At 73.3% G+C, this 54,627-nt stretch carries 55 protein-coding genes and 1 pseudogene (2 of these 56 running past the window's edge); 25 read left to right on the forward strand and 31 right to left on the reverse strand.

The features are described from left to right. Positions 1-129 carry the beginning of a PQQ-binding-like beta-propeller repeat protein gene (locus ACF1A1_RS23725; RefSeq protein WP_392002480.1) on the reverse strand. 2,250 nt of this gene lie to the left of the window's left edge, so the window shows 129 of its 2,379 coding nt (coding positions 1-129); its start codon is at positions 127-129; its stop codon lies beyond the left edge, outside the window. 177 nt (positions 130-306) lie between these two features. Continuing rightward, entirely contained in the window at positions 307-1,029 is a 723-nt protein-coding gene (locus tag ACF1A1_RS23730) for a VOC family protein (RefSeq protein ID WP_392002482.1), read from the reverse strand. Positions 1,030-1,163: 134 nt separating this feature from the next. Between ACF1A1_RS23730 and ACF1A1_RS23735 the strand changes: the two genes are divergently transcribed. After that, complete coding sequence (locus tag ACF1A1_RS23735; protein WP_392002883.1) at positions 1,164-1,799, forward strand: TetR family transcriptional regulator; 636 nt, start codon at positions 1,164-1,166, stop codon at positions 1,797-1,799. A gap of 186 nt (positions 1,800-1,985) precedes the next feature. Further along, entirely contained in the window at positions 1,986-2,378 is a 393-nt protein-coding gene (locus ACF1A1_RS23740) for a VOC family protein (protein WP_392002483.1), read from the forward strand. 294 nt (positions 2,379-2,672) lie between these two features. Here the strand turns inward: ACF1A1_RS23740 and ACF1A1_RS23745 are convergent, their stop codons facing one another. Continuing rightward, on the reverse strand, positions 2,673-3,125 hold the full coding sequence (locus ACF1A1_RS23745; protein ID WP_392002485.1) for an Lrp/AsnC family transcriptional regulator: 453 nt from the start codon (positions 3,123-3,125) through the stop codon (positions 2,673-2,675). Positions 3,126-3,207: 82 nt separating this feature from the next. Between ACF1A1_RS23745 and ACF1A1_RS23750 the strand changes: the two genes are divergently transcribed. Continuing rightward, positions 3,208-3,831, forward strand: a complete 624-nt coding sequence (locus ACF1A1_RS23750; protein WP_392002486.1) for a LysE family translocator — start codon at positions 3,208-3,210, stop codon at positions 3,829-3,831. Here the strand turns inward: ACF1A1_RS23750 and ACF1A1_RS23755 are convergent. After that, positions 3,755-4,288 carry a nitroreductase/quinone reductase family protein gene (locus ACF1A1_RS23755; RefSeq protein WP_392002885.1) on the reverse strand — a complete coding sequence of 178 codons (534 nt, stop codon included), beginning with the start codon at positions 4,286-4,288 and terminating at the stop codon, positions 3,755-3,757. The genes ACF1A1_RS23750 and ACF1A1_RS23755 overlap by 77 nt on opposite strands. Next, positions 4,285-5,514, reverse strand: coding sequence for an acyl-CoA dehydrogenase family protein (locus tag ACF1A1_RS23760; protein ID WP_392002487.1), 1,230 nt, complete (start codon positions 5,512-5,514; stop codon positions 4,285-4,287). The genes ACF1A1_RS23755 and ACF1A1_RS23760 overlap by 4 nt, the downstream gene beginning before the upstream one ends. Positions 5,515-5,708: 194 nt before the next feature. Here ACF1A1_RS23760 and ACF1A1_RS23765 point away from each other — a divergent pair, with 194 nt between their 5' ends. The 3 genes from ACF1A1_RS23765 to ACF1A1_RS23775 all read left to right on the forward strand — a co-directional run bounded on the left by ACF1A1_RS23765 (position 5,709) and on the right by ACF1A1_RS23775 (position 9,034). Further along, positions 5,709-6,890 (forward strand): acetyl-CoA acetyltransferase, encoded by a 1,182-nt coding sequence (locus ACF1A1_RS23765; RefSeq protein ID WP_392002488.1) that lies wholly within the window; start codon positions 5,709-5,711, stop codon positions 6,888-6,890. Positions 6,891-7,180: 290 nt separating this feature from the next. Further along, on the forward strand, positions 7,181-7,846 hold the full coding sequence (locus ACF1A1_RS23770) for a pyridoxal 5'-phosphate synthase (protein WP_392002490.1): 666 nt from the start codon (positions 7,181-7,183) through the stop codon (positions 7,844-7,846). A 201-nt stretch (positions 7,847-8,047) separates the two neighbouring features. Beyond that, positions 8,048-9,034 carry an expansin EXLX1 family cellulose-binding protein gene (locus tag ACF1A1_RS23775; RefSeq protein WP_392002491.1) on the forward strand — a complete coding sequence of 329 codons (987 nt, stop codon included), beginning with the start codon at positions 8,048-8,050 and terminating at the stop codon, positions 9,032-9,034. A gap of 19 nt (positions 9,035-9,053) precedes the next feature. On the opposite strand, the gene ACF1A1_RS23780 is transcribed toward ACF1A1_RS23775, so the two are convergent. From ACF1A1_RS23780 to ACF1A1_RS23800, 5 genes are all read right to left on the reverse strand, one after another. Next, complete coding sequence (locus tag ACF1A1_RS23780; protein ID WP_392002493.1) at positions 9,054-9,914, reverse strand: GNAT family N-acetyltransferase; 861 nt, start codon at positions 9,912-9,914, stop codon at positions 9,054-9,056. After that, on the reverse strand, positions 9,911-10,549 hold the full coding sequence (locus ACF1A1_RS23785; RefSeq protein ID WP_392002495.1) for a GNAT family N-acetyltransferase: 639 nt from the start codon (positions 10,547-10,549) through the stop codon (positions 9,911-9,913). Before ACF1A1_RS23785 ends, ACF1A1_RS23780 begins: the two co-directional genes overlap by 4 nt. Before the next feature lie 141 nt (positions 10,550-10,690). Further along, entirely contained in the window at positions 10,691-11,125 is a 435-nt protein-coding gene (locus ACF1A1_RS23790) for a Zn-ribbon domain-containing OB-fold protein (RefSeq protein ID WP_392002496.1), read from the reverse strand. Further along, positions 11,125-11,571 (reverse strand): DoxX family protein, encoded by a 447-nt coding sequence (locus tag ACF1A1_RS23795; RefSeq protein WP_392002498.1) that lies wholly within the window; start codon positions 11,569-11,571, stop codon positions 11,125-11,127. The genes ACF1A1_RS23790 and ACF1A1_RS23795 overlap by 1 nt, the downstream gene beginning before the upstream one ends. Positions 11,572-11,772: 201 nt before the next feature. Next, positions 11,773-11,928, reverse strand: coding sequence for a hypothetical protein (locus ACF1A1_RS23800; RefSeq protein WP_392002499.1), 156 nt, complete (start codon positions 11,926-11,928; stop codon positions 11,773-11,775). Between the two features lie 114 nt (positions 11,929-12,042). Here ACF1A1_RS23800 and ACF1A1_RS23805 point away from each other — a divergent pair, with 114 nt between their 5' ends. The 6 genes from ACF1A1_RS23805 (at position 12,043) to ACF1A1_RS23830 (ending at position 19,129) form a co-directional block, all read left to right on the forward strand. Then, positions 12,043-12,297 (forward strand): hypothetical protein, encoded by a 255-nt coding sequence (locus ACF1A1_RS23805; RefSeq protein ID WP_392002501.1) that lies wholly within the window; start codon positions 12,043-12,045, stop codon positions 12,295-12,297. 238 nt (positions 12,298-12,535) lie between these two features. Next, positions 12,536-13,723, forward strand: a complete 1,188-nt coding sequence (locus ACF1A1_RS23810) for a flavin-containing monooxygenase (protein ID WP_392002502.1) — start codon at positions 12,536-12,538, stop codon at positions 13,721-13,723. Positions 13,724-13,866: 143 nt separating this feature from the next. Continuing rightward, positions 13,867-15,408 (forward strand): flavin monoamine oxidase family protein, encoded by a 1,542-nt coding sequence (locus ACF1A1_RS23815; RefSeq protein ID WP_392002503.1) that lies wholly within the window; start codon positions 13,867-13,869, stop codon positions 15,406-15,408. Positions 15,409-15,531: 123 nt separating this feature from the next. Next, positions 15,532-17,757 (forward strand): acetate--CoA ligase family protein, encoded by a 2,226-nt coding sequence (locus ACF1A1_RS23820; RefSeq protein ID WP_392002505.1) that lies wholly within the window; start codon positions 15,532-15,534, stop codon positions 17,755-17,757. A gap of 114 nt (positions 17,758-17,871) precedes the next feature. Beyond that, on the forward strand, positions 17,872-18,369 hold the full coding sequence (locus tag ACF1A1_RS23825; RefSeq protein WP_392002507.1) for an ankyrin repeat domain-containing protein: 498 nt from the start codon (positions 17,872-17,874) through the stop codon (positions 18,367-18,369). Then, the gene (locus ACF1A1_RS23830) at positions 18,332-19,129 is read left to right on the forward strand and encodes an enoyl-CoA hydratase/isomerase family protein (RefSeq protein ID WP_392002508.1); all 798 of its coding nucleotides are present in this window, start codon (positions 18,332-18,334) and stop codon (positions 19,127-19,129) included. The genes ACF1A1_RS23825 and ACF1A1_RS23830 overlap by 38 nt, the downstream gene beginning before the upstream one ends. Before the next feature lie 3 nt (positions 19,130-19,132). Here ACF1A1_RS23830 and ACF1A1_RS23835 read toward each other — a convergent pair whose 3' ends face one another. After that, on the reverse strand, positions 19,133-20,068 hold the full coding sequence (locus ACF1A1_RS23835; RefSeq protein WP_392002510.1) for a hypothetical protein: 936 nt from the start codon (positions 20,066-20,068) through the stop codon (positions 19,133-19,135). An 82-nt stretch (positions 20,069-20,150) separates the two neighbouring features. Here ACF1A1_RS23835 and ACF1A1_RS23840 point away from each other — a divergent pair, with 82 nt between their 5' ends. Genes ACF1A1_RS23840 through ACF1A1_RS23850 form a run of 3 tightly spaced genes read left to right on the forward strand, consistent with a single transcriptional unit; the run spans position 20,151 to position 21,356 of the window. Continuing rightward, on the forward strand, positions 20,151-20,756 hold the full coding sequence (locus ACF1A1_RS23840) for a flavin reductase family protein (RefSeq protein WP_392002512.1): 606 nt from the start codon (positions 20,151-20,153) through the stop codon (positions 20,754-20,756). 27 nt (positions 20,757-20,783) lie between these two features. Then, positions 20,784-21,053 (forward strand): type II toxin-antitoxin system RelE/ParE family toxin, encoded by a 270-nt coding sequence (locus ACF1A1_RS23845; protein WP_392002513.1) that lies wholly within the window; start codon positions 20,784-20,786, stop codon positions 21,051-21,053. Positions 21,054-21,056: 3 nt separating this feature from the next. Next, positions 21,057-21,356 (forward strand): helix-turn-helix domain-containing protein, encoded by a 300-nt coding sequence (locus ACF1A1_RS23850; RefSeq protein WP_392002515.1) that lies wholly within the window; start codon positions 21,057-21,059, stop codon positions 21,354-21,356. Between the two features lie 9 nt (positions 21,357-21,365). On the opposite strand, the gene ACF1A1_RS23855 is transcribed toward ACF1A1_RS23850, so the two are convergent. Next, positions 21,366-22,709, reverse strand: coding sequence for an MFS transporter (locus tag ACF1A1_RS23855; RefSeq protein ID WP_392002517.1), 1,344 nt, complete (start codon positions 22,707-22,709; stop codon positions 21,366-21,368). Between the two features lie 71 nt (positions 22,710-22,780). Between ACF1A1_RS23855 and ACF1A1_RS23860 the strand changes: the two genes are divergently transcribed. Next, positions 22,781-23,788: a GlxA family transcriptional regulator gene (locus ACF1A1_RS23860; protein ID WP_392002518.1), complete on the forward strand. Its 1,008-nt coding sequence runs from the start codon at positions 22,781-22,783 to the stop codon at positions 23,786-23,788. Here the strand turns inward: ACF1A1_RS23860 and ACF1A1_RS23865 are convergent. The 3 genes from ACF1A1_RS23865 to ACF1A1_RS23875 form a co-directional block, all read right to left on the reverse strand. Beyond that, positions 23,778-24,827 (reverse strand): Zn-dependent alcohol dehydrogenase, encoded by a 1,050-nt coding sequence (locus ACF1A1_RS23865; RefSeq protein ID WP_392002519.1) that lies wholly within the window; start codon positions 24,825-24,827, stop codon positions 23,778-23,780. The genes ACF1A1_RS23860 and ACF1A1_RS23865 overlap by 11 nt on opposite strands. A gap of 8 nt (positions 24,828-24,835) precedes the next feature. Beyond that, positions 24,836-25,984, reverse strand: a complete 1,149-nt coding sequence (locus ACF1A1_RS23870) for an acyl-CoA dehydrogenase family protein (RefSeq protein WP_392002521.1) — start codon at positions 25,982-25,984, stop codon at positions 24,836-24,838. 108 nt (positions 25,985-26,092) lie between these two features. Continuing rightward, positions 26,093-27,010, reverse strand: coding sequence for an SDR family NAD(P)-dependent oxidoreductase (locus ACF1A1_RS23875; RefSeq protein WP_392002523.1), 918 nt, complete (start codon positions 27,008-27,010; stop codon positions 26,093-26,095). Positions 27,011-27,096: 86 nt separating this feature from the next. Here ACF1A1_RS23875 and ACF1A1_RS23880 point away from each other — a divergent pair, with 86 nt between their 5' ends. Continuing rightward, a complete protein-coding gene (locus ACF1A1_RS23880; protein WP_392002525.1) occupies positions 27,097-28,023 on the forward strand; it encodes a cyclase family protein in 927 nt (308 codons plus the stop codon). Between the two features lie 749 nt (positions 28,024-28,772). On the opposite strand, the gene ACF1A1_RS23885 is transcribed toward ACF1A1_RS23880, so the two are convergent. From ACF1A1_RS23885 to ACF1A1_RS23900, 4 genes are all read right to left on the reverse strand, one after another. Next, complete coding sequence (locus ACF1A1_RS23885; protein WP_392002527.1) at positions 28,773-29,258, reverse strand: ATP-binding protein; 486 nt, start codon at positions 29,256-29,258, stop codon at positions 28,773-28,775. A 520-nt stretch (positions 29,259-29,778) separates the two neighbouring features. Next, on the reverse strand, positions 29,779-30,681 hold the full coding sequence (locus tag ACF1A1_RS23890; protein ID WP_392002529.1) for an acyl-CoA dehydrogenase family protein: 903 nt from the start codon (positions 30,679-30,681) through the stop codon (positions 29,779-29,781). Positions 30,682-30,690: 9 nt separating this feature from the next. Beyond that, the gene (locus ACF1A1_RS23895) at positions 30,691-31,824 is read right to left on the reverse strand and encodes an acyl-CoA dehydrogenase family protein (protein ID WP_392002531.1); all 1,134 of its coding nucleotides are present in this window, start codon (positions 31,822-31,824) and stop codon (positions 30,691-30,693) included. Then, positions 31,824-33,035, reverse strand: coding sequence for an amidohydrolase family protein (locus ACF1A1_RS23900; RefSeq protein ID WP_392002533.1), 1,212 nt, complete (start codon positions 33,033-33,035; stop codon positions 31,824-31,826). The genes ACF1A1_RS23895 and ACF1A1_RS23900 overlap by 1 nt, the downstream gene beginning before the upstream one ends. 189 nt (positions 33,036-33,224) lie before the next feature. On the opposite strand from ACF1A1_RS23900, the gene ACF1A1_RS23905 reads away from it, so the two are divergent. Beyond that, positions 33,225-34,724 (forward strand): class I adenylate-forming enzyme family protein, encoded by a 1,500-nt coding sequence (locus tag ACF1A1_RS23905; RefSeq protein WP_392002534.1) that lies wholly within the window; start codon positions 33,225-33,227, stop codon positions 34,722-34,724. Between the two features lie 476 nt (positions 34,725-35,200). Here ACF1A1_RS23905 and ACF1A1_RS23910 read toward each other — a convergent pair whose 3' ends face one another. Together ACF1A1_RS23910 and ACF1A1_RS23915 are read right to left on the reverse strand one after the other, a co-directional pair. Continuing rightward, on the reverse strand, positions 35,201-35,713 hold the full coding sequence (locus ACF1A1_RS23910) for an EF-hand domain-containing protein (RefSeq protein WP_392002536.1): 513 nt from the start codon (positions 35,711-35,713) through the stop codon (positions 35,201-35,203). A 225-nt stretch (positions 35,714-35,938) separates the two neighbouring features. Next, complete coding sequence (locus ACF1A1_RS23915; RefSeq protein WP_392002537.1) at positions 35,939-36,319, reverse strand: STAS domain-containing protein; 381 nt, start codon at positions 36,317-36,319, stop codon at positions 35,939-35,941. Between the two features lie 339 nt (positions 36,320-36,658). On the opposite strand from ACF1A1_RS23915, the gene ACF1A1_RS23920 reads away from it, so the two are divergent. Next, positions 36,659-37,240 (forward strand): sigma-70 family RNA polymerase sigma factor, encoded by a 582-nt coding sequence (locus ACF1A1_RS23920; RefSeq protein WP_392002539.1) that lies wholly within the window; start codon positions 36,659-36,661, stop codon positions 37,238-37,240. Continuing rightward, a complete protein-coding gene (locus ACF1A1_RS23925; protein ID WP_392002541.1) occupies positions 37,237-38,667 on the forward strand; it encodes a zf-HC2 domain-containing protein in 1,431 nt (476 codons plus the stop codon). The genes ACF1A1_RS23920 and ACF1A1_RS23925 overlap by 4 nt, the downstream gene beginning before the upstream one ends. Positions 38,668-38,693: 26 nt before the next feature. Here ACF1A1_RS23925 and purU read toward each other — a convergent pair whose 3' ends face one another. Then, positions 38,694-39,578 (reverse strand): formyltetrahydrofolate deformylase, encoded by an 885-nt coding sequence (purU, locus tag ACF1A1_RS23930; protein ID WP_392002543.1) that lies wholly within the window; start codon positions 39,576-39,578, stop codon positions 38,694-38,696. A 76-nt stretch (positions 39,579-39,654) separates the two neighbouring features. Then, positions 39,655-40,158 (reverse strand): hypothetical protein, encoded by a 504-nt coding sequence (locus ACF1A1_RS23935; RefSeq protein ID WP_392002544.1) that lies wholly within the window; start codon positions 40,156-40,158, stop codon positions 39,655-39,657. A 117-nt stretch (positions 40,159-40,275) separates the two neighbouring features. On the opposite strand from ACF1A1_RS23935, the gene ACF1A1_RS23940 reads away from it, so the two are divergent. Further along, positions 40,276-41,592 carry an ABC transporter substrate-binding protein gene (locus ACF1A1_RS23940; RefSeq protein WP_392002546.1) on the forward strand — a complete coding sequence of 439 codons (1,317 nt, stop codon included), beginning with the start codon at positions 40,276-40,278 and terminating at the stop codon, positions 41,590-41,592. A gap of 15 nt (positions 41,593-41,607) precedes the next feature. Here ACF1A1_RS23940 and ACF1A1_RS23945 read toward each other — a convergent pair whose 3' ends face one another. Both ACF1A1_RS23945 and ACF1A1_RS23950 read right to left on the reverse strand, forming a co-directional pair. Continuing rightward, positions 41,608-43,215: a hypothetical protein gene (locus tag ACF1A1_RS23945; RefSeq protein WP_392002547.1), complete on the reverse strand. Its 1,608-nt coding sequence runs from the start codon at positions 43,213-43,215 to the stop codon at positions 41,608-41,610. A gap of 200 nt (positions 43,216-43,415) precedes the next feature. Further along, complete coding sequence (locus tag ACF1A1_RS23950; RefSeq protein ID WP_392002548.1) at positions 43,416-44,801, reverse strand: transcriptional regulator; 1,386 nt, start codon at positions 44,799-44,801, stop codon at positions 43,416-43,418. A gap of 310 nt (positions 44,802-45,111) precedes the next feature. Here ACF1A1_RS23950 and ACF1A1_RS23955 point away from each other — a divergent pair, with 310 nt between their 5' ends. The 3 genes from ACF1A1_RS23955 to ACF1A1_RS23965 all read left to right on the forward strand — a co-directional run bounded on the left by ACF1A1_RS23955 (position 45,112) and on the right by ACF1A1_RS23965 (position 48,278). Further along, entirely contained in the window at positions 45,112-45,786 is a 675-nt protein-coding gene (locus ACF1A1_RS23955; protein WP_392002549.1) for a bifunctional DNA primase/polymerase, read from the forward strand. Positions 45,787-45,900: 114 nt separating this feature from the next. After that, entirely contained in the window at positions 45,901-46,692 is a 792-nt protein-coding gene (locus tag ACF1A1_RS23960; RefSeq protein WP_392002551.1) for an ABC transporter ATP-binding protein, read from the forward strand. Further along, positions 46,689-48,278 (forward strand): transporter, encoded by a 1,590-nt coding sequence (locus ACF1A1_RS23965; RefSeq protein ID WP_392002553.1) that lies wholly within the window; start codon positions 46,689-46,691, stop codon positions 48,276-48,278. Before ACF1A1_RS23960 ends, ACF1A1_RS23965 begins: the two co-directional genes overlap by 4 nt. 104 nt (positions 48,279-48,382) lie before the next feature. Here the strand turns inward: ACF1A1_RS23965 and ACF1A1_RS23970 are convergent, their stop codons facing one another. Beyond that, on the reverse strand, positions 48,383-49,321 hold the full coding sequence (locus ACF1A1_RS23970) for an alpha/beta fold hydrolase (RefSeq protein WP_392002554.1): 939 nt from the start codon (positions 49,319-49,321) through the stop codon (positions 48,383-48,385). A gap of 672 nt (positions 49,322-49,993) precedes the next feature. Next, a complete protein-coding gene (locus ACF1A1_RS23975; RefSeq protein ID WP_391234190.1) occupies positions 49,994-50,686 on the reverse strand; it encodes an iron dependent repressor, metal binding and dimerization domain protein in 693 nt (230 codons plus the stop codon). 267 nt (positions 50,687-50,953) lie between these two features. Here ACF1A1_RS23975 and ACF1A1_RS23980 point away from each other — a divergent pair, with 267 nt between their 5' ends. Further along, entirely contained in the window at positions 50,954-51,709 is a 756-nt protein-coding gene (locus ACF1A1_RS23980; RefSeq protein ID WP_392002555.1) for an SIS domain-containing protein, read from the forward strand. A gap of 106 nt (positions 51,710-51,815) precedes the next feature. Here the strand turns inward: ACF1A1_RS23980 and ACF1A1_RS23985 are convergent, their stop codons facing one another. The 4 genes and pseudogenes from ACF1A1_RS23985 to ACF1A1_RS24000 form a co-directional block, all read right to left on the reverse strand. Beyond that, entirely contained in the window at positions 51,816-53,231 is a 1,416-nt protein-coding gene (locus ACF1A1_RS23985) for a PAS domain-containing protein (protein WP_392002557.1), read from the reverse strand. Positions 53,232-53,343: 112 nt separating this feature from the next. Further along, positions 53,344-53,814, reverse strand: coding sequence for a GNAT family N-acetyltransferase (locus ACF1A1_RS23990; RefSeq protein WP_392002559.1), 471 nt, complete (start codon positions 53,812-53,814; stop codon positions 53,344-53,346). Then, positions 53,811-54,141, reverse strand: a pseudogene (locus ACF1A1_RS23995) (Rid family hydrolase); the annotation flags it as partial. The gene ACF1A1_RS23990 and the pseudogene ACF1A1_RS23995, both read right to left, overlap by 4 nt. Positions 54,142-54,533: 392 nt before the next feature. After that, on the reverse strand, positions 54,534-54,627 hold the final stretch of the coding sequence (locus tag ACF1A1_RS24000) for a citrate synthase 2 (protein WP_392002560.1). The gene runs 1,076 nt beyond the window's last position; the window shows 94 of its 1,170 coding nt (coding positions 1,077-1,170); its start codon lies off the right edge, out of view — the gene reads right to left on this strand; it ends in the stop codon at positions 54,534-54,536.

Here is a 54,627-nt window from a genome sequence, read left to right on the forward strand (position 1 = left end):
GATCGCCACGCGCCGGCCCGAGGCCGAGCGTGCCAGATAGACCAGCCCCATGCCGCCGGCACCCAGCCGTCCCAGCACCTCGAACGGCCCGATCCGCCGCGGATCGTGCTGCGTCAGCTGATCCACCACTTGCCTGCCACCTCCCCGTACGAGCCGCGTCACCCATATGTGTACGCGACCCCGTGCAGCGTCTCACCACCGCACCGCCATGGCGGCACGCACCCCGATTCTTCCTGGCCGGGCCACCGGTTGCGAACCCCGTGACAATCGGGGTGTCTCATTTCATATACCGACAAACGGGACGGCTCAGCGTTGCAGAACCGCGAACGACGCCCCTTGATTGTCCGTGACGACGGCCACCGTTCCGTACGACGCGGTGAACGGGCCCGCCTGGACGCGTCCGCCGAGCCGGCTCACCGCGCCGAGCGCCGCCTCGCAGTCCGCGACGCCGAAGTGGACGAGGAAGTGGGGCGGCATGACCTCCGGGAAGACGTCGGCGACCGGCGCCCGGCCGAAGTCGGGGTCGGCGCCGGGGCCGAACAGGGCGTCGTGGAAGAGGTGGCCGTAGAAGGTGTTGGCGGTCCCGGTGTCGCGGGCGTAGAGCTGGGCCCAGGCGAAGGTGCCGGGCCGGTGGCGGACGCCGAAGCCCTGGTGGACGCCCGGCTGCCAGAGACCGAAGACGGCGCCCTCCGGGTCGGTGGCGAGGGCTGCGGTGCCCAGGTCGCCGACCGGCAGCGGCGCCATGAGCACCTGGCCGCCGGCCACCTGGATGCGGCGGGCGGTCGCCTCGGCGTCCGGGGTCGAGAAGTACACCGTCCAGACGGTGGGCATGCGGCCGTCCGTCTTGGGAGCGAGCGCGGCGACCGGTTCGCCGTCCAGCCGGGCCCACACGGAGGCGCCGTACGCCGCCTCGAAGGTCCATCCGAAGAGCTCTCCGTAGAACCGCCTGCCCGCGTCCACGTCGGGAAGCTGCGCGTCCACCCAGCAGGGGACGCCCTCTGCGTACACCGATGCCCTGTTTTCGGCCATACAGCCAACCTAGCGGCGCGGCACGCAAGCCGCAGACCAGGCACACCCGTCTCCGCGCACCCGCGCACCCCATTTGCAGTCGGCCGAATAGCGCTCCGATCACCCCTCGGTAAGCTGACGACATGACAGGACAAGTGCGTACCGTCGACGGCCGCGTGGCCGGTCGACGCGGGCAGGCGACGCGGCAGAAGCTGCTCGACTGCCTCAGCGAGATGCTCAGCTCCTCTCCCTACCGGGACGTCAAGGTCATCGATGTCGCCCGGAAGGCGGGCACTTCGCCCGCGACCTTCTACCAGTACTTCCCGGACGTCGAGGGCGCCGTCCTGGAGATCGCCGAGCAAATGGCCGCCGAGGGCGCCGGGTTGACCGAACTGCTTGAGGGGCGGTCCTGGGTCGGCAAGGCCGGCTGGCAGACCGCGCAGGAACTCGTCGACGGCTTCCTGGAGTTCTGGAAGAAGAACGACGCCATCCTGCGCGTGGTCGACCTCGGCGCCGCCGAGGGCGACAAGCGTTTCTACAAACTCCGCATGAAGATCCTCAACTCGGTGAACAACTCCCTCGCGAACGCCGTCGCCGAGTTGCAGGCCAAGGGCCGGGTCGACAAGGACGTGAACCCGGCCGCGGTCGCCGGTTCGCTGGTCGCGATGCTCGCGGCGGTCGCCTCGCACCAGAAGGGATTCCAGACGTGGGGCGTCAAACAGGCTGAACTGAAGCCGAACCTGGCGCTGTTGGTCCACCTGGGCATCACCGGCAGGAAGCCGACGAAGTAGCCCCCGGCGGCAGCACTTCTTTTTTTCGACGCCCACGTCCTGTCTGGCAGGCGGTGGTTCACCCGGTCACCCCGGGTGGGCCACCGCCTGCCGCGCTCTGCGCCCCCGTCGTGACGGAGTCGGCGCGCGCCCGCCGGTCCGGCGAACGGCTGCCGTCACCGCCGCGAAACCGGGCACCAGTCGTGCATGACCACTTCACCGCGTTACACCTTGTCCGCGACCACTCTGGACGCGCCGAACGCCGGCGAACTCGCACGCTTCTACCGGGACCTGCTCGGGTGGCCCGTGCGGAAGGAGGAGGAGGGCTGGGTCGAGATCGCACCGCCCGACGGCACCGCAGGGCTGTCGTTCCAGAGCGAGCCGCTCTTCACCCGCCCGCGATGGCCTTCCACCTCGTCCGAGCAGCAGATGATGATGCACCTGGACATCGAGGTGAACGATCTGCCGGCGGCCGTCGAGCACGCTCTCACCCTCGGCGCGACTGCGGCGGACTACCAGCCCCAGGACGGCGTCCGCGTGCTGTACGACCCGGTGGGCCACCCCTTCTGCCTCTATGTGCGCACCGGGCCGAGCGCCTGAGCCGTGTCTTCCGGATCATCTGGGCGCCGGTCCGGGAGTGCCGCGTCCGCAACGGAGTGAAGGGGGCGACGGCACAACGCGGGCGCGGGTTCCGTGACGTTCTGCACAGACAGGTGGCAGTCGGCGCACATAGTGTTCACAGCGACCGAACAGCACTGCACAGGGGCCAGCTCACGTGCGCTGCACGCAGGTGAGCTGGGCCGCCGTCCCGGGCAGCCGCGCCTCCGGCTTCGCGGCCGCCGAGAACTGATCCGGCCGGTCCAGCCAGGAAGGAAACCGTACCGACGGAACGGCTCACGCGGGCAACGGCCGGGCCTTCACCACGTGCTTCATCACCAGCGTCGACGTCAGCCGCTGCACTCCCGGCAGCGTGGCCAGCCGCTCGTCGTACAGCCGCTGGAAGGCCGCGAGGTCGGCGGTGGCCACCCGGAGCAGGTAGTCGGGCTCACCGAACAGCCGTTCGGCTTCCAGTACGTGGGGGATACCGGCCAGCGCACTCTCGAACTCCGCGACCGTGTCCCGGTCCTCCTGCCGCATCGAGACGAAGACCAGCGCCTCGAAGGTCAGCCCGACGGCGGCCGGCTCCACGACCGCGCGGTAGCCGCTGATCGCCCCGGACCGCTCCAGCTCCCGCAGCCGCCGGTGACACGGCGACACGCTCAGCCGCACCCGGGCGGCCAGCTCGGTCACGGTCAGCCGCCCGTCCTGCTGGAGCTCGGCAAGAATTTTCCGGTCCACGTCGTCCATGGGGTGGATTCTTCCCCACATCCTGCCATTTTGCGAAAACTTCGGGAACACCTTCGGCCGTATCGCGCCTAATGTCCCCACCATGGATTCGGGAACGCTGATCTCCTTCCTCGCCGTCGACCTGCTGCTGGTGTGCGTGCCGGGCGCCGACTGGGCGTACGTGATCGCCGCCGGACTGCGCGGCCGCTCGGTGGGCGCGGCGGTGGCCGGCCTGGTGAGCGGCTACGCCCTGCACACAGCGCTGGCGGCCGCGGGCCTCGCCGTGCTGGTCGCCGGGTCGCCCGCGCTGCTCACGGCACTGACGGTGGCCGGGGCGGCGTACCTGGTGTGGCTCGGGTGGGGGGTGCTGCGCCGGCCGGCGGTGCCGGAGGCGGGGGAAGCGGTCGAGGAGGGACGGGGGCGGGTCTTCCTGCGCGGTGCCACGATCAGCGGCCTGAACCCCAAGGGGCTGCTGCTCTACCTCTCGGTGCTGCCCCAGTTCCTCGTGACCCGGGACCCGCATCTCCCGGTCCCCGCGCAGACCGCAGCGCTCGGCCTGCTGCACATGGCGTGCTGCGCCGTCGTCTATCTGACGGTGGGCGTCGCGGCCCGCGCGCTGCTGGGCGCCCGCCCCGCCGCCGCCCGCGCGGTCACCCGGACGTCGGGGGCGGCGATGCTGGGGATCGGGGCGTTTCTGCTGGTGCAGCGGCTGGCTCTCGGCGGGTGAGCCGGAACAGCCGTATCTGCCGCTCCACCCGCGCCTGATACGTCGCGTACGGCGGCCAGAAGGCCAGCGCCGCCTTCCAGACCGCCGCCCGCTCCTCGCCCTCCAGCAGCCGGGCCGTCACCGGGATGTCCGCGCCCTTCCAGCTGATCTCGGCGTCGGGGTGGGCGAGGAGGTTGGCGGTCCAGGCGGGGTGGCCGGGCCGGCCGAAGTTGGATCCGACCAGGATCCAGCCGCGGCCCTCCTCCTCGGGCATGCAGGCGAGGGGCGTCCGTCGGGGCCGCCCGCTGCGGGCGCCGGTGGAGGTCAGGACGACCCCCGGCAGCAGCTGCGCGCTGAGCAGCACCTTTCCCCGGGTGAGCCGGTGGACGGCCCGGTCCAGGGCCGGGACGACGTGCGGGGCGACCTTGGCGAAGGCCGGGGCCGAGGAGATCTTCTGGACGAGCCGGACGCCGATCACACCGTCACCTCCTGGCACGAGAAGAGCCTGGCCTCTTCGGCCGCGTGGGCGCGCAGCCGGTGCACCGGGCCGAACAGCAGCTCGTCCCCGGTGGCCCGCTTGAAGTACAGGTGGGCCTCGTGCTCCCAGGTGAAACCCAAACCGCCGTGCAGCTGGATCGCCTCCCCGGCGGCCGTACGCAGTGCCTGGAGGGCCTGGGCGAGGGCGAGCCCGCCCACCCGCTCGCCCCGGTCCGCCCCTTCGCCCCGGTCCACCGCCCAGGCGGCGTAGTGGGCGGCGGAGCGGGCGGCCTGCACCTGCACGTACACGTCGGCCAGCCGGTGCTGGACGGCCTGGAAGGAGCCGATCGCCCGCCCGAACTGCTCGCGCTGCCCCACGTACTCGACGGTCCGCTCCAGCGCGCGCCCGGCGGCGCCGACGGCCTCGCAGGCGAGGACGGCGGCGGCGCGGTCGCCGAGGCGGGCGAGGACGGCGAGGACGTCCTGGTCCTCACCGCTCCCCAGCAACTCCGCCTCCACATGGCGGAGTTGGACCCGTCCCTGCGGCCGGGTCGGGTCCAGCGCCGTCTGCCGCACCCGGACGAGCCCCTCCGCGTCCCCCGGGACGAGGAAGAGCAGGACCCGGGAGCGGACGAACCCGCCGGTGTGGGCGGCGACGAGCAGCAGTCCGGCGCTGTGCCCGTCGAGGACCTGCGCGGCCTCCCCGTACAGCCGCCAGCCCCCGTCCGTGCCCGTGCCCGCGCCCGCACTCGTGCGCCTGGCCTGGACGCCACCCGCCCGGCCGCCCCCGGCCCAGTCGCCGTCGTTGCCGCCGGTCAGCGCGAGGGCGGTGGACAGGGCGGACGCGGGGACGGCGAGGGCGGCGGTGAGGGCACCGGAGGCGAGGCGCGGGAGGAGGGAGGCGCGCTGGGCCTCGGTGCCGAGGGCGAGGATCGCCGGCGCGGCGAGGACGGTGGTCGCGAGGAGAGGGGACGGGGCGAGGGCCCGGCCGGTCTCCTCGCAGGCGAGGGCGAGATCGGTGACCGGGCAGCCGACGCCGCCGTACGCCTCCGGGAGGGCCAGGCCGGGGAGGCCGAGGTGGTCGGCGAGGGCGGCCCAGAGGGCGGGGTCGTGGCCGGTGGGGGTGTCGAGGGCGGCCCGCAGGTCGTGCGGGCCGCAGCGTTTGTGGAGCAGTTCCCGCAGGGTGCGGCGGATCTCGGCCTGTTCGGCGGTGACGCTCGGGTCCATGGACGGCACTCCCTCCGAATCTGACGGTCCGTCATATTAGGGCGGGGCGGCGGGGATGCCCAGAGCGGCGGGGGTCGGGGACGCTCGAAGCCACGGGAGTCGGGGACGCCCGAAGCGGCGGTCCCGCGTGCGCTCCGAAGCAGCGGCCGGACGCCCCCTGCCTCCCCTCCCCGATCTGATGTACCGTCAGATTCATGTCGCCCCTCTCATCAGGGAACCGCGGGGTCGCCGTGGTCGGCGTGGCCCTGTCCGACTGCGGGCGCGTGGACGACGCGACCCCGTACGCCCTGCACGCCCAGGCGGCCCGCCGCGCGCTGGCGGACGCGGGGCTCGGGCGGGAGCTGGTGGACGGTTTCGCGTCCGCCGGGCTCGGCACGCTCGCCCCCGTCGAAGTCGCCGACTACCTGGGCCTGCGCCCCACCTGGGTGGACTCCACCTCGGTCGGCGGCTCGACCTGGGAGGTCATGGCGGCCCACGCGGCGGACGCGATCGCGGCCGGCCACGCGAACGCGGTGCTGCTGGTGTACGGCTCGACGGCCCGCGCCGACGTCAGGGCGGGCCGCCGCACCGGCACGTTCGCCTTCGGCGCCCGGGGCCCGCTCCAGTTCGAGGTCCCCTACGGCCACACCCTGATCGCCAAGTACGCGATGGCCGCGCGCCGCCACATGGTGCGGTACGGCACGACGATCGAACAGCTGGCGGAGGTCGCGGTCCAGGCCCGGGCGAACGCGGCCCTGAACCCCGAAGCGATGTTCCGCGCACCGGTGACCGTGGAGGACGTCCTGTCCGGCCCGATGATCGCCGACCCCTTCACCAAACTGCACTGCTGCGTCCGTTCCGACGGCGGCGCGGCGGTCCTGCTGGCGGCCGAGGAGTACGTACGGGACTGCCGGACGGCCCCGGTGTGGATCCTCGGCACCGGCGAGCAGGTGTCGCACGCGAGCATGACGGAGTGGGACGACTTCACCGTGTCCCCGGCGGCGGTGAGCGGACGGCTGGCCTTCGAACGGGCCGGGGTGGGACCCGCCGAGATGGACTTCGCGCAGATCTACGACGCCTTCACCTACATGACGCTGGTGACCCTGGAGGACCTGGGCTTCTGCGGGAAGGGCGAGGGCGGGGCGTTCGTGGCGAAGGGACGGCTGCGGGTCGAGGGCGGGGAGCTGCCGGTGAACACGGACGGGGGCGGACTGTCGGCCCAGCACCCCGGAATGCGGGGCCTGTTCCTGCTCGTGGAGGCGGTACGGCAGCTGCGGGGCGAGGCGGGGGCGCGACAAGTGCGGTCGCGGGACGGTGCGTTGCCGCGGCTGGGCGTCGCCTCGGGAACCGGGGGCTGGTTCTGCTCCTCGGGGACGGTGGTGCTGGGTCGGGGGTAGGCCCGGCCGGGCCGGCCGGCACCCCGCGGCTCCGCGCGCAGGACAGCGGTCGGAATCCGGACGAACGCCTTCCTGGCGCCGTGGACGGCCGTGCGGGGGCCGGCCCGGTACGCGGCCGTGCCGGCGACGTCCCCACGAGGACACCGCGGCGTGCGACCGGCCGAGTCCCTCGGCCGAACCGCCGGCCCGTCGGGGATCGGGCACGCGGGGGGAGGAGGCCGGTCGGGGACCCGCCGCGAAACCCGGCGCCGTGCGGTGATGTTCAGCGGGCTTCCGTGATACTCGGGGCCATGGGACCGGATCTTCACGAGCTGCTGAGGTCGCTACGGGTGTGGGACCCGGAGGTGACCGAACTGCCGCCCTTCGACCCGGCGGCGGCCCCCGGCGACCCGCTGGAGCTGTTCACGACGTGGTTCGCCGAGGCGGTGGCGGCGGGCGAGCGGGAGCCGCACACGATGACGCTGGCGACGGCGGACGAGGAGGGGCTGCCGGACGCCCGGATCGTGATGCTGCACGGCGCCGACGCGGACGGCTGGTCCTTCGCGACGCACGCGACCAGCCACAAGGGCCGCCAGCTGGCCGCCCGCCCCTACGCGGCCCTCACCTTCTACTGGCCCGCGCTGGGCCGCCAGGTGCGGGTGCGCGGCCCGGTCGCCGTCGCGCCGCCCGAGGAGGCTCGGACCGACCTGCGCGTCCGCTCGACGGGCGCGCTGGCCGCCGCGCTGACCGGACGGCAGAGCGACGTCCTGGACTCGGTCGAGGAGCTGGCGAGGGCCTCGGAGGCGGCCTGGGAACGTGCCCGGCAGGACCCGACGGCCGAGTCCCCGACGTGGACGCTGTACCGGCTGCGGCCGGAGGCGGTGGAGTTCTTCCAGGGGGAGGAGCGACGGCGGCACGTGCGACTCAGGTACCGGCGGGGGGAGGGAGGCTGGTCCATGGAGCTGCTGTGGCCGTAGGGACAGGGCGGTGCTGTCACTCCTGCCCGCGGCCGTCGCAGAGTCAGGCGCCCGCCCCGGCCGACGCGCCCTTCGCACCCACCCGTCCGCGGTGCGGCCGGCACAGCGGGGCACCCGGGCGGCGAACCCGACGGCAACCTTTCCGGACGCGGTGACCACCAGGGGACGACGTGTACTCCTGAACCGCGTGAGGACTGATCCGTGGCATCCCCTTCGCACCGCCGTTCCCGCCGCGAGCGGCGCACCGCTCCTGTCGCCGCCGTCGCCGGGGCGGCTGTCGTGGCCGTCGCGCTCGTCGTGTCCCTGGTGATGGGCTTCCGCCCCGGCGGCGAGGCCGGCGCCGGGGAAGCCGCGGCCACGCCGGTCGCGGGAGCCGAGGCCGTCGCCTCGCCGGCGGTGGCGGCACCGAAGCCGTCCGGGTCGTCCTCGTCGTCCGCGACACCGCCGGCGTCCCCCAGCGCGACGGCCGGTACGGCCACCCCGTCGGCCGGTCCGTCGGCCGCCGCGACCAGCGCGCCGGCGCGGCCGACGGCCGACAGCAGCCGCCGGACGTCGACCACCGGGGCGCCGCTGGCGGGACGGATTCGGCCCGGGGTGGACTACCGGGGGGTCGCCACCTCCTACGACGCCGGGGACGGCGACGGCGCCTGCTCGTTCGGTCCCAGCGACGACCTCATGATCGCGGCCATGAACACGGCCGACTACGAGACGTCCAAGGCGTGCGGGGCCCACGTGCTCGTCCGCGCCGACAACGGCGCGTCGGTCACGGTCCGGATCACCAACGAGTGCCCGGCGCCCTGCGCACCCGGTCAACTCGACCTCAGCACCCAGGCCTTCGCCAAGCTCGCCGACCTCTCGGCCGGCCGGATCGCGATCACCTGGAGCCTGCTCAGCCCCAGCACGTCCGACACGGTCTCGATCCGGTACAAGACCGGGTCCAGCCGCTACTGGTGCGGCATCCAGGCACTCGGCCACCGCAACCCGCTGGCGCGACTGGAGGTGCGTACCAGCAGCGGCTGGGCCTCGCTGGCCCGCACCGAGTACAACTACTTCCTCTCCGAGCAGGGCACCGGCTGCGGGGGCGCGATCAGGATCACCGACATCCACGGGGAACGGCTGACCATCGACGGGATCGCGCTGCGCCCGGAGGCCGTGCAGGCGACCGGGGTCCAGTTCGCCGCGCACTGATCCCGCGGCGGGACCGCCGTCACCCCTGTCCGGCGAACTCGTACACCGCGAACTCCGTCACCGGCCGGTAACCGATCCGCTGGTAGAGGCCGTTGCTCGTCGGGTTGGCGAGGTCGGTGAACAGGAGCACCTCCGCCGCGCCGGACGCCGACGCGGCGCGGCTGACCTCGGCCGTCACCGCACCCGCGTAGCCCCGGCCGCGCAGTTCCGGCGGGGTGTAGACGGGCGCGACCCGGACCTGCCCGGCCACCTTCGGGGTCACGCCCGCCATGGAGACGGGGGTGCCGTCGGGGGTCTCCCAGAAGGTGATCCCGCCGTACGCGAGGCGGGAGTCGGCCCAGGAGCCGCTGTCCTGGGTGTGGTGCTCGCCGAGTTCCTCCTTGAACTCCTCGAACCACCGCACCAGCCGGGCCCGGTCGGGCGCGGTGGCGATGCGCGGGGCGCCCTCCGGGGCGGGCTCGGGGGTCGTCAACTCATCGAGCCGATACAGGCGTTGCCGCTGCCGCAGGCGGACATCCGCACCCGTGCGCCGCCGCCAGGCCAGCGCGAAGGCCGCCGCCGTGTCGCGGGCGGCGGCGACTCCGGGGAGGGCGTGCCCGGCCAGCCGGGCGGCGAGGGCGTCGGCCTCCTCCTCGGCGAGGGGCGTGATGTTGACCCGGTAGGGGGGCGTACGGAAGAACACCGCACGGACCTCGCCGTCCCGGCCCAGCGTGCCGAAGACGGGGTCCTCCTCGCCGTACGCGTGCGGTCCCCTGCGCCGCAGGCCGTCCGTCACCGTGAGGGGGACGGTGTGCAGCGCCGGTTCGGAGGCCAGGAACGCGCCGGCCCGGGCGAGGAAGGCGTCGAGGTCGTGGGTGAGGTGCCAGTCGGCGGGGCTCATCGCGGGTCCACCGGGTCCGGGTCCGGCCGGGGGTCCCGCTCCGGCTCGGGGTCCGGGTCCGTGGCGAGGCGTCCGTGGCGGTGGACGTCCCGGAAGGCGTCCCTGCGGCCCGCCTCCCACATCGCGCCGCGCAGGGTCCCCTCGTACCGGAACCCGCACTCCTCGGCTGTCCGGCAGGACGCCTCGTGACCGAGGGCGTGGCCCAACTCCAGCCGGTGCAGGCCCAGTTCCCTGAAGGCCCAGTCCGTCACCAGCAGCAGGGACCGGGTGGCCACCCGCCGGCCGCGCGCCTCGGGCAGCACCCAGTAACCGACGTTGCCGACACTCTGCACCCGGTCGATCGCGTTGAGGCCGACCTCTCCGAGGATCGTCCCGTCGTCCAGGTCCGTGACGCAGAAGGTCGCGCCGGTCCCGGCCGCCATCTCCTCGGCCTTGGCGCGGAGCGACTCCCGCGCGTCGGCGATGTCCACGGTGTCCCGCAGCGGTGTGTTCCAGCGCAGGAACTCGGGATCGGAGCGCCCGCGCAGCCACGCCTCCACGTCGGTGCCGGACGCGGGGTCCCAGCGACGGAGCCGTAGGCCGAGGCCGAGCAGACCGGGGGCGGGAGCGGCGTACGGCTCACGGATGTCGGTCATCCGGTCATTGAACACCGGTACGGGCTCGGGCGGCGACCTTCAGGTCGCGCGGCCACGCTGCGAGGCCCGCGCCGAGGGCCGCGGCCGCCGCGGCGACGTCCGCCCCGACCCTGCTCTTCGCCGCCGAACCGGACGACCCGCTCACACGCTGACGCCGTCACCGCTCCCGCCCGCCGCCCGGAAGACCGGCACGCCCTCCCGGAAGTCCACCTCCAGCTCCATCCCGGCCCACAGCGCCCCCTCGGCCTCCCCCACCCCCACCACCTCCGTCGCCATCCGCGGCCCCTCCGCCAGGTCGACCACGGCGGCGACGTACGGTGTCCGCTCCCCGAACGGCGGCAGGTCGTTGCGGTGGACGACGGACCACGTGTACAGGGTGGCCCGGCCGCTCGCGGGCTCCCAGGTCACGTCCTCGCTCCAGCAGTACGGGCAGAACTCCCGCGGGTAGTGGTGTGCCCGCCCGCACGACCCACAGCGCCGGATCAGCAGCCGGCCCTCGGCGGCCGCGTCCCAGTAGGCGCGCGTGAAGGCGTCGGCCTCGGGGACGTCGTACCGCCCGCCACCGGCGACGGCCATCAGAACCACCCCAGCACGCCGTCGAGCGACCAGGTCTGCCAGGACATCCCGAACAGGGCGACGACCGAGATCAGCGCCATCATGCCGTTCTGCCCCTGCTCGGCCCAGTCGTGGATCATGAGGGTGAGGTAGAGGAGGTTCAGGACCAGGCCGCCCACCAGGGCGACCGGGGTCAGGAACCCGGCGACGAGTCCGAGGCCGAGGGCCAGCTCCGCGTACAGGACGACGTACGCCATCGCGCGCGGCCTCGGCGCCACCACCAGGTCGAAGCCGGACCGCACGGCGCTCCAGCGGTGCTTCGCCGCCACGTCCGCCGCCCAGGCGATGCCGGAGCCCTCGAACCAGCTCCTCTTCTCCTTGTGCCGCCAGCTCTCCAGCCACCACAGACCGAGCCCGATCCGCAGCACCGCCAGCCACTCCGCCCCGCCCAGCCAGATCGTGTCCATGGACGCTCGCTCCCGCCGACGCCATTGTCTGACGGTACGTCAGTTCAGTGGAGGACGCCCGCTTTCGCAAGCCCTCCGACCTGAAGAAGGGCTGTCACCGGACTCACGGAGGACTGAGAAAACCCTGTGCGTCCCCCATGAATACCCGGCAGATTGTCAGCTCAAGGACCTGAACAACTTCGGCACGCTCAACGCCCGCAACTACGACGAGTACCTGCTCAGGCAGTACATGGAGCCCTCGGCGACCACCCACCTCGCCGCCCTGCCGGACTCCGAGCGCGCGACGTACCTGGCCGCCAACACCTTCATCACCCGGAGGAACGGCAGGGCCACCTTCTCCTGGGCCGACTTCCTCACGTCGGCGCCCGCAAGAAGACCGCCCCGGCCTTCGACGCCCCCGACCTGTCGACGGGCGAGAACAACCTGTTCGGCAAGGGCACGGCCCGCGACATCCCCGAGCTGCTGCGGCTGATGAACCCGATGTACTTCCTCGTCGAGAAGGCCAACCCGCGGCGCGCCAGGCACGGGTGGATCCGCCTCGGCACCAAGGACTCCGACACCTCCCACACGGTCTCCGCCAACCTCGCCGCCGCCGCGCACGCCCTCGGCGACGACGTCAGCCACCTCTACTACTGGGACCAGGGCCACGGCGCCAACACCGACCCGGGCGACTTCGTCGACTGGATCGCCAAGGTCACCGGTCACCGGGCGAAGGCCACGAAGTAGCCACCGGCCTCCCCGGCGGGAGGCCCCCCATCGCGGCGCCCGTCTCCCGTCACAAGAACCGGCGCCGACCCCCGCGACGCCGGGCTCCAGCGCACCTGGGCCCGGCGTCGCGGCTTCCCCACAACCAGGTCACGTACGCCACCGGTCCTCCCCGTATCTCCCCAAGCGTGATCGATCCGCAACCAATTCCGGTCTTGACCGATACCCATCAACCGCACGCGTGATTACGCTCGCGCTCATGGCCGACTCCACACCGACCGCGAACCCCGCCGCGATCACCCCCGCGAACCCCGCCGACCGTCCCGTCTACGTCATCGGCGGCGGCCCCGGCGGACTCGCCACCGCGTACGCGCTGCGCGCCCAGGGGATACGGGCCGTCGTGGTGGAGCGGGCCGACGGGGTCGGCGCGTCCTGGCGGCGCCACTACGACCGGCTGCACCTGCACACCACCCGGCGCCTGTCGGCGTTGCCCGGGCTCGCGATGCCGCGCCGGTTCGGGCGGTGGGTGGCCCGCGACGACGTGGTGCGGTACCTGGAGAAGTACGCCGAGCACCACGAGCTGGAGCTCGTCACCGGTGTCGAGGTCTCCCGCGTCGAGCGCACCCCCGACGGCACCGGCTGGCTGCTGCGCGCCTCCGGCGGGCGGGAGCTGACCGGCGCGGCGGTCGTCGTCGCCACCGGCTACAACCACACGCCGTACCTGCCGGACTGGCCGGGCCGGGAGGCGTACACCGGTGACCTCACCCACGCCTGCGCCTACCGCGACGGCAAGCCCTACGCCGGCCGGGACGTCCTGGTCGTCGGCGTCGGCAACACCGGTGCGGAGATCGCCGTCGACCTGGTGGAGAGCGGAGCCGAGCGGGTACGGCTCGCCGTGCGGACGGTCCCGCACATCATGCGCCGTTCGACCGCCGGCTGGGCCGGCCAGTACAGCGGCATCCTGGTCCGCCGGCTGCCCGTCGGCCTCGTCGACCGGCTCTGCCGGGTGGCGGCCCGGCTGAGCGTGCCCGACCTGTCCGCGCACGGGCTCCCGCGCCCGGACACCGGCCTCTACACGCGGGCCGGGCAGGGAGCCGTACCCGTGCTGGACGTCGGTCTGATCGACGCCGTGCGCAAGGGGAAGGTCGAGGTCGTGGCCGCCGTGGAGGCCTTCGAGGACGGCAAGGTCGTCCTCGCCGACGGCACCCGGATCTCCCCGGACGCCGTCGTCGCCGCCACCGGGTACGTCCGTGCCCTGGAGGGCCTCGTCGGTCACCTCGGCGTGCTGGACGACCGGGGCCTCCCCGTCGCCCACGGCGCCCGCGCCCCGAAGGACGCGCCCGGCCTGTACTTCACCGGCTTCACCACGCCCATCAGCGGCACGCTCCGCGAGCTGGCGCTCGACGCGGACCGGATCGCGAAGGCCGTACGCCGCCAACTCGCCTGATCTCCCTGCCCGTTACACACGTGTCCGATGCGACCGGAGCGTTGTACGTGTCCCCGCGCGGAGCCAGAATGTGAGCCCTGTTCATCTTTCTGGCTTCACCCCCCTCGCTCTCGAAGCGCTCGCAGCACCGACGGAGGACGCACGTGGCACGTGAAGGACAGCTCTCCCGCCGCTCCGGCGACGACCCCTCCCGCCGCTCCGGCGACGGCCTCTCCCGACGCTCCCTGCTCGGCGGCACCGCCGCCGTGGCCGCCGGCGCGGCCGCGCTCACCCCGGCCGCCGCCGGTACGGCCGCCGCGGCGACCACCCGGGACGTGGACGTCGTGATCGTCGGCGCCGGCCTCGCCGGGCTCACCGCGGCCCGTGACCTGGTCGCCGCCGGGAAGACGGTCGCCGTCCTGGAGGCCCGGGACCGGGTCGGCGGCCGGGTCGTCGGCCTGAGACTGGCCAACGGCGGTGTCACCGAGGGCGGCGGCGAGTTCATCGGCCCCACCCAGGACCGCATCAAGGCGCTCGCCGACTCCCTGGGCGTGGCGACCTTCGCCACCTACAACACCGGAAAGAACCTGCTCCACAAGGACGGCAAGAAGACCCCGTACACCACCGACGGTCTCCTCGGCGCGGTGCCGCCGGTCGACGCGGCCGGGCTCGCCAACGCGGCGATCGTGCAGGCCTCGCTGGACGACATGGCCAAGCAGGTCCCGGTCGACGCGCCCTGGACCGCCGCGAAGGCCGAGGAGTGGGACCGGCAGACCTTCGAGACCTGGCTGCGCGCCAACGCGGTCGTCCCGTCGGCCAAGTTCCTCCTGGACGTGGCCTGCACGTCGATCTTCTCGGCCGAACCCCGCGAACTGTCCCTCCTGTTCGTCCTCTTCTACATCGCCGCCGCCGGCAACGCGTCGAACCCCGGCACCCTGGAGCGCCTCACCGAGACCGCGAACGGCGCCCAGGAACTGCGCTTCGTCGGCGGCTCCCAGCTGGTGCCGGTCAGACTCGCGGCCACGCTCGGCGACCGGGTGGTGCTGAGCGCCCCCGTCCGCTCCATCGCCCGGTCCGGCGACCGGTACGTGGTGACCGCGGACGGCACGACGGTCACCGCCGACCGCGTCGTCGTCGCCGTCCCCCCGCCCCTCGCCGCCCGCATCACGTACGACCCCCTCCTCCCCGCCGGCCGCGACCAGCTCACCCAGCGCATGCCGATGGCCTCGGTGGGCAAGGCGATCGCCGTCTACGACACCCCCTTCTGGCGGGCCGACGGCCTCAACGGCCAGGTCGTCAGCGACACCGGCGTGGTCAGCTCCACCTTCGACAACTCCCCGCCCGACGCCTCGTACGGCGCGCTGATGGGCTTCATCGAGGCGGACAAGATGCGGGCGTACGACGCGGTGGGCGCGCAGGAGGTCAGGGCCGCGGTCCTGAAGGACTTCGTCACCTACTTCGGCGACAGGGCCGGCGCACCGTCCTCCTTCGTGCTCCAGCGCTGGAACAACGAGGGTTACACCCGCGGCGGCCCCGTCTCCATCGCCGCGCCCGGCGTCCTGACCCGGTACGGTCCGGCCCTGCGCGAGCCCGTCGGCGGGATCCACTGGGCGGGGACGGAGACCTCCACGTACTGGATGGGCTTCATGGACGGGGCCGTGCGCTCGGGCGAGCGGGTGGCCAAGGAGGTGCTGGCGGCGCTGTAGGCCGTCCCCGGGGGCCGGCTCGTTTCTGTGTGCACGACCATTCCTGACAACCTGTCAGTTCTGTAATCTGACAGAGCGTCAGGTACGTGCCAGTCACGCAGTCACACAGGAGCGGGCGGACCGATGCTTGGATCAACCCACGGCACCCTCACCACCGACTCCCGCCGGGCCCGGGTACTCGCGTGCGACGAGCGGCCCGGGCCCGCCGTCCACGGCCGGCCCGACGACGCGGACGACCTGGACGTCGGCGGGCGCCCGCTGTACTCGGCCGTCCCCGATCTGGACCGGTTCTTCCGCCCCGGATCCGTCGCGGTGATCGGCGCCTCGGACGCCGAAGGGCGGCCGAACACCGGCGTCACCCGGCAGTTGGCCGCCTGGGCGGAGCGGGTGGGGGCGCGGCTGCACCCGGTGCACCCCACCCGCGAGACCGTCTTCGGCATCCCCTGCTGTCCTTCCGTCGCCGCCCTGCCCGAGCAGGTCGACCTGGCCGTGCTGCTGGTCGCCGACCCGCTGCCGGTGATCGAGGAACTCGCCGAGGCGAAGGCGAGATTCGCGGTCGTCTTCGCCTCGGGCTTCGCGGAGACCGGCGCGGAGGGCCGGGCCGCGCAGGACCGGCTCGCGGCGGCCGTGGCGCGCTCGGGCCTACGCCTGCTCGGCCCCAACACCAACCTCAACGCCTTCGAACGCTTCCGGGACGACCTCGACGGACCGGCCATCGCGCTCATCACCCAGTCCGGCCACCAGGGCCGCCCGGTCTTCGCCCTCCAGGAACTCGGCATCCGCCTCTCCCACTGGGCGCCGACCGGCAACGAGGCCGACCTGGAGACCGCCGACTTCCTCTCCTACTTCGCCGAGCAGCCCGAGGTCGGCGCGATCGCCTGCTACGTCGAGGGCCTGAAGGACGGCCGCGCCTTCCTGCTCGCCGCCGACCGGGCCGCCCGGCGCGGGGTTCCGGTGGTCGCGGTCAAGGTCGGCCGCACCGAGACGGGCGCCCGCACCGCCGCCACCCACACCGGCAAGCTGACCGGCGCGGACGAGGTGGTGGACGCCGCGATGCGCCAGTACGGCGTGATCCGCGTCGACGGTCTCGACGAACTCCAGGACACGGCCGCCCTGCTGGCCCGGGCCAGGCCCCCGCGTGTCGACGGGGTGGCGGTGTACGCGATCTCCGGCGGCACCGGCGCGCACGTCGCCGACCTCGCGACGGCCGCCGGGCTGCGACTGCCGCGGCTCTCCCCCGCCAAGCAGGCCGAGCTGCACCAGTGGATACCGGAGTACCTGAACGTCGCGAACCCCGTCGACAACGGCGGCCACCCGGTCGGCGACCAGCGCGGCCGGAAGATCATCGACGCGCTCCTCGACGACCCGGAGGTCGGCGTCCTGATCTGCCCGGTCACCGGCCCGTTCCCGCCGCTCAGCGACCGGCTCGTGCGGGACCTGGTGGACGCGGCGGAGACGACGGACAAGCTGGTGTGCGTGGTGTGGGGCTCGCCGGTCGGCACCGAACCCGCGTACCGGGACGTCCTGCTCGGCTCCTCCCGGGTGGCGACCTTCCGCACGGTCGGCAACTGCCTCACGGCCGTCCGCGCCTATCTGGACCACCACCGCTTCGTCCGCGACTACCGCTCGCCCTTCGACCGGGCCCCGCGCACCCCGTCGCCGTCGTTCCGCAAGGCGCGGATGCTGATGCGTCCGGGCCGGCAGCTCAGCGAACACGCGGCGAAACAGCTCCTGCGGGCGTACGGCATCCGGGTGCCGCGCGAGCAGCTGGTGACCAGCGCGGCGGCTGCCGTACGGGCGGCGGGTCTGGTCGGCTACCCGGTGGTGATGAAGGCGTCCGGCGCCAGCATCGCCCACAAGACCGAGCTGGGGCTGGTGAAGGTAGGCCTGACCTCGGCCAGCCAGGTCCGCGACGCCTACCGCGAGCTGACCGACATCGCCCGCTACGAGGACGTCTCGCTGGACGGTGTCCTGGTGTGCCAGATGGTCGAGCGGGGCGTCGAGATGGTCGTCGGAGTCACCCACGACGACCTCTTCGGGCCGACGGTGACGGTCGGGCTGGGCGGGATCCTGGTGGAGGTGCTGCGGGACGCGGCCGTCCGTGTCCCGCCGTTCGGCGAGGAGCAGGCCCGCGACATGCTCGCCGAACTGCGCGGCCGTGCCCTGCTGGACGGCGTCCGGGGCCGCCCGCCGGCCGACCTGGACGCGCTGGTGGAGGTCGTCCTGCGGGTCCAGCGGATGGCGCTGGAACTGGGGGACGACCTGGCGGAGCTGGACATCAACCCCCTGATGGTGCTGCCCCGGGGGCAGGGGGCGGTGGCCCTGGACGCGTTGGTGGTGTGCCGGTGAGGGGTCGGCGGACCAGGGGTGGGCCGGCCAGGGATGGGCCGGCAGGGGGTGGGCCGGCCAGGGATGGGCCGGCCAGGGGTGGGCGGAGGCCGCCGTACCGGCGAGGATCACGTCATGGACGAGACCGGGGCCGGCCGGACCGGCGGGGGAGCCAGGAGAAGCGGGCGCGTCGGAACGGGCTGGAAGGACGAGCCGATCGAGGCGTGGAAGGCCCGGCAGCCGACGGCCAGGGCGCTCTACGCGGCGGTGCGGCAGAACGACGTCGAAGGCATCCGCACGCTCATCGGGGCGGGGGCGGATCCGGACCAGCTCATCGGCGAGTACGACGACTGGACACCGCTGACCTGGGCGGCGTCGGCCGGGCAGCGGGCTGTCGTGGAGTTGCTGCTCGACGCCGGAGTCCACCCCGACTCGCAGAACCGGTTCGGGTACCTGCCCACCGTGCTGGCGGCGACCAGCGGCCCGCGGCCCCACTGGGAGATCGTCGAACTGCTGCTGCGGCACGGGGCCGACCTGGACGCCGAGATGAAGGGCAGACCCGCCCGCGCATGGCTGGACCGCGCCAGAACGGAGCATGACCGTGCCCGACCCGTGGATCCGCACCACGACTGACCACCACGTCACCCACCTCACCCTCGACCGCCCCGAGGCCCTCAACGCCCTCACCCCCGGAGGGCGCGACCACCTGATCGCCCTGCTCGCCGAGGCCTCCGCCGACCCGGAGGTCCGGGCGGTCGTCCTCACCGGAACCGGCCGCGGCTTCTGCGCGGGCGCGGACCTGCGGGGCGGCCCCCCGGGCGTGGACCGGATCGCCGGGGACGTGGCCCGGACCCTTCGCCTGGGCGCCCAACGCCTCATCGCCGCCGTGCTCGACTGCGAGAAGCCGGTCATCGCGGCCGTGAACGGCACGGCGGCCGGCCTCGGCGCGCATCTCGCCTTCGCCTGCGACCTCGTCCTCGCCGCCGGATCGGCCCGGTTCATCGAGGTGTTCGTACGGCGCGGGCTCGTCCCCGACGCCGGCGGGGCCTATCTCCTCCCGCGCCTGATCGGCCCCCAGCGCGCCAAGGAACTGATGTTCTTCGGCGACGCCCTCACCGCCACCGACGCCGAACGTCTGGGCCTGGTCAACCGGGTCGTCCCCGACGGGGAGCTGGACAAGACCGCCCGCGAGTGGGCGGCCCGCCTCGCCGCCGGCCCCACCCGAGCCCTCGCCCTCACCAAGCAGCTCGTCAACACCTCCCTCGACACCGGCCGCGCCACCGCCTTCGCCGCCGAGGCGGCCGCCCAGGAGATCAACATGGGGACGGCGGACGCCCGGGAGGGGGTGGCGAGCTTCGTGGAGCGGCGGGAGGCGCGGTTCGGGGGGCGGTGAGGCTCAGGACCGCGGCCGCAGAATCCTCAGCTCCCCGGAGTCCGGATCCCCGAGGATCACGAACAGCTCGGGGACCTCCTGCGTCCCGCCGACCCTCCAGTACGTCTCCTCCCCACACCCGCTCCCGGTGCCGCTGCCCGTCTCGAGGCGGACGGCGACGACGTCCCGCACGTCGTACCCGCTCTCCTTCCGCAGGGACCAGCTTCCGGTGCCCCCGCACACCTCGAAGTCCACGTCCGCCTCGAACCCCGGCTCGGTCGGCATCCGGGTCAACTCCGCCCGGCCACCAGGCAGCAGCCGCAGTACCGCGCCGTCCTCGCCTCGCCAGACGCCGGTGAGTTCGGCGGCGGACAGCTCCGGGGGCTCGTACTCCTCGATCAGGCCCGTGGCCGTGGCCAGCAGCCCACCCGTGAGGGCGAGGACGAGCAGCACGACGGAGGCGGCCCCCGCACGCCACCAGACACCCCGGACACCCCAGGCGCCCGTCGTGCCCCGCGCCCGCGCGTACGCCATCGCGAGGACGGGCAGCACGCCCAGGGCCGCGAGGACGAGGGCGGTGGCGGTGAAGGGCAGGCCCCACAGCACCGCCCCCACGGCGGCCCACACCACGCCGACCAGTGTCACGCCCAGCAGCTGCTTCACCCACAGCGGCCGGCGCACTCCGCGCAGGGCGACGTCGGCGAGGGCGGTCCCCGGGAACGTCTGCGCCCACGCCTGCAGCAGCCCCAGGACCGGCAGGTACAGCGGCGCGAGGAGCACCATGCACATCAGCCCGAGCGCCGAGCCGTCGCCCCTCCCGTACGGGTCGGTGGCCAGGCCGTGCATCCACGACAGCGTGAACACCGCCGGAAGCTGCGCCGCCCCCGCCGCCACGGCCGCGGTCACGTCGGCGTCCGCCCTGCTCGGACCGGCCTTGCGCCGCACCTCCACCCACCCCATGAGCGCAGCGTACGGACCCCCTGCCGGCCCGCCCCGCACACCCCTTCCCATCTGACGACCCGTCAGCTTCAATGAGGGCGTGATGGGACACGCAGGCATGGCGGCAGCCGCCGTGCGCTATCTCCGGACCCGCCCCGCGGAGCCGGTCGAGGCGCTGCCGCGCCCCGAGCTGCGCTGCGTCCGCGAGGACGAGCGGCCGCCGGTGGACCAGGGCACGTTCCGGCGCGTACTGGGGACCTTCGCGACCGGCGTGACCGTCGTCACCGCGCCCGCCGCCGACGGCGAGCCGGGCCCCGCCGGCTTCGCCTGCCAGTCCTTCTCCTCCCTCTCCCTCGACCCACCCCTCGTCGCCTTCATGGTCGGCCGCACGTCCACGACCTGGCCGAGGGTCGCCCGCGCGGGCGTCTTCTGCGTCAACGTGCTCAGCGCGGGCCAGGGCGAGGTGTGCCGCGCCTTCGCGGTGAGCGGCGCCGACAAGTTCGCCGGGGTCGACTACGACGCCGCCCCCGCCTCCGGCGCCCCACGCCTCGCGGGCACGCTCGCCTGGATCGACTGCACGATCCAGGCGGTGCACACGGGCGGCGACCACCTGATCGTGGTGGGACGGGTGGACGCACTCGGCACGGGCGAGGAGGACACGGCGCCACTGCTGTTCCACCGGGGCCGGTTCGGCGGCTTCACGACGTGACGGGCAAGGCCCGCACCACTCGTTCGGGTGTACGCGTTCTCTGTCGATCTGCCGGCCGTCCGCGGTCCGCTTCTCGGCGAACCGTACTCGCGACAACTGGACGGGAAGCTGCGGGAGCCGCGCTTCCACCTGGATTCCGACGCCGTGCGCATCACCTACTGGATCGCCTCCGGTCGGCGGATCATCTCGCTGCCGGTGTTCCGCAAGCGGCGGATGCGCGAAACCACGGAGGCCGACCGCGCCCGGCGAGCCATGGTTCGCTGCGTCGAGGAGCAACACACAGTGGATGAGGTGTGAGGCATGAGTGAGCGCAGGAGCTGGAACGAGCTGCGGGACGCGGCCCTCGCCTCACCGGAGGCCCGGGAGGCGTACGACGCCGCACGGATCCGCTTCGAGCTGGGTCGCGCCGTGCGGGAACGACGGGATGCACCGGGGATGACGCAGGCACAGCTCGCGCACGCCACGGGCATGCAGCAGCCGGCCGTGGCGCGGTTCGAGGCGGGTGGGACCATGCCCACCCTGCCCCTGCTCGAACGGTTCGCCGTGGCCCTCGGCATGCGTCTGCACGTCGGGTTCGAGCCCCTCGACCGCGCAGGCTGAGGACCTGCCTCAGGCCACCACCGCCGCGGCCCCCGACCGCCGCCGGATCACCAACGCCATCAGCGCCGCCGCCGCGCACAGCGCCCCCGACGCGTACCAGACGACGTCGTAGGAGCCGAAGACGTCCCGGGCGACGCCGCCGAGGAAGGCGACCAGGGCCGCACCGACCTGGTGGGAGGCGAGGACCCAGCCGAAGACGATGGCGCTGTCGTCGCCGTACTGCTCGCGGCACAGGGCCAGGGTCGGCGGGACGGTGGCGACCCAGTCGAGGCCGTAGAAGACGATGAAGAAGATCATCGGGGGGTGGACCGTGGGGGCCAGCAGCATGGGGAGGAACAGCAGCGAGATCCCCCTCAGCGCGTAGTACACCGCCAGCAGGCGACGCGGCTCGAAGCGGTCGGTGAACCAGCCGGAGGCGATCGTGCCGACCACGTCGAACACGCCGATCACCGCGAGCAGCGAGGCGGCCGCCGTGACGGGCATGCCGTGGTCGTGGGCGGCGGGCACGAAGTGGGTCTGGACCAGGCCGTTGGTGGAGGCGCCGCAGATCGCGAAGGTGCCGGCCAGCAGCCAGAAGGGGCCCGTGCGCATCGCCGAGAGCAGGACGGTGACCGCGCGGCGCGCGGCTCCCGTCACCGGGGGCGGCTTGGGGACGAACTCCTTCGCGCCGTACGGCTTCAGGCCCACGTCCGCCGGGTGGTCGCGCAGCAGCAGCCACACGAAGGGCACCACCGCCAGGGCGGCGAGGGCGACGGTGACGGCCGCCGGGCGCCAGTCGTGGCGGGTGACCAACCAGGACAACAGCGGCAGGAAGATCAGCTGGCCGGAGGCGGAGGCCGCGGTGAGGATGCCGCTGACCAGTCCCCGGCGCTCGGTGAACCAGCGGTTGGTGACCGTCGCGGCGAACGCAAGCGCCATCGAGCCCGACCCCAGACCGACCAGCAGCCCCCAGCACAGCAACAGTTGCCAGGCCGCCGTCATCCACACCGTCAGGCCGGAGCCGACCGCGATCACGGTCAGCGCGACGGCCACGACCCGGCGGATGCCGAAGCGGTCCATCAGCGCGGCCGCGAACGGCGCGGTGAGGCCGTACAGCGCGAGGTTGACCGAGACGGCCGCGCCGATCGTGCCGCGCGACCAGTCGAACTCGTCGTGAAGGGGGTCGATGAGCAGGCCCGGCAGCGACCGGAAGGCCGCCGCGCCGATGATCGTGACGAAGGTGACGGCGGCGACGAACCACGCCCGGTGCAGTGACACCGTGCGACGCCGCCACGGGCGGGGCCTTCCGGAGCGAGGGGTCTCATCCGCGGTTTCCGCCGCGACGTCTGCTGCGGCTTCGCTTGTCTGGGTCACGTCCTAGAGCTTCGGGGAGCGGATCACGTCCATCGAGTGGCCCGAAGGACAGTGTTCGCTAGGATCGGGCCATGAGCCGTGAGCATGAGCAGGTTCCGGAGTTCCGCCCGCACCGCGTCGTCGTGCTCGCCCTCGACGGCCTGCTCCCCTTCGAACTGGGCATCCCGCACCGCATCTTCGGCCGCCCGAAGGGCCCCGGCAGGCGGCACCTGTACGAGGTCGTGACCTGCTCGGTGCGGCCGCCCGGGCCCGTCGAGACCGACGCCGACTTCGCGATCATGGTCGATCACGGCCCGGAGGTCCTCGCCACCGCCGACACCGTGATCGTCCCCGCCTCCTACGAACTCGGCCCGGTCTTCGAGGAGGGCGTGCTCACCGAGGAACTCGCCGCCGCCCTCGCGCACATCCGCCCCGGCACCCGCCTCGCCTCCATCTGCACCGGCGTCTACGTCCTCGCCGCCGCCGGCTTCCTCGACGGCCGCCCCGCCACCACGCACTGGGCCGACGCCGAGCGCCTCCAGCGGCTCTTCCCGCAGGTCGAGGTAGATCCGGACGTGCTGTTCATCGACGACGGCGACGTGCTGACCTCGGCGGGCGTCGCCGCCGGCATCGACCTGTGCCTGCACATCGTGCGCCGCGACCACGGCACCGCCGTCGCCAACGAGGTCGCCCGCCGCACGGTCGTCCCGCCGCACCGCGACGGCGGACAGGCGCAGTACATCGAGCGCCCCGTCCCGCACCCGCAGCAGGCCACCACGACCACCGCGCGCGCCTGGGCGCTCGGCCGCCTCCACGAGCCGATCCAGCTGCGGGACATGGCCGAGCGGGAGGCCATGTCGGTACGGACGTTCACGCGCCGCTTCCGCGAGGAGGTCGGCGTCAGTCCGGGCCAGTGGCTCACCCAGCAGCGCGTCGAACGGGCCCGGCACCTGCTGGAGTCCACCGACCTGTCCGTCGACCAGGTCGCCCGGGACGCCGGCTTCGGCACCGCCCAGTCGATGCGGCAGCACCTCCAGGCGGCACTGGGCGTGACGCCAACGGCGTACCGGCGCACCTTCCGGACCACCGTCAGAACGTGAGCACGGCCCGCGCGACCCGGCCCGCCTCCGCGTCGGCCCTGGCCTTCTCGAAGTCCTCCACTGGGTAGGTGGCGGTCACCAGCTCGTCCAGCAGCAGCCGTCCGGCCCGGTACAGGCCGGCGTACAGCGCGATGTCCCGTTGCGGGCGGGAGGAGCCGTAGCGGCAGCCCAGGACCGACTTGTCCAGGTAGAGGGAGGAGACCCGGAAGGACGCCTCCGCGGTCGCGGGCGGCACGCCCAGCAGGACCGCCTGCCCGTGCCGGTCGAGCAGGTCGATCGCCTGCCGGATCAGCTCCACCCGCCCGACGCACTCGAAGACGTGGTCCGCGCCCGTCGGCAGCACCTCCCGCACCCCCTCCGCGGACGTCAGGAAGTGGGTCGCGCCGAACCGCCGGGCCACCGGCTCCTTCGCCGGATTCGCGTCCACGGCCACGATCCGCAGCGCCCCCGCGATCCGCGCGCCCTGGATCACGTTGAGCCCGACCCCGCCCGTCCCGATGACGACGACGCTCTCCCCGTACTCCACCCGCGCGCGGTTGAGCACGGCCCCGACGCCCGTCAGCACCCCGCAGCCGATCAGCGCCGCCGACGGCAGCGGAACGTCCTCGGGGACCCGGACCGCCTGCACCGCCTTCACCACCGTCCGCTCGGCGAAGGCGGAGTTGGACGCGAACTGGTACACCGGCCGCCCCGCGCGCGTGAACGGCCTCCCCGGCCGCCCGATGGCCTGCCGGCACATCGTGGGCCGCCCCCGGTCGCACTCCGCGCAGGTGCCGCAGTTGGCGAGCGTGGAGAGGGCGACATGGTCCCCGGGCCCGACGTGCGTGACCCCGGCCCCCACCGCCTCCACCACCCCTGCGCCCTCGTGCCCCAGCACCACCGGCGCCGGGAAGGGGATCGTCCCGTCGACCACCGACAGATCGCTGTGGCACAGCCCGGCCGCCGACACCGCGACCAGCACCTCCCCCGGCCCCGGCGCCCGGACCGCCAGATCGTCCACCACCTCGGCCCGCTTCCCGTCGAACACCACGCCACGCATCGCGCCCCCTATCCCTTGGGCTGTCTGGGCAGGCCGAGCACGCGCTCGGCGATGATCGTGCGCTGGATCTGGTCCGAACCGCCGTAGATGGTGTCGGCCCGGGAGAACAGGAACAGCTGCTGCGTCTCGTCGAGCGCGTACGGCGCCGAGGGCGACCAGTCCGCCGGCCCGGCACCCGCCGCCGCGCCCCGCACCTCCACCGCCAGCTCACCGAGCCGCTGATGCCACCCCGCCCACAGCAGCTTCGCCACACTGGGCGCGCCCGCCCCGCCGGAACCCCCCAGCGTCCGCAGCGCGTTCCACCGCATGGTGCGCAACTCGGCCCACAGCCGCACCAGCCGTTCCCGTACGACGGGATCGTCGGCGGCGCCCGTCTCCACGGCCGTACCGACCACGCGCCCCAGCTCCTGCGCGAACCCGATCTGCTGGGCCAGTGTCGACACCCCGCGCTCGAAGCCGAGCAGGCTCATCGCGACCCGCCAGCCGTCGCCCTCGGCGCCGACGACGTGCTCCACGCGCGCGCGTGCCCCGTCGAAGAAGACCTCGTTGAAGTCGCTCGTGCCGGTCATCTGCCGGATCGGCCGCACCTCGATCCGGCCCGGCTGGTCCATCGGCACGAGCAGGAAGCTCAGCCCGTGGTGGCGCCTCGACTCCGGATCGGTACGGGCCAGCACGAAGCACCAGTCGGCCTCGTGGGCGAGGGACGTCCAGATCTTCTGCCCGGTGACCCGGTACTCCGTCCCGTCCGGGCTGCGTTCGGCCCGCGTCCGCACCCCGGCGAGGTCCGATCCGGCGCCGGGTTCGCTGTACCCCTGGCACCAAAGCTCGGCACCGGCGGCCACCGGGGGCAGGAAACGGGCCTTCTGCTCCGGGGTGCCGTGGGCCAGGAGCGTCGGGGCGAGCAGGTTCTCCCCGATGTGCCCGGAGCGCGGTGGCGCGGCCGACCGGGCGTACTCCTCGGCCCAGGCGACCTGCTGGGTGAGGGTGGCCGTGCGGTTGCCGTACCCGCCCTCCGGCCAGCCGAGCCCGATCCAGCCGGCCGCACCGAGGGCGCGTTCCCAGGTACGGCGGTCGGGGGCACTCCCGACGTGAGCAGCGAGCCAGGCACGGGCTTCGGCGCGAAACGCCTCGTCCTCGGGAGTGAATCCGAAGTCCACGGGTACCGCCTCGGGTTGGCGTGAGTGCAACGGACCTGAAGGGGCGCGGGGGACGGCGCGACCGGCCACGGCGGATGGCAGCCGCCGTACCGCGCACCACCCCCCGGGCTACCGGGCGTTCGGCCGGCTCCCCTGCCGCGCGGCACGGGCCATGTCCTCCACCTGTCGCAGCATCGGCATCGGATCCACCCCCACCGATCCCGGCAGGAACTCCGCGATCCGCTCCGGCGTCCAGGAACCCCCCTGCGCGTAAGCGGCGCGCAGTTCCCTCGGCTGGGCCCAGACCGCGATCTTCGGCCCGGCGACCGTGTACACCTGCCCGGTGATGCGCTCCTCCCGGGCCCGGTCGGACAGCAGGTACACGACCAGCGGAGCCACGTCCTCCGGCTCCCCGATCTCCGCCAGCTCCATCGGCACCCCGGCCGACATCCGCGTACGTGCCACGGGCGCCACCGCGTTGGCGGTCACCCCGTACTTGTGCAGCCCGAGCGCCGCGCTGCGGACGAGGGAGATGATCCCGCCCTTGGCCGCGCTGTAGTTGGCCTGCGACACCGACCCCTGGTGGTTGCCGCTGGTGAAACCGATGAGCGTGCCGGACCGCTGTGCGCGCATCACCGCCGAGGCGGCCCGGAACACGGTGAACGTGCCCTTCAGATGCGTGGCGACGACCGGGTCCCACTCCTCCTCGGTCATGTTGAACAGCATCCGCTCCCGCAGGATCCCGGCCACGCACACGACCCCGTCGAGCCGCCCGTACGCCGCCACGGCGGTGTCCACGACCCGCTGCCCGCCGTCCATGGTGGAGATGTCGTCGGCGACCGCGACGGCCTCTCCGCCGGCCGCCTCGATCTCCTTGGCCACGGCCTCGGCGACCTCGCTGGTGGGTGAGGCGCCGTCCACGGAGACGCCATGGTCGTTGACGACGACCCGGGCGCCCTCGGCCGCCGCGGCGAGCGCCACCGCCCGCCCGATGCCCCGTCCGGCGCCCGTGACGGCGACGGTCTTGCCGGTCAAGAAGTTCCCCACGCCGGGCCCCTTCCCGCGGTTTCTGACGGACCGTTAGATTTTATGTCCCGTCGGACTGTCGGGGACAAGCCCCGGGGAGGCACGGAATGGCACTGCCCGTCGAGTTCCACGACATCGCCGAGCGCGTCAACAACTGGGGACGCTGGGGCACCGACGACGAGATCGGCACCCTCAACCTGATCACCGACGAGGTCGTACGGCGGGCGGCGGCGGAGGTGCGCACCGGCCGCCGCGTCCCGCTCGCGCTCCCGTTGCGCGAGGACGGCGTGCAGACCGGGATGATCCCGGGGCGGGTGAACCCGCTGCACGCGATGGTGCAGATCAACCAGGAGATCTTCGGCCCGGGGACGGTGGCGTGCAGCGACGACGCCGTGACGATGGGGCTACAGGCGGCCACCCACTGGGACGCGCTGACCCACGTCTCGCACTCGGGCCGGCTCTACAACGGCCGCCCGGCCGGCACCATCACCGCGCACGGCGGCGCCGAGTTCGGCGGCATCGACAAGGCGCGGCACGTCGTCTCGCGCGGGGTGCTCCTGGACGTGGCACGCGCGCGGGGCGTGGACCGGCTGGACGGCGGACACGCGGTGACCCCGGAGGACCTGGCGGCGGCGGAGGAGCTGGCGGGGGCGCGGGTGCGGGCCGGCGACATCGTGCTCGTACGGACCGGGCAGATGAGGCTCTACCTCTCCGGGGACAAGCACGGGTACGCGCATCCGTCGCCGGGGCTGTCGGTGCGCACGCCGGAGTGGTTCCACGCGCGCGACGTGGCGGCGGTCGCCGACGACACCCTCACCTTTGAGGTGTTTCCGCCCGAGATCGACGGCTTGTGGCTGCCCGTGCACGCGCTCGACCTGGTGGAGATGGGGATGCTCCAGGGCCAGAACTGGAATCTCGAAGAGTTGTCCACAGCCTGTGGAGAAGAGGGCCGCTACACGTTCCTGCTGTCGGCGATGCCCGAACCCTTCGTCGGCGCCACGGGCACCCCGGTGGCGCCCGTCGCCATCCTCTGACGGACGGTCGTCACGGCTCGGGGACAGCCGGTGACGCCGCCGGCCGGGGCGCACTGATCGCGATCGTTGCCGACGACGCGGGCGGCCACCCAAACCGCCCAAACCGCCCGCGAGGGGGATGCCGCCGCCCTCGCCGTTCACCGCCGTCCGGCGGAACGGCACCCGGGCGGGAAACGCGGCACCGGCAGAGGCCCGGTTCGCTCCACCTCCGCGGCGGTCACCGTCGTCTCCCCGACCCGGGGTCACCGCGGTGGCCGCGGCGGGACCCGACGGCCCGGCCGGCGTCACGGTCACCACCGCCGCCGGCACCAGCGATCTCCACACCTGCACCCGGATCCCGAACCCCGGCCATCTGATCGGCGGCTGCTGCGGCCGGGCGGGGGGTTCACACCCCCGCCCGGCCTCGGCCGTCGTGACGGCAGCGCGGCAGCGCGCGCCGCCGTCCGACTCCGGCGTTCCCGCCCCGGTTCCCCTTGTCCCCCCGACGGAACCGACGCCGCATCACGACTCACGCTCGACGAGGGCTCACATCACCGAAGCCCTCGTCGTCCCCTCGCGGCGAATCGCTGACCTCAAGCGTGATCAATCCGTCACGAGGCGTCAACAGCCTTGGGGGCATTCATCACTCGAGCCCTGTTCGTACCGGCCGCGCACGGAAGCACGGCACGGCGCACCACCGCACACCCCCACGCGCGTGAGCGGATCACCGTGCACCCGTGCACCGATCACGTCGCGGCCGGCGCGGCGCGCTACACCGCCTCGTACGCCAGCCCCTCGCACGCCACCGTGCGACCTCCGCACGCCGCGGTGGTCTCGCGCGGCTCCGTGTCCCGGTCCAGTTCGCACCAGATGCGCTTGCCGCGGCCCTCGACGCTCCAGCCCCAGCGGTCCGCGAGGCCGTCGACGAGGGCCAGTCCGCGGCCGCCGGTGGCGTCGTCGTCCGGGCACCGGGGGACGGGCGCCCGGTCGCTGGTGTCGGCCACCTCCAGGCGGACGGGGACCTCTCCCGCCTCCCCGTCCGTGCCGCCCGGCAGGGAGAGCCGCAGCACGGCCGGACTGCCGGTGTGCACCACGGCGTTGGTGACCAGCTCGGAGACGAGCAGGATCAGTGTCTCCGCGAGCGCCTCGTCGGCCCCTATGCCGGACCCCGCGAGGCGCGAACGGGCCCACCTCCGGGCTCGACCCACCTCAGCGGGGTCGGGCCGGATCTCCAGCTGCACTTGAAGCACCTGCACCGCTCACACCATCCGAACCGGCGGACACATGGCCGCGCGCCATGTGTGCCACGCGAGCCGCGCGAGCACCATGACGACGAGGGCCACGATCGTAGCCATTTTCTGCATGGCCAGGACAATGGCCAGAGGCAAGGTGACGGAACGTGAATCCCTTACGAGACAGCTTGGTTGACGTACAGTCACCCCAACAAGCGCTTCGGGCATATTCCAGCGCGAAGGAGTACTCGTGCGGCATACTGTGCGACGCTCTTCACGGGGAGTCGAACAGACGGAGTCCCGACGGACATCCGCCCTGCGAGCAGGGGTGTGCACCCTCGTATCCGGCGACACCCCGGGGGCATCACCGGCACGGCTCACGCTCGGAACCACTCGCATTGCACAGAAGGTACCGGAGCGACTCGCCGACTCCGGGCCGTGACGGGTCACGCATCGGACACAACCACATTTCACGCTCCGTGATTCCGGTATGCCACGATCCGCGACATACGGCCGACCGCGACACCGTCACCGCAGGCCAGCCCTATGTCTCCACTCCCGACAGCAGCTCCCGGGCCAACCGTTCCTCACTCTCCGTACAGTCGCCCGCACGTCGTGTGCGGACCCAGGCCCGCTTCAGCAGCAGGTGCACCTCGGCCTCCCAGGTGAAGCCCATGCCGCCGTACACCTGGAGGCAGTCGCGGGCGCCGCGTACGGCGGCCTCGTCCGCGAGCAGCCGGGCGGCCGCGATGTCGACGGGGTCGGCGGTGACGGCGGCCGCGTACACGGCCGCGCGGGCCACCTCCACCCGTACCAGCAGCTCCGCGCAGAGATGCTTGACGGCCTGGAAGGCGCCGATCGGCTGCCCGAACTGCTCGCGCGTCCGGGCGTGTTGCACGGCGAGCTCGCACGCGCGCGTGGCCGATCCGAGCTGCTCGGCGGCGGTGAGGAGGACACCCACGGGATCACCGGGACTCACCGGACCACCCGTACTCACGCGAGCACCGGCGGGCACCCGGTGCAGTGGCGTCAGCGGGTCCACCGACCGCAGCGGTACGGCGCCGGAGGCGTCGCCCCGCACGACGTCCGCCTCGGCCAGCCACTCCACCAGCCCGCCGTCGACGGCCGTCACGACCGTCTCGCCGCCGGCCGCGCCCGGCACGCTCCCCGCCGCGAGATGGGTGGCCACCAGCGGTCCCGGCAGCAGCACCCGGCCCGCCTCCTCGAAGGCCAACACCGCCTCGACCAGCCCGAGTCCGACCCCGCCGTCCGCCTCCGGCAGCCGTAGCGCGAAGAACCCCGCGTCCCCCAGCTCCCGCCACAGCCCTCGGTCGAGCACGGGCCGGCCGACGGCCGCGCGCAGCTCCTCGGGACCGAAGCGCCGCGCCAGCACGGCCCGTACGCCGTCCCGCAAGGCCCGCTGATCATCCGTCAGTCGGAAACGCATATCGGAGAGTCACCGCCCCTTCGGCAGCCCCAGGATCCGCTCGCCCACGATGTTCCGCTGGATCTGCGAGGTCCCGGCCGCGATGGTGTACGACAGCGAGGACAGCCGGTCGCGCACCCAGGGCCGCTCCAGGTCGAGGGCGCCGTCGCCCAGGACGTCCGCGGCGGCGTCGTACAGCTCCTGGCGGGCGTGCGAGTACCTCAGTTTGAATACCGAACCCCCGACTCCGGGCACCCCGCCCGTGGCCTCCGCCTCGCTCACGTTCCACTGCGTGAGCCGCCACAGCGCCAGGAACTCGGCGTGCAGCCGCCCGAGCCGCCTGCGCAGCGCCGGATCGTCCCAACGGCCGTTCCTCCGTGCCTCACGGGCCAGTTCGCCGAGGACGCGCCGGCAGGCCACCACCTCCCCCACGAACGCCGTGCCGCGTTCGAAGGACAGGGTCACCATCGTCACCCGCCAGCCGTCGTTCTCCTCGCCCACCCGGTGGGCGGCCGGCACCCGCACCTCGTCGAGGAACACCTCGGCGAACTCGGCCGACCCGGCGAGCGTGCGCAGCGGCCGTACGGTGATGCCGGGGGCGTCCATCGGCATCGCGAGCCAGGTGATGCCGCGGTGCCGTGGCGCCTTCGGGTCCGTGCGCACCAACAGCTCGCACCAGTCGGCGACTTCGGCGTGGGAGGTCCAGATCTTGGACCCGCTGACCACGTAGGTGTCGCCGTCGCGCCACGCGCGTGTGCGCAGCGCCGCGAGGTCGGACCCGGCGTCGGGCTCGCTGAAGCCCTGGCACCAGACCTCCTCCCCGCGCAGGATCGGCGGCAGCCAGCGGGCGCGCTGGGCGGGCGTCCCCTCGGCCGCGATGGTGGGACCGGCGTGCAGGAGGCCGACGAAGTTGGCGCCGACGTAGGGTGCGCCCGCCTTCTCCGTCTCCTCCAGGAAGATCAGCCGGACGCCGGGAGAGGCGTCCCAGTGCACATGCGCGTACCCGGCGTCGTACAGCGTCCGCTGCCAGCCGAGGTCGTAGGCCCTGCGGGCCGGCCAGTCCCCGGGGGACGGCTGCGGCGGCAGCGCGGGGAGCGCCTTGGCCAGCCACTCGCGCAGGCGGCCCCGGAACTCGGCCTCCTCCGGCGTGTCCGCGAGGTCCATCAGCGGTGGGTATCGACGTCGAGGTCGAGATCGAGGCCGAGCATGCGGATCGCGTTGCCCCGCATCAGCTTGTAGACGGTCTCGTCGTCGAGGCCCTTCACATGGTCCAGGGCGACCTCCTTGGTGTGCGGGAAGGTCGAGTCGACGTGCGGGTAGTCGGTCTCGAAGGTGGCGTTGTCCCGGCCGACCACGTCGATCGAGGCCACCCCGTGCTGGTCGCGGAAGAAGCAGCAGAAGATCTGCCGGTAGTAGTACGTCGACGGCGGCTCCGGGATCAGGTCGCGGACCCCGCCCCAGGCGCGGTGCTCCTCCCAGACGTCGTCGGCGCGTTCCAGGGCGTAGGGAATCCAGCCCATCTGGCCCTCGGAGTAGGCGAGTCTGAGGGTCGGGAACTTCACCAGGACCCCGCTGAAGAGGAAGTCCATCATCGAGGCCATGGCGTTGTTGAAGGACAACGACGCCTGGACGGCGGGCGGGGCGTCCGGGGAGGCGGCCGGCATCTGGGAGCTGCTGCCGATGTGCATGTTGACCACCGTGCCGGTCTCCTGGCAGACCGCGAAGAACGGGTCCCAGTAGCCGGAGTGGATCGACGGCAGGCCCAGGTGTGTGGGGATCTCGGAGAAGGTCACCGCGCGCACCCCGCGGGCGGCGTTGCGCCGGATCTCCGCGACCGCCAGGTCGATGTCCCACAGCGGGATCAGGCACAGCGGGATGAGCCGGCCGCCGCTGTCCCCGCACCACTCCTCGACCATCCAGTCGTTGTAGGCCCGCACACAGGCCAGCGCGACCTCCTTGTCGTGCGCCTCGGCGAAGGTCTGCCCGCAGAAGCGGGGGAAGGTCGGGAAGCAGAGGGAGGCCTCGACGTGGTTGAGGTCCATGTCCGCGAGCCGTGCCCCGGGGTCCCAGCATCCCCGCCGCATCTCCTCCCGGGTGATCCCCTCCAGCGTCATCTCGTCGCGGTCGAAGCCGACGGCGGCGATGTTGCGCTTGTACGGGAACTTCAGGTCCTCGTAGATCCACCAGTCGGTGGGCTGGCCGGCCGGGTCCATGGTGATCTGGTACTTGCCGCCGACGTAGGCGAGCTCGCCGATGCCGGCGGTGAGGGCCTTGGGACCGCGGTCGCGGTACTTCCGCGGCAGCCAGGTCTCGAAGAGGTGCGCGGGCTCGATGACGTGGTCGTCGACGCTGATGATGCGGGGCAGTTCGGTCATGGGTCCCCTCCGCCTGGCGGACGCGTTGTCCGACGGACCGCTACCCGACGGGTAATCTGATGGACCGTCAGATTTCTACTCTGTCCAGCAGGCTAGTCCGCGACCCCTGGACCGACAAGGCGACGCCCCCTACGCTCTGCCCACGATCTGACGTGCCGTCAGACAGCGCCAGCGTCCAAGGGGGTCGCCGTGACCGACACCGCCCACGCCCTGAGCGCGTCCCGCACCCTCTGGGACCTCCTCGCCCGCCGCGCCGCCCTCACCCCCGGCCACCCGGTCCTCCTCCAGGGCGACCGGGTACTGACCTTCGGCGCCCTGCGCGACCGCGCCGAACGCACCGCGGCCGGCCTGTACGACATGGGCGTACGCCCCGGCACGGTCGTCGCCTGGCAGCTCCCCACCCGCCTGGAGACGGCCGTCCTGACCTTCGCGCTGGCCCGCCTGGGCGCCGTCCAGAGCCCGGTCATCCCCTTCTACCGCGACCGCGAGGTCGGCTTCGCGCTGCGCGAGTCCAAGGCGGAGTTCTTCGCCGTGCCGGGCGTGTGGCGCGGCTTCGACCACGGCGAGATGGCCCGACGGCTCGGCGCCAAGGGCGTCTTCGAGGCGTACGACGGCCTCCCGGACGGCGACCCGGCCGTGCTGCCCGCCCCGCCCGCCGACGGCACCTCCGTCCGCTGGATCTACTGGACCTCGGGCACCACCTCCGACCCCAAGGGCGTGCTGCACACCGACCGTTCACTGATCTCGGGCGGCTCCTGCCTCGCCCACGCCCTGCGGCTGCGCGCCGACGACGTGGGCTCGATGGCCTTCCCGTACGCCCACATCGCCGGCCCCGACTACACCGTCATGCTGCTGCTGTACGGCTTCCCGGCGGTGCTGTTCGAGCAGTTCGCGCTGCCGGACGCGCTGGCGGAGTACCGGCGGCACGGGGTGACGGTGGCGGGCGGGTCGACCGCGTTCTACTCGATGTTCCTGGCGGAGCAGCGCAAGCAGCCGGACACCAAGGTGATCCCCACCCTGCGGCTGCTGGCCGGGGGCGGGGCCCCGAAACCGCCGGAGCTGTACCACGCCGTCGTCCGCGAGATGGGCGTGCAGCTCACCCACGGGTACGGCATGACCGAGGTCCCGATGATCACCATGGGCTCACCGGACGACACCCCGGAGAACCTCGCGACGACGGAGGGACGGCCGCCGCGGGGGATGGAGATACGGATCGTGGACGGCGAGGTGCGGCTGCGCGGGGAGGCGGTCTGCCGGGGCTACCTGGACCCGTCCCAGACGGCGGAGGCCTTCGACGAGGAGGGCTTCCTGCGCACCGGCGACCTCGGCCGTCTCACCGCCGACGGCCACCTGGTCCTTACCGGCCGCCTCAAGGACGTGATCATCCGCAAGGGCGAGAACATCTCGGCGAAGGAGATCGAGGACCTCCTCCACACCCACCCGTCCGTGACCGACGCGGCGGTGATCGGCCTGCCCGACCCCGAGCGCGGTGAACGCGTCTGCGCCGTGATCGAACAACCGCCGGGGGCGGAGAGGTTGACCCTGCCGACGGTGACCGCGTATCTGCGCGCCCAGGGACTGTCCCCGCACAAACTGCCGGAACAACTGGAACTGGTGGACGCGCTACCGCGCAACGAGACCTTGAGGAAGGTACTGAAGTACAAGCTGCGGGAGCGGTATTCGGGGTGAGGGGGCGGCAGGGGGTGGTTGGTGGGACGCAGTCCCCGCGGGGGTCCCGGGGCGGAGCCCCGGAGATGGGTGACTTGCCATCCGTCCGAGTCGGTGGGTGGGTGGGCCACGGGGCGCGACCCCGGCAGGCGTGCACGGGGCGCAACGCCCCGCCCGATCCGGGGGCGCAGCCCCCGCAGGGGTGCAGGGGACGCAGTCCCGCAGGGGTGCAGGGGGCGCAGCCCCCGCGGGGGTCCCGGGGCGGAGCCCTAAAGGTGGGTGACTTCCCATCCGACCGAGTCGGTGGGTGGGTGGGCCACGGGGCGCGACCCCGGCAGGCGCGCACGGGACGCAACGCCCGCCGCAATCCGGGGGCGCAGCCCCCGCAGGGGTCCGGGGGCGCAGTCCCCGCCGGGGTCCCGGGGCGGAGCCCCGGAGGTGGGTGACTTCCCATCCGACCGAGTCGGGTGGGTGGGTGGGCCAAGGGGCCGGCGCGGCTACTCGGGGACCGTGAAGTAGCGGGCGAACGCCGGGACGATCTCCGCCTCGCCGACCTTGCCGTCCGCGTCGGCGTCCAGCGCCGCCGCGGCCGCGCGGGCGGCCTCGTGGGTCGCGCCGAGGGCCGTGAGGACGCGGGCGGTGTCCTCGACGGTGGCGCGGCCGTCGCCGTCGGCGTCGGCGATGTCCAGGGCGGCGTGCAGGAAGGGCCGGGCGATCTCGGCGAACCGGTCGGGATTGTCACGCAGGCGCTTGACCGCGCCGTTGACGAACTCGTCCCGGGTGATGCGCTGGTCGCCGTCCCGGTCCGCGATCCCGGCCATGCCCTGCCAGAACGCCTCCGCACCGGCGTACAGCGCCTGCCCCTTGTCCGACCGGGCCGGCGTACCGAACTCGGCGAGCACCGCCTTGGCGGCGGCGCCGAAGTCCTCGCGGTCGATGTAGCCGTTGCCGTCCTGGTCGAAGGTGGCGAACCGGCCGGCGATCCTGCGCTCGTACTCGCTGCTGACCATGTCTCCTCGGGCCGCCTTAGATCGTTGCTGGGGGTGCTTCCGGCAGGGAGCGTACGACGTCGGCGACGCCCCGGCAGCGGGAAGGTGACGGTTGTGCCAAGACCGGGGGAATTTCGGGACAGGGGTGTGGCCGAGCCGTGATGCGATCCACACGTGACCGCCACCGGGGCACGCCGGACGGACCCGCCCGGCCACCGTTCAGGGAGGCGGGCGTTGCCCGCCCGGCTACGCCGACAGGGGTTCCGTACCGTCCTCCACGGCCTCCGCGACGTCGCCGTACACGTCGAAGAGCCGGCGTACCCCCAACGCGCCCAGGACCCGGTTGACGTGGGAACCGTCCACCGCGCCGCGCGCCGGCAGGATCAGGCGCAGGTTGCCCCGGCAGGAACGGAAGAGGCGGCGGGCGGCGATGAGGACGCCGACGCCGCTGGAGTCGCAGAAATGCACCTCGGAGAGGTCGAGGACGAGACTGTGGCGGCCTTCGGCCACCGCGTCGTGCACCCGTTGACGCAAGACGGGCGACGTCACCAGGTCCAGCTCGCCCGACACTTGGAGCACGGCCCATCCGCCCTGCTCGCCGCCGGTCACTTTGAAGGCCACCACCACGCCCTTCGCTCGCCGTAAACGGAAGCTGTCCCTTCGCTTCCTTGCAGCGCGGCTGCCCAGCGGCGGTGCCCCGAAACTCCGGACGGAAAACGGGCACTTACGGAAAGAGGCTTGTTCCAGTCGCATTCAGTCCTGTTCGATCTCTACAGATCAGGATCGATCACGCCTGATCGAGCTTGATCAGCAAGGAGGTCGGGTAGGCAAGCCCCCATACCACCCTCCGACGCACAGGGGGCGCACATTGAATCAAAGGGGCGTGCGGCGTCGGACGTGCCGACTACATTCGAGGTGGCGGTGGACGCACGCTGGACGCACGCGCGAGCACGGTGAGGGGGCCGTATGACGAAGAAGGACGCACCGCCCCGCTGGGACCGCAGGATGCAGCAGCGGCTCGCGCGCGGGGAGGCCGCGGCCCTCGGTGAGCTCTATGACCGGTTCGCTTCGCTCGTGCACGGTCTTGCCCACCGCGTGCTCGGAGACGAACGGGCCGCCGACGGCATCACCCGCGAGGTCTTCACCCACGTCTGGGAACACCCCGACGCCTACGACCCCAAGCAGGGCCCGCTGCGCACCTGGGTCGCGACGCTGGCCCACCGCCTCGCCGTACAGCGGCTGCGCGCCACCGAGGCCGCGGCCCTGGCCCGTGGCGGTCCCGGCACCGCCGAGGAACTGGAGGACAAGGTCCGCCACGCCTCCGTGGCCGCCCGCGCCGACTACATCGTCCAGTCCATGCCGACCCCCCTGCGCACCGCCCTGGAACTGGCCTACTTCCAGCGCCGTGACTACCGCCAGACCGCCGTCGACCTCGGTGTCACCGAGGACGAGGCCCGCCGCCGTCTCCGCCTCGGCCTGCAACTGCTGTCCACGGCCCACGACGCCGCCGCGCCCGGGGCTCCGCCCGGCTACGGGGGTGCGGCATGAGCGGCGGCGCGGGACGCTCCGAAGCCCACGACGACGGACCCGACGGCCCGCACGGGGGACCCGGCGGTCCGCACGAGCAATCCGACGGCCCGCACCAGGGACCCGGCGGTCCGCACAACGGCGACGGCGGCACGCACGAGGGATCCAGCGGCACGCACGACGGCGACGGCACGCACGGCGGCGACGGTGATCGCGGCGCCCACCCGGGCCCGGATCCGGCCCCGGCCCCCCGCCCGCCGCGCCGCATCCCGCTGCCCCGCGCCTCCGTCGAGGACAGTGGGCTGCCGCTGCCCGATCTCGCCCTCCCCGCGCCCCTCCGGCTCGAGCACCCGGTGCTCAAGTCGCTGCTGGGCGCCTGGGCGCTGGCCGCCTGCTCGGCCGAGGAGACCGCCGCCGTCGAGGAACACCTCGGCGCCTGCGGCGCCTGCGCCGACGAGGCGCGGCGGCTGCGCGAGGCGGTCGGCCTGCTCCAGCGGCCCGAGAGCCTCGACCTCGACCCCGGCCTGCGCACCCGCGTCCTGGAGGGCTGCCTGGACCGGCGCCCGCCCCTCATCCCGGTGCCCGGGTGGGCGGCGTCGTACGACGCCGAGACCGCGCGCCTGGACGCCCTGCTCCAGGACTTCGGGGACGCCGAGTGGCACGCGCCCGTGCGGCTGCGCTGGTTCCGCGGCGCGGGCGGGACGAGCCGCCGGACGACCGTCGCCGGGGTCATCGCGCATCTGCTCGCCGTGGACGGGCTGGTCGCCGTCGCGCTGGGCCTCGACGACCCGCTGGCCGCGGAGAAACCGGTGGCGACGCCCGCCGAGCGGACGGAGGCGTTCTGGGAGGCCTCGCACTTCCCGCCGACGCGTTCCCTGCGCGGGCCGTGGCGGGAGCAGACACACGCCGTCGTCCGCGCGGTCTCCTTCACGGGCGGGGGAGGCGCCGGCACCCTGCCGGTGTCGTACGGCGACTTCGAGCTGCCGCTGCGGGACGCGCTGGTCGACCGTGCCTTCGAGTGCTGGGTGCACGCCGAGGACATCGCGGAGGCCGTCGACTACCCCTACACGCCGCCCGCGCCGGGCCACCTCCACGGCATGATCGACCTGGCCGCCCGCATGCTGCCGGGCGCCCTCGCCGAACGCCGCCGCGCGGGGCTCGCCGGCCCGGGCCACAGCCGGCACCTGGTGACGGCCGGGCAGCCCGGCCGCAGCCTGCGCCTGGAGATCGAGGGCTCGGGCGGCGGCGAGTGGCTCATCCCGCTGGACTCCCCCGGCGCGGTGGGCTCCGCCGACCACGAAGTGGCCCACGTCGCCCTGGACGACGTCGAGTTCTGCAAGCTGGCCGCGGGCCACGTCTCACCGGAGGAGGCGGCAGCGGGCCAGCTGGGCGACCGGGAGGCCATCAGGGACGTCCTGTTCGCGGCGGCGTCCCTGAGCCGTATGTAGCGCGGGGACGAGCCGCCGGACGGGCCCTAGGCGAACACGACCGTCCGCCGCCCGTTCAGCAGGATCCGCCGCTCCGCATGCCACTTCACGGCCCGCGCCAGCGCCTGGCACTCCACGTCCCGACCGATGGCGACCAGCTGGTCCGGGGTGACGTCGTGCCCCACCCGCTCGACCTCCTGCTCGATGATCGGCCCCTCGTCGAGATCCGCGGTCACGTAGTGCGCCGTCGCGCCGATCAGCTTCACGCCCCGCGCATGGGCCTGGTGGTACGGCTTCGCGCCCTTGAAGCTCGGCAGGAAGGAGTGGTGGATGTTGATGATCCGGCCGCTGAGCTGCTTGCACAGGTCGTCCGACAGCACCTGCATGTAGCGCGCCAGGACGACCAGCTCGACGTTCTCCTCGCGGACGATGTCGAGGAGCCTGGCCTCGGCCTCGTGCTTGGTGTCCTTCGTGACCGGGATGTGGTGGAAGGGGATGCTGTACGAGCCCACCAGTTCGGCGAAGTCGGTGTGGTTGGACACCACCGCCGCGATCTCCACCGGGAGCGCGCCTATACGGGCGCGGAACAGCAGGTCGTTCAGGCAGTGGCCGAACTTGCTGACCATCAGGACGATCCGCATCTTCTCGTCGGCCCGGTTGATCTGCCAGTCCATGTGGAAGGAGTCACCGATCGCCGCGAAGCTCGCCCGCAGCTTGTCCACGGTCACCGGCGCCTCCGCCGAGAAGTGGACGCGCATGAAGAACAGACCCGTGTCGTGGTCGCCGAACTGCTGGCTGTCCTCGATGTTGCAGCCGGTCATGAAGAGGTAGCTCGACACGGCGTGCACGATGCCCTGCTTGTCGGGGCAGGACAGGGTGAGGACGTACTGGTCGGCGAGGGTCGCCGCGGCTCGGGTGGACTGCTCACTCATGCAGGACAGGGTCTCATGCCCGCCAGGGCCGGGCGGAACGCCGTCCGCGGGGCAGGCGGGAGTTTGACGACAGCCCCTAGGCGGACCTGGTCAGGATGCGCAGCACCTCGAGCGTGCGCGGCGGTGCGTCCGGGTCCTCCCCGTCGGCCACGGCCATGCGCACGTGCGCGTCACGGGCCGCCCGCACCGCCTCCGGCCACGCCTGGTGGTCGACGTAGGCGGAGACCGGCGCGTCCGGGCCGACCTGGTGCATGATCCGCAGCACGCGCAGCACGGCCGTGTCGACGAGGGCCGCCTCCTGCGAGTCACGGAAGATCGTGCCGACGTACTTCTCGGCGGACCAGTTGTCCAGCCAGGTGTCCTCGACCAGGCGGTACACGGCGTCGGTGACGTCCCCGTATCCGTCCACGCCGGCCAGCCAGACGTCCCGCTGGAACACCGGATCGGAGAGCATGTGCAGCGCGGAGCGCACATTGCTGCGCCAGCGCCACCACGGCATGTCGTTGAGTGGCATGCCGCCCATGGTGGAGGAGCGACGGCCGCGACGGGAAGAGTTCTCCGAACCTTGTTGCACGGTCATCGATCGTACGTTCCGCGTCCCGCGGCCCGCACCGCCCCCCGCAATTCACCCGCGCGTCACCCCGCGTTGACCGGAGGTCACTCCCAGGTTGGTGATGTGACGGAATCGTGCGTTTCCATGACCGGCAGGCGACGCACGCGAAGCACCTTCCTCCCCAGGTTCCTCCGCTTCACCAGGCCACTCAGGGCATCCGCCCTGTCGGCGGGGGCCCTCGCGGCCTGTGCGTCGCTGACCGCCGGGTGCGGGATCGTCCCCGGTACCACGGGGGGTTCCGGGGACGATCCGATCGTCGTCATGACCTGGGCCCCCGAGGGCACGGCCGCGACCAACAAGCCCGGAATGCCCGCCTTCGCCCGCGCCTACGCCCGCTGGGTCAACGCCAACGGCGGGCTGGGCGGCCGCAAGCTGACCGTCCTGACCTGCAACGACCACAACGACGGCGTGGACACCGCGAAATGCGCCCGACGCGCGGTCAAGGAGAAGGCGGTCGCCGTCGTCGGCTCCTACAGCCAGCACTCGGAGTCCTTCTTCCCTCCCCTGGAAGGCGCCGGCATTCCCTACATCGGCGGCTACGGCGTCACCAACGCGGAGTTCACCAGTCCGCTGTCCTACCCCGTCAACGGCGGCCAGCCCGCGCTGCTGGCCGGCCTCGGCAAGGAACTCGCCACGGCCTGCGGTCCCGTCGCGCTCGTACGCCCCGACACCATCGCGGGCGACGCCCTGCCCGCCATGCTCGACGCCGGGCTGAAGGCGGGCGGCCACGACGGGTCCGACGACCAGCGGGCCGCGGAGGACGCCACCGAGTACTCGGCGCAGGCCGAGGCGGCCCTGAAGCGGACGACCGGCGACACCGCCGGGAAGGGGTGCGTGGTGCCCGCGCTGGGCGACCGCACCAGCACCTTCATGGACTCCTTCCGCCGCGGCCGCGAGGACTACCCGCCGGTGAGCACCGCCACCGTGCTCGGCAGCGTCGACCAGACGGTGATCAACGCCACCGGGGGCGCGTCGAGCCCCTTCGAGGGGGCGTACGTCACCGGCTGGTACCCGGTGGCGAGCGACTCCCGCTGGGACGCGATGAAGAAGGTCATCAGCGAGCAGGCCTTCTCCGACACCCGGATCGACGCGGCGGACACCGGGGTGCAGACGACCTGGATCGCCTACACCGTGTTCCGGCAGGTCGTGGAGTCGCTGGGGGGCGGCGAGGTGACCGCCGGCAGCGTGCGGCGCGCGCTGGACGACGGGCTGAAGGTCACCACGGGCGGACTCACGCCGACCCTTCGCTGGGAGTTCTCCGACAAGCTCGCCTCCATCGGCTTCCCGCGCCTGGTCAACGCCGACGTGACCCTGCAGACCGTGCGGCAGGGTCGGCTGGCGGCCGCCAGGAACGGCTTCGTCGACATGACGAGGACGCTGGAGAACGCGGACGTCGACTGAGCCCGGGCCGGCGGCTCAGAGCTGGGTCGGCTGGCGCCGGGTCAGGCCGTAGGTCTGGGCGATCCCGTTCCACAACGTGGCGGCCCGCGCCTTCTGGGTGCTGGCGGTACCGCTCTCGCGGTTGCCGGCCTGCGTCTGCGGGGTGGTGGGGGCCTGGCCCTTCTTGCAGCTCTTCTTCTTCGCGGCGACCTGGTCCGCCCAGGCCGCGTAGTGGTTGTCCGCGGACGCGGACGCCTGCCACGCCTTGGTGAGGGCGGTGGTCAGCGCGGCGTGGTTCGGAAGCTTGTCGACGCTCAGGCCGGACAACCTGGTCACCAGCTCGGTGCGCTGCTTCGCCGCGTCCCGCAGGTCCGAGGCGGCCTGCGCGAGGTTGCGGCACGCCTTCACGTCGGACACCGCGCTGATCACACTGGCCCGGCTGCTGCCGCTGTCCGCGAGCAGCTTGTCCAGCGCCACCGCCTGCTGCTCGGCCGGATCCGCGGACGGGGAAGCGGAACCCCCGGCGGCGGGGGCGGACGCGGCAACGGTCTTGTTGTCGCCGCCCTGGTCGCTGCCGCCGCCGGCGAGCAGCGCACCCGCGCCGAGTCCGACGACGACGATGCCCACGCCGATCGCCGCGAACAGCGGCACCCGCGATCCGGTACGGCCGCCCCGGCCGCGTCTGTGCTCGTCGTCGTCCCCCACTGCGCGCGAGGGCTGGAGCGGGACGTAGCCGGGCCCGGCCCCGTAACCGCCGTGCCCGTGGCCGTGCCCGGCGGCCTCCGGCTCCGAGAACCGCGGCAACTGCTGCGTGGACCCGGCCGGGCCGTCACCGGCCGGCCCGCTGCGGAAGAGGTTCTCGAACTCCGCGGGCGGCTGCCGGTCGCCGCCGCCCCCGCCGTACGGCGCCTGCCCGGTCACGGGCGGGATGTACTGCGTGGCCTCGGCGTCGGAATGGCCGGCTCCCGGGTGCGAGGGCGCGCCGGGGTACGGCGAGGCGCCGGGAAGGGGACCCGCGCCGGGGAGCGGGCCCGCGCCCGGGTAGCCGCCCGCGCCGGGCATCGGGCCCGGGCCGGTCTGCGGGGTGCGGCCCAGGAAGTGGGTCGACTCCGACGGGGCTTCCGGGGGCAGCGCGCCCGGCCCGACCGGGGGCAGGTACTGCGTCGCGCCCTCGTCCGCGGGGGCCGGGACCGGAGGTATGTACTGCGTCGCGCCCTCGTCCACCGAGGCGGCCGGAACCGGCGGAATGTACTGCGTCGCGCCCTCGTCCACCGAGGCGGCGGGGACCGGCGGAATGTACTGGGTGGCGCCCTCGTCGGCGGGCGGCGGCAGGGGCGCGGACGGGACGCCGTGGCCGTACGACGGGGCCGGTGCGCCCTCGGGCGGCAGCGGGGCCGCGCCCGGGCGGGGCGTGGGGTCCCACGCGTCGGGGGCCGCCGGCTGCGGGGTGTCCCACTGCTGGCCCCAGGTCTGCCCGCCGGGCGGCGCCGACGGCGGCGGCTGCTGCGGCGCGTACTGCTGCGGGCCGTCGTAGGGACTGTTCGTCCTGCCCGGCAGCAGGGGTTCCCCGCCGTCGGAGGGCAGCACGATGCCTTCGTGCGCGGGCCGCGCCGAGGGCTCCTCGCCCTGTCCACTCTGCGTCACCGGGACTCCTACGAACGGGGGACTGTCGGAATCGTCGGCTCACGCTACCGGGTCCCCGGAACCCCGTGCCACGCAGCTCAGGACGTGATCTCCCTCCCAGTGAGGTCGGTAACGGAATCGGAGCGCCGTGCGCTGTACCCCTCGCGCCCGGCGCGACGGGGGGCGGTTTCCCGCCGTTCACGCCCCGGCGCCCCGCCCGTTCACGCGGCGGCCTGAAGATCCAGGCGCGCTCCGAACTCCCTGACCACCGGTTCCTCCCGGAACGGCTCCAGCCGCTGCTGGAGGTCCTCCAGGTACTCCGCGCCCCGGTTGGAGCGCAGCGTCTCCAGCAACTCCACCGCCTTCAGGCCGGTGTTGCAGGCCTCCTCCACCTCACGCCGCTGCACCTGCGCGGTGGCCAACAGCACATAACCGATGGCCCGCCGCCGCGCCCGGCTCTCCGGATGCCCGGCCAGGGACTGCTCCGCGCAGTGCGCCGCCGCCTCGGCCTGTCCCAGGTCGCGGTGGCAGTGCGCCAACTCGTCGGCCAGGTAGGCCTCGTCGAAGTGCGCGATCCACGCCGGGTCGTCCCCGGAGGCGGGATCGGCCGCCTCCAGCGCCGACACCGCCCGCCCGGACGCCACCTGGGTCGCCCGTACGTCGCCCATGAGCGCGTGTCCGCGTGCCTCGGCCGCGTGGAACATCGCCTCCGCGCGGGGGGTCACGCGCCCCCGCGCGCCCTCCTGCGCCGCCCGCGCCAACTGGGCGATCTCGCGGGGGTTCCCGAGCTGCGCGGCGAGGTGGCTCATGGAGGCGGCGAGGACATAGCCGCCGTAGCCGCGGTCGCCCGCCGCCTGCGCGAGGCGCAGCGCCTGGATGTAGTAGCGCTGGGCGAGGCCGGGCTGTCCGGTGTCGACGGCCATGTAGCCCGCCAGCTCCGTCAGACGGGCCACGGTGGCGAAGAGTTCACGCCCCACCGCTTCCCGGTAGGAACCGGCGAGCAGGCCGGAGACGACGCTGTTGAGGTAGTGCACGACGACCGGACGCACATGCCCGCTGCCGTACTGGTGGTCCAGGTCGACCAGTGCCTGCGTCATCGCCTGCACGGCCGCCACGTCGGACAGGCCCACCCGCGAGCCCGCCGAACGCGCCACCTGGGCGTCGGGCGAGGAGATCAGCCAGTCGCGGCTCGGCTCGACCAGCGCCGAGGCGGCCACGGACGACCCCGAGAGGAAGTCCCGGCGGCCCACGTCACTGCGCCACAGCTCGCAGACCTGCTCGATGGCCCCCAGTACCGTCGGCGAGAACTGGAGACCGACACCCGCCGCGAGGTTCTTGCCGTTGGCCATGCCGATCTCGTCGATCGTGACCGTACGGCCGAGCTTGCGGCCCAGCGCCTCGGCGATGATCGCCGGGGCGCGTCCCCGTGGCTGCTGGCCGCGCAGCCAACGGGCCACGGACGTCTTGTCGTAGCGCAGGTCGAGGCCGTGTTCGGCGCCGCACATGTTGACGCGGCGGGCGAGCCCGGCGTTCGAGCACCCCGCTTCCTGGATGAGCGCCTGCAGCCGTTCGTTCGGCTGCCGCGCGACAAGAGGCCTTGCGGCCATGGGCACTACCCCCTGAGTCCTGGCGGCTCGCCTTCGGCTCGCTCGCCGTGTGGCTGCGGTGCCGTCCCGCGCACCGAGTTGACGTGTCTTCCACCGAAAAGTTCCGGCCGTGAAGATCAATGCCCCATGAGAAGGGCGAGAATGCGAGGCATGCGAGGATTGCCGGGGTAATGGTGGAAGCCGACCCCCAAGCGTGACTACCCGCTGCCGCGCTCATTCCTCCTGCGCGCCCCCACCCATGCACCCATGCGCCCCGGAGGGGCAATCGATGCTCCTCCCCCGCGCACACGGGTGGGCGTAACCCCTGGTGATGCCCAGAGTTGTGTTCATCGTGGAAGAGACCATCGCGGGCACCGAAGCCACCCAAATCCCGAAGCAGCGCGGGGAATCGCTGCTGGAGACCGCTGTTCGCTACGCCGAGGAACGTCACTGGGACGTCTTCCCCGGCACCTGGCTGGAAGCCGTCGACGGGGTGCAGCGGTGCTCCTGCGGCGAGGCGGCGTGTCCGGCGCCCGGGGCGCATCCCTCCCGGTCGGACTGGGCGACGCAGGCGACGGGCAGCGCGACCGTCGCGCGCCGGATGTGGCAGAAGCAGCCGACCGCCTCGATCCTGCTGCCGACCGGGCGTACGTTCGACGCCATCTCCGTGCCGGAGACGGCGGGGTTCCTGGCGCTGGCGCGGATGGAGCGGATGGAGTTGGCGCTGGGGCCGGTGACGTTGACGCCGGATCGCCGGATGCACTTCTTCGTTCTGCCGGGGGCGTCGGTGAAGGTGCCGGAGCTGATCCGCAAGCTCGGCTGGTCCCTGGGGTCACTGGATCTCGTCGTGCTGGGCGAGGGCGAGTACGTGGCCGCGCCGCCCACGCGGTTCGGGTCGCGGGGGGCCGTGCAGTGGGCCTGCCGGCCGACGTCGGCGAACCGGTGGCTGCCGGACGGGGAGGAGCTGATCTCACCGCTGGCCTATGCGTGCGGTCGGGACCGTTAGGGGCGCCTTGTGGGCGGCGGTCCGTTCCACCGCCGACGGTCGCGGGTTCGTGGTGGCTTGTCGCGCGTTTCCGCGCGCCCCGTGAAGTCGGCTGGTGCGCCGTAGGGTTCTGGCATGACCTCGAATGCAGTCGCGAGTACGGTCGCCGTGCGTGTGCGTGGGCTCTGGAAGCGGTTCGGGCAGCAGGTCGCCGTGGCCGGAATCGATCTCGATCTGCCCGCCGGGAAGTTCATCGGGCTGGTCGGGCCCAACGGGGCCGGGAAGACCACCACACTCTCGATGGCGACCGGGTTGCTGCGGCCCGACCAGGGCACCGTCGAGGTCGTCGGGCACGACGTGTGGCGGGACCCGGTCGAGGTGAAGGCCCGGATCGGGGTGCTGCCCGAGGGACTGCGGCTGTTCGAGCGGCTGTCGGGGCGCGAACTGCTCGGATACAGCGGACGGTTGCGGGGGCTGCCGGGGGCGGAGGTCGACAAGCGGGCCACGCAACTGCTCGACGTCCTCGATCTGGCCGGCGCCCAGCACAAACTCGTCGTCGACTACTCGACCGGCATGCGGAAGAAGATCGGGCTCGCGGCGGCGCTGCTGCACAATCCGGAAGTGCTCTTCCTGGACGAGCCGTTCGAAGGCGTCGACCCCGTCTCCGCGCAGACCATCCGGGGAGTGCTGGAGCGTTACACGGCGTCCGGCGCGACGGTCGTCTTCTCCTCGCACGTCATGGAGCTCGTGGAGTCGCTGTGCGACTGGGTGGCCGTGATGGCGGCGGGCCGTATCCGGGCGCACGGCACGCTGGAGGAGGTGCGCGGCTCCGCCCCCTCCCTCCAGCAGGCGTTCCTCGAACTCGTCGGGGCGCGGGGCCGCGACGCCGGCTCCCAGCTGGACTGGCTGGGCGGCGGCCCCCGGTGAGCGGCCTGACCTCCACCGTCGTACGGCTGAAGCTGTCGCTGTTGCGCAACGGGCTGCGGCAGTCCGGGGGGCGGCGGGCCGCCTATGTCGCGTCCGCGGTGGTGACGCTGTTGTTCGCCGCGCTTCAGCTGGTGGGGCTGATCGTCCTGCGCGGGCATGCGCACGCCGCTTCGCCGGTGGTGCTCCTGGTCGCCGTGCTGGGGCTGGGGTGGGCGGTCATGCCGCTGTTCTTCCCCAGCGGGGACGAGACGCTGGACCCGACCCGGCTGGTGATGCTGCCGCTGCGGCCCCGGCCGCTGGTGCGGGCGCTGCTGGTGGCGTCGCTGGTGGGCATCGGGCCGCTGTTCACGGCGCTGATGCTGGTGGGGTCGGTGATCGCCGTGAGCCGGGGGGCCTTCGCGTACGGCGTGGCCGTGGTCGCCGTCGTCCTCGGGCTGCTGCTGTGCGTGGCGCTCGCGCGGGCCGTCGCCGCGGCCAACGTCCGGCTCCTGACCAGCCGCAGGGGGCGGGATCTGGCGGTGCTGAGCGGGCTGCTCATCGCGGTCGGGGCGCAGGTCGTCAACTTCGGGGCGCAGCGGCTCGGTTCGGCGGGGCTCGGGCAGCTCGATCCGGCGGCGGAGGTGCTGGCCTGGGTGCCGCCCGCGTCCACGATCGGCGCGGTGGACGCGGCGAGCGAAGGGGCGTACGGCGTCGCCGTGGCGCGTCTGGTGGTGAGCGCGGGGGCGCTCGTGCTGCTGGTGGCGTGGTGGGCGCGGAGTCTGACGCGGCTGATGACCGCGCCGGACGGTTCCACCCTCCAGGCCGCCGAGCCGGCCGCCCGGAACCGGCGGACCTCGGCGGGTCTCGGACGGCTGCTGCCGGGCGGACGCACCGGCACGGTCATGGAGCGCGGCCTGCGCTACGTCTGGCGCGACCCGAAGACCAAGGCGGCCTGGGTGACCTCGCTGGCCATCGGGATGATCGTGCCCGTCTTCAACGCGCTCCAGGGCACCGGCTCCCTCTACTTCGCCTGCTTCGCCGCCGGAATGCTCGGCATCCAGATGTACAACCAGTTCGGGCAGGACACGTCCGCGTTCTGGATGGTCGCGATGACGATCTCGTCGCCGCGCGACGCGTACGTCGAACTGCGCGCGCGGGCCCTGGCCCTGCTGGTGATCACCCTGCCGTACGCGGCCCTGGTGACCGTCGTGACGACGGCGCTGCTCGGTGACTGGGCGAAGCTGCCGGAGGTGCTGGGGCTGTCCTTGGCGCTGCTCGGCGCGATGCTGGCGACGGGCGCCTGGACCTCGGCGCGCTTCCCGTACTCCATCCCGCAGGAGGGGCACCGGAACGTGGCCGCCGGCCAGGCGGGCCTGGCCTGGATCGCCATCTTCGGCGGCATGGTCGCGGCCGCCCTGCTGTGCGCCCCGGTCATCGCGGTGACGATCTGGCTGAACGTGAGCGAGGGCGGCGACCGGTGGAGCGGGCTGCTGCTGCCGGGCGGTGCGGCCTACGGGGTCCTGATCACCTGGCTGGGCCTGCGGCTGGCCGCACCGAGGACGGCGGCCCGTCTGCCGGAGATCCTGACGGCGGTGAGCAAGGGCTGACGGAGCCCGTCGGCGCGGGGCGCGGGCACCCGCGCGAACGACCACGGACGACCCGCGTCCGCCGACTCACCGCAGCACTCGGACGAGACCGCGCCCGGCGCGGCTCACGCGGTGAACACCGCGTCGAGGAACGGCTCGACAGCCGCCCGCCACGCCTCCGGCTGGTCGTAGTGGACGAGGTGCCCCGCGTCGGCCACTTCCGCGTACTGCCCACGGGGCAGCACCCGGACCATTTCCTGCGCCTCCGCGCGGCCCAGCTGGCCGTCGAGGCCGCGGACGACCAGGGTGGGGCACTGGACCTGGGCGAGCTCCTCCCAGTGGGCGTCGTAGACCCAGGTCTCGCGGGACGTCAGCATCTGCTCGGGTTCGAAGACGGGGCGCCAGCCGTCGGCGGACTCCTGCATCACCTCGGCGTAGAACGCGCCGCGCGCCGGGTTCGGGCGCTCCACCCAGGGGTCGTCCTCGCCGAACCACTTGCGGACGTCGGCGAGGGTGGCGAAGGGGACGGGCCAGGACCTGAACCAGTCGGCCCACTCGCGCTGCGAGGCCGCGCCGAGTGCGGAGGCCCGCATGTCGCAGATGATCAGGCCGGAGACCAGGTCGGGGCGCTTGGCGGCGAGCTGCCAGGCGGTCAGGGCGCCCATGGCGTGGCCGATGAGGACGGCGGGGGCGAGGCCGAGCTGTTCGAGGGCGGCCTCGGCGTCCTCGATGTACGCCTCGCGGGTGTAGGCGGCGGCCTGTGGGGGCTTCTCGCTCTGGCCGTGGCCGCGCTGGTCGAGGGCGATCGCACGATGCCGTTCGGAGAGCCAGCGGGCGGTGGGCGCCCAGTGGGAGGCCCGGCCCATCAGACCGTGCAGTAACAGGACGCCGGTGGTCCGGCCGGGGTCGGCGGGTCCGGCCGGGGTCGTCCGTCCCCCGGCCGACTGTGCCGGAATCGTGGGTTCCGACCCGTGGTCCGACGGGTCGCCCTTGGGCGGATCACCGAACTCCCAGGCCGCCAGGCGTACGCCGGCCGCCCCCCTCACGTCGATGCGTCGCGCCATAGGTCCTGGCACCCCCCTAGCTCCGCTCGGACCCCTCGCTCCCGCTCGAGCCGGCCGGTCCGGTCACGCGTCGTCTCTGCCGTCGTACCGCTGTGCTGCCCACTGCCTTCGTTCATCGCACGCCCGGCGCGATCCATCACACGCACGATCCCTCTCGAGCACGATCTCTCTCACGCCCGATCGGTCTCCTGCACGATCGGTCTCCTGCACGATCCGTCTCTCACGGGGCCCTGTCACCCGCAGGCTATCGAATGCCTATTCGAAAACGCCCGCATCCGCGGCCAACACCCCTCGTTCGAGTGACCCCCCGGAAGGAATGATCGCCACCACCGAGGGGAGATCTTCAACGGGAGGCGGACCGCTCGGGGAAACCGGTCCGAGGGGAATGACCCTGAGAGCTCGGGGCTCCGGGTCAGTACAGGGGAGGACGGGCCCCGGTGCCTTACGGCACCGGGGCCTTCCCTTCGTCCGCGGCACACCATCCCGCCCCCTCAGGTCATATGCCTCACGCGACAGACTGGCACGCGCGGCGCCCAAGCGCTGCGATTCGGCCCAGGGAATCCCCGATTCGGCGACATCGACGGTCGCCTCAACGACCCCTGGGACCCCAGGAGTCGAACAATGCTCAACATCGGCCCGGCGCTCGGCCCGGCGCCTGCCCCGGCGCTCGGCTCAGCGCTTGGCGACGAACACGTGGGAGGCGACGTCCGACGCCAGCTCGGCCGCCTCACCGCCGCTGCCCACCAGCACACCGCCGGCCGACTCCGTCACGCTCACCACCGAACCGGGCTGCACACCCGCCCGGCGCAGCGTGTACATCAACTGCGCGTCCGTCTGGATCGGCTCGCCGATACGGCGGACGACGACCGTCTTGCCCTCCAGGCCCGGGTCGAGGTCGGCGAGCGAGACCATGCCCTCGTCCAGGAACGGGTCGGCACCGTCCTTCTCGCCCAGCTCCTCCAGGCCCGGGATCGGGTTGCCGTACGGCGACTCGGTGGGGTGCCGCAGCAGCTCCAGGACGCGGCGCTCGACGGCCTCGCTCATGACGTGCTCCCAGCGGCACGCCTCGGCGTGGACCTGCTCCCACTCCAGGCCGATCACGTCGACGAGGAGACACTCGGCGAGGCGGTGCTTGCGCATCACGCGCGTGGCCAGCCGGCGGCCCTCGTCCGTGAGCTCGAGGTGACGGTCGCTGGCCACGGAGACCAGGCCGTCACGCTCCATGCGCGCCACCGTCTGGCTGACCGTCGGCCCGCTCTGGTCGAGCCGCTCGGCGATCCGGGCGCGCATGGGGACCACACCTTCCTCCTCCAGCTCGAGGATGGTGCGGAGATACATCTCCGTGGTGTCGATCAGTCCGGACATACGTGCCCCTTGATGAGATGTGCCGAAGGCTCGACGGCTCTCCGACGCGTGCGCTGGCCCTGGCTTCAATTCTGCCGGATACCACTGACAACCGTGCCGCGCCGTCCGAACGAGGCGGTTGCGTCCGGCGTCCGGGCCCCCGACGGCGGTCCTGCGCTGCGGCCGCCGTCGGCCGCACCGCGCCGTGTTGACAGCACACTGGTCCAGACCGCACCGTGATCCGCGACACGGACACCGGACACCGGACACGGCAAGGGGGCCCTTCGGATGAGCGACCGCACGCCCGCCGCCCAGTTCTTCGACGCCGCGATCGGCCTGCTGCACCGGGTCCGCGAAGAGGAGGCCGGGGCCATCGAGGCCGCGGGCACCCTCCTCGCCGACACCGTGGCCGCCGGCGGCCGCCTCTTCGCCTTCGGCGCCGGCCACTCCTCGCTGGCCGCGCAGGACGTCGTCTACCGGGCCGGCGGCCTGGCCCTGATGAACCTGCTCGCCGTCCCCGGTGTCGTCGGCGTCGACGTCGTGCCCGCCACCCTCGGCTCCGCCCTGGAGCGCGTCGACGGCCTGGCGAGCGCCGTCCTGGACACCTCCCCGGTCCGCGCGGGCGACGCCCTCGTGGTCGTCTCCCTGTCGGGCCGCAACGCCCTGCCCGTGGAGATGGCCCTGAACGCCCGTGCCCTGGGCGTGAAGGTCATCGGCGTGACGTCGGTGGCGTACGCGGCGCGGACGACGTCCCGGCACTCCTCGGGGACCTTCCTGAAGGACCACTGCGACCTCGTCCTGGACTCCAAGATCGCCGTCGGCGACGCCGAACTGACCCTCGACACCGTCCCGGCGCCCTTCGCGCCCGCCTCCACGGTCGTCACCACGGCCCTGCTCCAGGCCGTGATGGCCACCGCCGCCGCCTCCCTCGCCGACCGCGGCATCGAGCCCCCGCTGCTGCGCTCCGGCAACGTGGACGGCGGGCACGAGTGGAACGGCCGGATCATGGAGGAGTACGGGGACCGGATCTTCTACCGGCGCTGACGGCGCTGAGGCGGCGCGTCCGGCGCCACCCGGGCGCCGCCGCCCGCCTCCGCGCTCAGGACACCCCCGCCCCACCCGGCTCGGACGTCCTCGCCCGCCGCCGGTCTCAGGCGCCCTCGCCGCCCCCGGGCGGTCCCGCCAGGTCCAGGGCCGCCGCTATGCGTACGGCGACGTCCTCGGCGTAGGTCGCGTCGGACCGTTCGAACGCGGTGCGGGCGGCGCCGCGCAGGAACGTCACCACGCCGAGGGTGCGGCCACGGCTGCGCAGGACGGCGCACAGGGCGTGCACGGTGTCCTCGGGCCACTGGCGCGCGCGTGCCCACTCGCGCGCCTGGTCCGGCGCCGCCGTGCCGGACGAGGCGCGCACGGAACCGGCGCGGGCCACGCACTGCAACGCCGGATGCCCCTCCGCGTACCGCACGGGCAGCCCCGCGTGGCCGGTGAGCGCGCTGGGGCCGGGGCCGCCCGAGGGCGTGGCCGCGACCCGTACCAGCCGCGGCGGCGCGGCGGACTCGCCGTCGGCCGCCGGGGCGCCCGCCACCCGGTCGATCACGGCGTGGTCGGCGAAGCCGGCGAGCGCGAAGTCGAGATGCACGGTGGCCGCCTCGGCCGGGTCCTCGCACTCGGCGGCCGCGCGGGAGGCACGGTGCAACTGGTTGGCGCGGAAACGCAGCAGCGCGGCCTCCTGCTCGCCCTGCTTGGCCTCGGTGACGTCCTGGAAGAGCCAGCCGACCCCGAGCGGCACCGGCTCCTCGGCCAGCGGCGAGGCCAGCCGCAGGAAGCCGCTGCGCCAGCAGCGCCGCCGCTCGCCCTCCGGGGTGCGCACCCCCACCCACATCTCCGCGGGCGCGGGCGGAGCGCCCTCGGCGAGGACGTGCGTGAGCGCGTTCTCCAGGTCCTCGACGCCCCGGGTGAGCAGCTCGCCCAGCGGGCGGCCCAGGAGGGTCGTACGGCCGGTGCCGAGCGCGCGGGCGGCGTACGCGTTCACCACGGCGGGGCGCAGGTCGGCGTCGACGAGGACGACACCCCAGGAGGCGTCCTCGAAGAGGGCCTCGCTCAGCGCGATGGAACGCTCCAGGTCGATCTGGGCGTGCACCTCGCTGAAGGCGCAGTACAGGCCGGCCGGCTTGCCGTCGGGGCCGCGCACGGCGGCGGACTGGGTGCGCACCAGGACCCGGCCGCCGTCCTTGGTCACCAGGGCGAACTCGTGCACCTGCCGGCCGGGCGCGTGCATGGCGGACATCAGGCGGCCCTCGATCTCCTCGGCGTCCGCCTCGCGGACCGCCCACCCGGCGAAGCCGCGGCGCCCCACGGCCTCCTCGGCGGTCCAGCCGAGAATCCGCTCGGCCTCCCGGTTCCAGTGGGTGACGACGCCGTCGGCGTCGAAGGCGCACAGGGCCGCGTCCATCCCGTCGAGCAGCGCGGCGAGCAGGTCCGAGCCGTCCGGGCCCACCGGACCGGCCCGCTCGGGCTCGTCCGGACCCAGCTCGTCGGTGGTCCCACTACGCCGGGAAGCACTCACCTGGACCCCCTGCAGGTTCGCTCACTTGCCCTCATTCAACTGGAACGTGACGCAGCCCACATATGGTTCCCGCAAGATTGCGGAGGAATCGTTGTACCGCGGGCGGGACCTGTCACGCGCGGCCGGCCGCGGGCCGGTCCGCGGCGGCCAGCCTCAGATCGACCCACAGGTCGGTCCGGCCGTCCACCACATACCGGTCGGTCTCCACGAAACCACGCGCCACCGCGAACCGCAGACCGTCCTCGTTGACGGCCAGCACGCACGTCTCGACCTCCCGGGCGCCCAGCACGCGCGCGTGCGCGAGACCACGGTCGTACAGGGCGGTGCCGTAGCCGCGGCGCCGGTACTCGGGCAGCACGCGCGCGATGACCGTCTCCACCGCCTCCTCGCCCTCCGGCGGCCGCACCGTGGAGCAGCCGACCAGCACGTCACCGACGTAGGCGTTCTCCAGGCGGTAGCGCGCCGCACGCGCGCGTACCTCGTCGAGGGACAGGGCGTCCGGCGGCACGATCGCGTTGTGGACGTGCCGCCACTGCTCGAGCATGGCCTCGCCGGCCACGGGCTCCATACGAAGATCCGTCACGGCGACAGCGAAGCGCGCCCCCACGCGCGCGTCAACGGGATTGCGCGGTCCGGCGCAGGGCGTCGCGCGGACACCTCGATCTCGAAACTTCATCCGGGGATCGGCGAGCCCGCACACCCTCGTCGTCGGCGCCGGCCGCACCTTCCCGAAGCAGCGGCGCAGCCCGGCCGGCACGGCTCGACGTCGGTCCGCTCGGGCAGCGGACACCGCACCCGCACGACGTCGGCGAAGCCGCATCCCGCCTCCGCGAGCGCGGCACCGACATCGCGCAGGTACTGCTCGCACCTGTTCGACCACCTCGTCCGGGAGGGTCGTCGTCGCGTGGTCCGCCGGACGCACGGAGGACCGAATCCGCTGGTGGGTCATCTGCCGGCAACCGTCTCGCCAGAACTTCCGAAAAACGGTTGATCGGGTGGTGGAACGGTTCTTAAGGTGTCGAGCACACGAGAAGGGAGGTGGTTCGGCAGATGTATGAAAACCGGACGCGTGAGGTGACTGCGGGCTAGCGGCCCGCCACCACACCCAGTGCGGTGCCGGACCAGCGCGTGAGAGTCGCGTGCAGCCGGCCCAAATCCCAGCAGTCACCCGACCCGCGAGTCGCCGGTACGTCCGGCCGGCCCCTCCTCACGGAGGACCAGACTCGCGGGTCGTCTGCGTTCCCACCCGCCGCCCCGCACGCGCCTCGGCAGCGCCCTCCGAGCGGCGTCACGCGGAGCTGCTCAGCCCCGCGTGACCGGCGTCGACGTCACGCCGCCCTCCACGACACCGCCTGGCCCTGGCTTCTGGCCCTGGCTTGCGATGCCCCCGTAGCCC

Source organism: Streptomyces sp. NPDC014995, assembly GCF_043080745.1.
GTDB lineage: Bacteria > Actinomycetota > Actinomycetes > Streptomycetales > Streptomycetaceae > Streptomyces.

What these genes read in the sequence shown, in the direction of transcription:
- ACF1A1_RS23765 (WP_392002488.1), top strand. Translation starts at nt 5,709, where the DNA reads ATGTCGCCCCTCTCATCAGGGAACCGCGGGGTCGCCGTGGTCGGCGTG.
- ACF1A1_RS23795 (WP_392002498.1), bottom strand. Translation starts at nt 11,571, where the DNA reads ATGGACACGATCTGGCTGGGCGGGGCGGAGTGGCTGGCGGTGCTGCGG.
- ACF1A1_RS23980 (WP_392002555.1), top strand. Translation starts at nt 50,954, where the DNA reads ATGAGCGACCGCACGCCCGCCGCCCAGTTCTTCGACGCCGCGATCGGC.
- ACF1A1_RS23920 (WP_392002539.1), top strand. Translation starts at nt 36,659, where the DNA reads ATGACGAAGAAGGACGCACCGCCCCGCTGGGACCGCAGGATGCAGCAG.
- ACF1A1_RS23805 (WP_392002501.1), top strand. Translation starts at nt 12,043, where the DNA reads ATGAACCCGATGTACTTCCTCGTCGAGAAGGCCAACCCGCGGCGCGCC.
- ACF1A1_RS23860 (WP_392002518.1), top strand. Translation starts at nt 22,781, where the DNA reads ATGAGCCGTGAGCATGAGCAGGTTCCGGAGTTCCGCCCGCACCGCGTC.
- ACF1A1_RS23745 (WP_392002485.1), bottom strand. Translation starts at nt 3,125, where the DNA reads ATGGACGACGTGGACCGGAAAATTCTTGCCGAGCTCCAGCAGGACGGG.
- ACF1A1_RS23820 (WP_392002505.1), top strand. Translation starts at nt 15,532, where the DNA reads ATGCTTGGATCAACCCACGGCACCCTCACCACCGACTCCCGCCGGGCC.
- ACF1A1_RS23810 (WP_392002502.1), top strand. Translation starts at nt 12,536, where the DNA reads ATGGCCGACTCCACACCGACCGCGAACCCCGCCGCGATCACCCCCGCG.
- ACF1A1_RS23730 (WP_392002482.1), bottom strand. Translation starts at nt 1,029, where the DNA reads ATGGCCGAAAACAGGGCATCGGTGTACGCAGAGGGCGTCCCCTGCTGG.
- purU (WP_392002543.1), bottom strand. Translation starts at nt 39,578, where the DNA reads ATGAGTGAGCAGTCCACCCGAGCCGCGGCGACCCTCGCCGACCAGTAC.
- ACF1A1_RS23770 (WP_392002490.1), top strand. Translation starts at nt 7,181, where the DNA reads ATGGGACCGGATCTTCACGAGCTGCTGAGGTCGCTACGGGTGTGGGAC.
- ACF1A1_RS23850 (WP_392002515.1), top strand. Translation starts at nt 21,057, where the DNA reads ATGAGTGAGCGCAGGAGCTGGAACGAGCTGCGGGACGCGGCCCTCGCC.
- ACF1A1_RS23970 (WP_392002554.1), bottom strand. Translation starts at nt 49,321, where the DNA reads ATGGCGCGACGCATCGACGTGAGGGGGGCGGCCGGCGTACGCCTGGCG.
- ACF1A1_RS23760 (WP_392002487.1), bottom strand. Translation starts at nt 5,514, where the DNA reads ATGGACCCGAGCGTCACCGCCGAACAGGCCGAGATCCGCCGCACCCTG.
- ACF1A1_RS23840 (WP_392002512.1), top strand. Translation starts at nt 20,151, where the DNA reads ATGGGACACGCAGGCATGGCGGCAGCCGCCGTGCGCTATCTCCGGACC.
- ACF1A1_RS23780 (WP_392002493.1), bottom strand. Translation starts at nt 9,914, where the DNA reads ATGAGCCCCGCCGACTGGCACCTCACCCACGACCTCGACGCCTTCCTC.
- ACF1A1_RS23790 (WP_392002496.1), bottom strand. Translation starts at nt 11,125, where the DNA reads ATGGCCGTCGCCGGTGGCGGGCGGTACGACGTCCCCGAGGCCGACGCC.
- ACF1A1_RS23865 (WP_392002519.1), bottom strand. Translation starts at nt 24,827, where the DNA reads ATGCGTGGCGTGGTGTTCGACGGGAAGCGGGCCGAGGTGGTGGACGAT.
- ACF1A1_RS23910 (WP_392002536.1), bottom strand. Translation starts at nt 35,713, where the DNA reads ATGGTCAGCAGCGAGTACGAGCGCAGGATCGCCGGCCGGTTCGCCACC.
- ACF1A1_RS23750 (WP_392002486.1), top strand. Translation starts at nt 3,208, where the DNA reads ATGGATTCGGGAACGCTGATCTCCTTCCTCGCCGTCGACCTGCTGCTG.
- ACF1A1_RS23830 (WP_392002508.1), top strand. Translation starts at nt 18,332, where the DNA reads ATGACCGTGCCCGACCCGTGGATCCGCACCACGACTGACCACCACGTC.
- ACF1A1_RS23740 (WP_392002483.1), top strand. Translation starts at nt 1,986, where the DNA reads ATGACCACTTCACCGCGTTACACCTTGTCCGCGACCACTCTGGACGCG.
- ACF1A1_RS23895 (WP_392002531.1), bottom strand. Translation starts at nt 31,824, where the DNA reads ATGGACCTCGCGGACACGCCGGAGGAGGCCGAGTTCCGGGGCCGCCTG.
- ACF1A1_RS23825 (WP_392002507.1), top strand. Translation starts at nt 17,872, where the DNA reads ATGGACGAGACCGGGGCCGGCCGGACCGGCGGGGGAGCCAGGAGAAGC.
- ACF1A1_RS23975 (WP_391234190.1), bottom strand. Translation starts at nt 50,686, where the DNA reads ATGTCCGGACTGATCGACACCACGGAGATGTATCTCCGCACCATCCTC.
- ACF1A1_RS23890 (WP_392002529.1), bottom strand. Translation starts at nt 30,681, where the DNA reads ATGCGTTTCCGACTGACGGATGATCAGCGGGCCTTGCGGGACGGCGTA.
- ACF1A1_RS23835 (WP_392002510.1), bottom strand. Translation starts at nt 20,068, where the DNA reads ATGGGGTGGGTGGAGGTGCGGCGCAAGGCCGGTCCGAGCAGGGCGGAC.
- ACF1A1_RS23955 (WP_392002549.1), top strand. Translation starts at nt 45,112, where the DNA reads ATGCCCAGAGTTGTGTTCATCGTGGAAGAGACCATCGCGGGCACCGAA.
- ACF1A1_RS23940 (WP_392002546.1), top strand. Translation starts at nt 40,276, where the DNA reads ATGACCGGCAGGCGACGCACGCGAAGCACCTTCCTCCCCAGGTTCCTC.
- ACF1A1_RS23900 (WP_392002533.1), bottom strand. Translation starts at nt 33,035, where the DNA reads ATGACCGAACTGCCCCGCATCATCAGCGTCGACGACCACGTCATCGAG.
- ACF1A1_RS23925 (WP_392002541.1), top strand. Translation starts at nt 37,237, where the DNA reads ATGAGCGGCGGCGCGGGACGCTCCGAAGCCCACGACGACGGACCCGAC.
- ACF1A1_RS23950 (WP_392002548.1), bottom strand. Translation starts at nt 44,801, where the DNA reads ATGGCCGCAAGGCCTCTTGTCGCGCGGCAGCCGAACGAACGGCTGCAG.
- ACF1A1_RS23880 (WP_392002525.1), top strand. Translation starts at nt 27,097, where the DNA reads ATGGCACTGCCCGTCGAGTTCCACGACATCGCCGAGCGCGTCAACAAC.
- ACF1A1_RS23960 (WP_392002551.1), top strand. Translation starts at nt 45,901, where the DNA reads ATGACCTCGAATGCAGTCGCGAGTACGGTCGCCGTGCGTGTGCGTGGG.
- ACF1A1_RS23935 (WP_392002544.1), bottom strand. Translation starts at nt 40,158, where the DNA reads ATGACCGTGCAACAAGGTTCGGAGAACTCTTCCCGTCGCGGCCGTCGC.
- ACF1A1_RS23785 (WP_392002495.1), bottom strand. Translation starts at nt 10,549, where the DNA reads ATGACCGACATCCGTGAGCCGTACGCCGCTCCCGCCCCCGGTCTGCTC.